This is a genomic window from Streptomyces sp. 3-6 (assembly GCF_056323165.1).
Map to the genome: position 1 here is coordinate 57,672 of NZ_JBWHZP010000012.1, position 56,530 is coordinate 114,201.

At 73.2% G+C, this 56,530-nt stretch carries 48 protein-coding genes and 1 pseudogene (2 of these 49 only partly in view); 27 read left to right on the forward strand and 22 right to left on the reverse strand.

Annotated features, from left to right (window positions below):
* Positions 1-468 carry the 5' portion of a recombinase family protein gene (locus AC02VZ_RS17145; protein ID WP_476475786.1) on the reverse strand. 294 nt of this gene lie to the left of the window's left edge, so the window shows 468 of its 762 coding nt (coding positions 1-468); it begins with the start codon at positions 466-468; the stop codon falls past the left edge of the window.
* Here AC02VZ_RS17145 and AC02VZ_RS17150 point away from each other — a divergent pair.
* Positions 461-1,643 (forward strand): annotated as a pseudogene (locus tag AC02VZ_RS17150) (IS3 family transposase). The gene AC02VZ_RS17145 and the pseudogene AC02VZ_RS17150 overlap by 8 nt on opposite strands.
* A 17-nt stretch (positions 1,644-1,660) precedes the next feature.
* Here the strand turns inward: AC02VZ_RS17150 and AC02VZ_RS17155 are convergent.
* A complete protein-coding gene (locus AC02VZ_RS17155; RefSeq protein WP_476475787.1) occupies positions 1,661-2,113 on the reverse strand; it encodes a hypothetical protein in 453 nt (150 codons plus the stop codon).
* A gap of 553 nt (positions 2,114-2,666) precedes the next feature.
* Between AC02VZ_RS17155 and AC02VZ_RS17160 the strand changes: the two genes are divergently transcribed.
* Positions 2,667-3,026, forward strand: coding sequence for a hypothetical protein (locus AC02VZ_RS17160; RefSeq protein WP_476475788.1), 360 nt, complete (start codon positions 2,667-2,669; stop codon positions 3,024-3,026).
* A 94-nt stretch (positions 3,027-3,120) separates the two neighbouring features.
* Here the strand turns inward: AC02VZ_RS17160 and AC02VZ_RS17165 are convergent, their stop codons facing one another.
* The 4 genes from AC02VZ_RS17165 to ilvA form a co-directional block, all read right to left on the reverse strand.
* The gene (locus AC02VZ_RS17165; protein WP_432058802.1) at positions 3,121-3,927 is read right to left on the reverse strand and encodes an ABC transporter permease; all 807 of its coding nucleotides are present in this window, start codon (positions 3,925-3,927) and stop codon (positions 3,121-3,123) included.
* Positions 3,924-4,130, reverse strand: a complete 207-nt coding sequence (locus AC02VZ_RS17170) for an integral membrane transport protein (RefSeq protein ID WP_432058803.1) — start codon at positions 4,128-4,130, stop codon at positions 3,924-3,926. The genes AC02VZ_RS17165 and AC02VZ_RS17170 overlap by 4 nt, the downstream gene beginning before the upstream one ends.
* A complete protein-coding gene (locus AC02VZ_RS17175) occupies positions 4,127-5,137 on the reverse strand; it encodes an ATP-binding cassette domain-containing protein (protein ID WP_476475789.1) in 1,011 nt (336 codons plus the stop codon). Before AC02VZ_RS17175 ends, AC02VZ_RS17170 begins: the two co-directional genes overlap by 4 nt.
* A gap of 227 nt (positions 5,138-5,364) precedes the next feature.
* Positions 5,365-6,594, reverse strand: a complete 1,230-nt coding sequence (gene ilvA / locus AC02VZ_RS17180) for a threonine ammonia-lyase (protein WP_476475790.1) — start codon at positions 6,592-6,594, stop codon at positions 5,365-5,367.
* A 185-nt stretch (positions 6,595-6,779) separates the two neighbouring features.
* Between ilvA and AC02VZ_RS17185 the strand changes: the two genes are divergently transcribed.
* From AC02VZ_RS17185 to AC02VZ_RS17195, 3 genes are all read left to right on the forward strand, one after another.
* Positions 6,780-7,280, forward strand: coding sequence for a MarR family winged helix-turn-helix transcriptional regulator (locus AC02VZ_RS17185; protein WP_476475791.1), 501 nt, complete (start codon positions 6,780-6,782; stop codon positions 7,278-7,280).
* A 154-nt stretch (positions 7,281-7,434) separates the two neighbouring features.
* A complete protein-coding gene (locus tag AC02VZ_RS17190) occupies positions 7,435-7,941 on the forward strand; it encodes a sigma factor-like helix-turn-helix DNA-binding protein (RefSeq protein WP_432058807.1) in 507 nt (168 codons plus the stop codon).
* 91 nt (positions 7,942-8,032) lie between these two features.
* Complete coding sequence (locus AC02VZ_RS17195) at positions 8,033-8,281, forward strand: hypothetical protein (protein WP_432058808.1); 249 nt, start codon at positions 8,033-8,035, stop codon at positions 8,279-8,281.
* A gap of 18 nt (positions 8,282-8,299) precedes the next feature.
* On the opposite strand, the gene AC02VZ_RS17200 is transcribed toward AC02VZ_RS17195, so the two are convergent.
* The gene (locus AC02VZ_RS17200) at positions 8,300-9,457 is read right to left on the reverse strand and encodes a cystathionine gamma-synthase (RefSeq protein WP_432058809.1); all 1,158 of its coding nucleotides are present in this window, start codon (positions 9,455-9,457) and stop codon (positions 8,300-8,302) included.
* A gap of 356 nt (positions 9,458-9,813) precedes the next feature.
* On the opposite strand from AC02VZ_RS17200, the gene AC02VZ_RS17205 reads away from it, so the two are divergent.
* Positions 9,814-10,932 (forward strand): hypothetical protein, encoded by a 1,119-nt coding sequence (locus tag AC02VZ_RS17205; protein WP_432058810.1) that lies wholly within the window; start codon positions 9,814-9,816, stop codon positions 10,930-10,932.
* A 328-nt stretch (positions 10,933-11,260) separates the two neighbouring features.
* Here AC02VZ_RS17205 and AC02VZ_RS17210 read toward each other — a convergent pair whose 3' ends face one another.
* Positions 11,261-14,521 carry a S8 family peptidase gene (locus AC02VZ_RS17210; RefSeq protein ID WP_476475792.1) on the reverse strand — a complete coding sequence of 1,087 codons (3,261 nt, stop codon included), beginning with the start codon at positions 14,519-14,521 and terminating at the stop codon, positions 11,261-11,263.
* Positions 14,522-14,913: 392 nt separating this feature from the next.
* On the opposite strand from AC02VZ_RS17210, the gene AC02VZ_RS17215 reads away from it, so the two are divergent.
* The 5 genes from AC02VZ_RS17215 to AC02VZ_RS17235 all read left to right on the forward strand — a co-directional run bounded on the left by AC02VZ_RS17215 (position 14,914) and on the right by AC02VZ_RS17235 (position 22,596).
* Complete coding sequence (locus AC02VZ_RS17215) at positions 14,914-15,417, forward strand: hypothetical protein (RefSeq protein WP_432056904.1); 504 nt, start codon at positions 14,914-14,916, stop codon at positions 15,415-15,417.
* Positions 15,387-16,811: a hypothetical protein gene (locus AC02VZ_RS17220; RefSeq protein WP_476475793.1), complete on the forward strand. Its 1,425-nt coding sequence runs from the start codon at positions 15,387-15,389 to the stop codon at positions 16,809-16,811. Before AC02VZ_RS17215 ends, AC02VZ_RS17220 begins: the two co-directional genes overlap by 31 nt.
* The gene (locus AC02VZ_RS17225; protein ID WP_476475794.1) at positions 16,808-18,310 is read left to right on the forward strand and encodes a vWA domain-containing protein; all 1,503 of its coding nucleotides are present in this window, start codon (positions 16,808-16,810) and stop codon (positions 18,308-18,310) included. Before AC02VZ_RS17220 ends, AC02VZ_RS17225 begins: the two co-directional genes overlap by 4 nt.
* A gap of 159 nt (positions 18,311-18,469) precedes the next feature.
* Positions 18,470-19,591, forward strand: coding sequence for an ATP-binding protein (locus AC02VZ_RS17230; RefSeq protein ID WP_432056907.1), 1,122 nt, complete (start codon positions 18,470-18,472; stop codon positions 19,589-19,591).
* Positions 19,588-22,596 (forward strand): DUF5682 family protein, encoded by a 3,009-nt coding sequence (locus tag AC02VZ_RS17235; RefSeq protein ID WP_476475795.1) that lies wholly within the window; start codon positions 19,588-19,590, stop codon positions 22,594-22,596. Before AC02VZ_RS17230 ends, AC02VZ_RS17235 begins: the two co-directional genes overlap by 4 nt.
* Positions 22,597-23,012: 416 nt before the next feature.
* Here AC02VZ_RS17235 and AC02VZ_RS17240 read toward each other — a convergent pair whose 3' ends face one another.
* Together AC02VZ_RS17240 and AC02VZ_RS17245 are read right to left on the reverse strand one after the other, a co-directional pair.
* Entirely contained in the window at positions 23,013-24,260 is a 1,248-nt protein-coding gene (locus AC02VZ_RS17240; protein ID WP_432056909.1) for a L,D-transpeptidase, read from the reverse strand.
* 245 nt (positions 24,261-24,505) lie between these two features.
* Positions 24,506-25,075: a hypothetical protein gene (locus tag AC02VZ_RS17245; protein ID WP_476475796.1), complete on the reverse strand. Its 570-nt coding sequence runs from the start codon at positions 25,073-25,075 to the stop codon at positions 24,506-24,508.
* A gap of 109 nt (positions 25,076-25,184) precedes the next feature.
* Here AC02VZ_RS17245 and AC02VZ_RS17250 point away from each other — a divergent pair, with 109 nt between their 5' ends.
* Positions 25,185-25,511: a hypothetical protein gene (locus tag AC02VZ_RS17250; protein ID WP_476475797.1), complete on the forward strand. Its 327-nt coding sequence runs from the start codon at positions 25,185-25,187 to the stop codon at positions 25,509-25,511.
* Between the two features lie 81 nt (positions 25,512-25,592).
* Here AC02VZ_RS17250 and hutH read toward each other — a convergent pair whose 3' ends face one another.
* From hutH to AC02VZ_RS17265, 3 genes are all read right to left on the reverse strand, one after another.
* Positions 25,593-27,161, reverse strand: a complete 1,569-nt coding sequence (hutH, locus tag AC02VZ_RS17255) for a histidine ammonia-lyase (RefSeq protein WP_476475823.1) — start codon at positions 27,159-27,161, stop codon at positions 25,593-25,595.
* A gap of 76 nt (positions 27,162-27,237) precedes the next feature.
* Complete coding sequence (locus tag AC02VZ_RS17260) at positions 27,238-28,386, reverse strand: GGDEF domain-containing protein (RefSeq protein ID WP_476475798.1); 1,149 nt, start codon at positions 28,384-28,386, stop codon at positions 27,238-27,240.
* A 255-nt stretch (positions 28,387-28,641) separates the two neighbouring features.
* Entirely contained in the window at positions 28,642-29,442 is an 801-nt protein-coding gene (locus AC02VZ_RS17265; protein WP_432056913.1) for an enoyl-CoA hydratase/isomerase family protein, read from the reverse strand.
* A 215-nt stretch (positions 29,443-29,657) separates the two neighbouring features.
* Here AC02VZ_RS17265 and AC02VZ_RS17270 point away from each other — a divergent pair, with 215 nt between their 5' ends.
* Positions 29,658-30,344: a hypothetical protein gene (locus AC02VZ_RS17270; RefSeq protein ID WP_432056914.1), complete on the forward strand. Its 687-nt coding sequence runs from the start codon at positions 29,658-29,660 to the stop codon at positions 30,342-30,344.
* Between the two features lie 518 nt (positions 30,345-30,862).
* Here the strand turns inward: AC02VZ_RS17270 and AC02VZ_RS17275 are convergent.
* Both AC02VZ_RS17275 and AC02VZ_RS17280 read right to left on the reverse strand, forming a co-directional pair.
* The gene (locus tag AC02VZ_RS17275) at positions 30,863-31,972 is read right to left on the reverse strand and encodes an adenylate/guanylate cyclase domain-containing protein (protein WP_432056915.1); all 1,110 of its coding nucleotides are present in this window, start codon (positions 31,970-31,972) and stop codon (positions 30,863-30,865) included.
* A 394-nt stretch (positions 31,973-32,366) separates the two neighbouring features.
* Complete coding sequence (locus AC02VZ_RS17280; protein ID WP_432056916.1) at positions 32,367-33,242, reverse strand: biotin--[acetyl-CoA-carboxylase] ligase; 876 nt, start codon at positions 33,240-33,242, stop codon at positions 32,367-32,369.
* A 110-nt stretch (positions 33,243-33,352) separates the two neighbouring features.
* On the opposite strand from AC02VZ_RS17280, the gene AC02VZ_RS17285 reads away from it, so the two are divergent.
* The 4 genes from AC02VZ_RS17285 to AC02VZ_RS17300 all read left to right on the forward strand — a co-directional run bounded on the left by AC02VZ_RS17285 (position 33,353) and on the right by AC02VZ_RS17300 (position 36,333).
* Positions 33,353-34,942, forward strand: a complete 1,590-nt coding sequence (locus AC02VZ_RS17285; RefSeq protein ID WP_432056917.1) for an acyl-CoA carboxylase subunit beta — start codon at positions 33,353-33,355, stop codon at positions 34,940-34,942.
* A gap of 29 nt (positions 34,943-34,971) precedes the next feature.
* Positions 34,972-35,181 (forward strand): acyl-CoA carboxylase epsilon subunit, encoded by a 210-nt coding sequence (locus AC02VZ_RS17290; RefSeq protein ID WP_362092514.1) that lies wholly within the window; start codon positions 34,972-34,974, stop codon positions 35,179-35,181.
* Positions 35,182-35,379: 198 nt separating this feature from the next.
* Positions 35,380-35,508, forward strand: coding sequence for a morphogenic membrane protein MmpB (mmpB, locus tag AC02VZ_RS17295; RefSeq protein WP_432056918.1), 129 nt, complete (start codon positions 35,380-35,382; stop codon positions 35,506-35,508).
* A 204-nt stretch (positions 35,509-35,712) separates the two neighbouring features.
* Positions 35,713-36,333: a Maf family protein gene (locus tag AC02VZ_RS17300; RefSeq protein WP_432056919.1), complete on the forward strand. Its 621-nt coding sequence runs from the start codon at positions 35,713-35,715 to the stop codon at positions 36,331-36,333.
* On the opposite strand, the gene AC02VZ_RS17305 is transcribed toward AC02VZ_RS17300, so the two are convergent.
* Positions 36,302-36,856: a hypothetical protein gene (locus AC02VZ_RS17305; RefSeq protein ID WP_432056920.1), complete on the reverse strand. Its 555-nt coding sequence runs from the start codon at positions 36,854-36,856 to the stop codon at positions 36,302-36,304. The genes AC02VZ_RS17300 and AC02VZ_RS17305 overlap by 32 nt on opposite strands.
* A gap of 356 nt (positions 36,857-37,212) precedes the next feature.
* Here AC02VZ_RS17305 and AC02VZ_RS17310 point away from each other — a divergent pair, with 356 nt between their 5' ends.
* On the forward strand, positions 37,213-38,985 hold the full coding sequence (locus tag AC02VZ_RS17310) for an acetyl/propionyl/methylcrotonyl-CoA carboxylase subunit alpha (protein WP_476475799.1): 1,773 nt from the start codon (positions 37,213-37,215) through the stop codon (positions 38,983-38,985).
* Here AC02VZ_RS17310 and AC02VZ_RS17315 read toward each other — a convergent pair.
* The 3 genes from AC02VZ_RS17315 to AC02VZ_RS17325 form a co-directional block, all read right to left on the reverse strand.
* The gene (locus AC02VZ_RS17315; RefSeq protein ID WP_476475800.1) at positions 38,975-39,394 is read right to left on the reverse strand and encodes a hypothetical protein; all 420 of its coding nucleotides are present in this window, start codon (positions 39,392-39,394) and stop codon (positions 38,975-38,977) included. The two genes, AC02VZ_RS17310 and AC02VZ_RS17315, sit on opposite strands and share 11 nt — an antisense overlap.
* 235 nt (positions 39,395-39,629) lie before the next feature.
* Positions 39,630-40,577: a DeoR/GlpR family DNA-binding transcription regulator gene (locus tag AC02VZ_RS17320; protein ID WP_432056923.1), complete on the reverse strand. Its 948-nt coding sequence runs from the start codon at positions 40,575-40,577 to the stop codon at positions 39,630-39,632.
* Positions 40,578-40,753: 176 nt separating this feature from the next.
* Complete coding sequence (locus AC02VZ_RS17325; protein WP_432056924.1) at positions 40,754-42,202, reverse strand: NAD(P)H-quinone dehydrogenase; 1,449 nt, start codon at positions 42,200-42,202, stop codon at positions 40,754-40,756.
* A gap of 129 nt (positions 42,203-42,331) precedes the next feature.
* Here AC02VZ_RS17325 and AC02VZ_RS17330 point away from each other — a divergent pair, with 129 nt between their 5' ends.
* The 3 genes from AC02VZ_RS17330 to AC02VZ_RS17340 all read left to right on the forward strand — a co-directional run bounded on the left by AC02VZ_RS17330 (position 42,332) and on the right by AC02VZ_RS17340 (position 46,307).
* A complete protein-coding gene (locus AC02VZ_RS17330) occupies positions 42,332-42,769 on the forward strand; it encodes a gamma-glutamylcyclotransferase family protein (RefSeq protein WP_432056925.1) in 438 nt (145 codons plus the stop codon).
* 467 nt (positions 42,770-43,236) lie between these two features.
* Positions 43,237-44,061 carry a purine-nucleoside phosphorylase gene (locus tag AC02VZ_RS17335; protein WP_362090914.1) on the forward strand — a complete coding sequence of 275 codons (825 nt, stop codon included), beginning with the start codon at positions 43,237-43,239 and terminating at the stop codon, positions 44,059-44,061.
* A gap of 614 nt (positions 44,062-44,675) precedes the next feature.
* The gene (locus AC02VZ_RS17340) at positions 44,676-46,307 is read left to right on the forward strand and encodes a phospho-sugar mutase (RefSeq protein WP_432056926.1); all 1,632 of its coding nucleotides are present in this window, start codon (positions 44,676-44,678) and stop codon (positions 46,305-46,307) included.
* A 601-nt stretch (positions 46,308-46,908) separates the two neighbouring features.
* Here AC02VZ_RS17340 and AC02VZ_RS17345 read toward each other — a convergent pair.
* A complete protein-coding gene (locus AC02VZ_RS17345) occupies positions 46,909-47,631 on the reverse strand; it encodes a PH domain-containing protein (protein WP_476475801.1) in 723 nt (240 codons plus the stop codon).
* A 279-nt stretch (positions 47,632-47,910) separates the two neighbouring features.
* Between AC02VZ_RS17345 and deoC the strand changes: the two genes are divergently transcribed.
* From deoC to AC02VZ_RS17360, 3 genes are read left to right on the forward strand one after another with little or no spacing between them, the layout of a single operon-like run.
* Positions 47,911-48,864: a deoxyribose-phosphate aldolase gene (deoC, locus tag AC02VZ_RS17350; protein WP_432056962.1), complete on the forward strand. Its 954-nt coding sequence runs from the start codon at positions 47,911-47,913 to the stop codon at positions 48,862-48,864.
* 5 nt (positions 48,865-48,869) lie between these two features.
* Complete coding sequence (locus AC02VZ_RS17355) at positions 48,870-50,306, forward strand: aldehyde dehydrogenase family protein (protein WP_476475802.1); 1,437 nt, start codon at positions 48,870-48,872, stop codon at positions 50,304-50,306.
* Entirely contained in the window at positions 50,299-51,189 is an 891-nt protein-coding gene (locus AC02VZ_RS17360; protein ID WP_432056929.1) for an aldehyde dehydrogenase family protein, read from the forward strand. Before AC02VZ_RS17355 ends, AC02VZ_RS17360 begins: the two co-directional genes overlap by 8 nt.
* Before the next feature lie 191 nt (positions 51,190-51,380).
* Here the strand turns inward: AC02VZ_RS17360 and AC02VZ_RS17365 are convergent, their stop codons facing one another.
* Positions 51,381-51,785, reverse strand: a complete 405-nt coding sequence (locus AC02VZ_RS17365) for a hypothetical protein (RefSeq protein ID WP_432056930.1) — start codon at positions 51,783-51,785, stop codon at positions 51,381-51,383.
* Positions 51,786-51,925: 140 nt separating this feature from the next.
* On the opposite strand from AC02VZ_RS17365, the gene AC02VZ_RS17370 reads away from it, so the two are divergent.
* A complete protein-coding gene (locus AC02VZ_RS17370) occupies positions 51,926-52,570 on the forward strand; it encodes a uridine kinase family protein (RefSeq protein WP_432056931.1) in 645 nt (214 codons plus the stop codon).
* A 718-nt stretch (positions 52,571-53,288) separates the two neighbouring features.
* Here AC02VZ_RS17370 and AC02VZ_RS17375 read toward each other — a convergent pair.
* The gene (locus AC02VZ_RS17375; RefSeq protein WP_432056932.1) at positions 53,289-54,023 is read right to left on the reverse strand and encodes a SigE family RNA polymerase sigma factor; all 735 of its coding nucleotides are present in this window, start codon (positions 54,021-54,023) and stop codon (positions 53,289-53,291) included.
* A gap of 242 nt (positions 54,024-54,265) precedes the next feature.
* On the opposite strand from AC02VZ_RS17375, the gene afsQ1 reads away from it, so the two are divergent.
* Both afsQ1 and AC02VZ_RS17385 read left to right on the forward strand, forming a co-directional pair.
* Complete coding sequence (afsQ1, locus tag AC02VZ_RS17380; RefSeq protein ID WP_024883374.1) at positions 54,266-54,943, forward strand: two-component system response regulator AfsQ1; 678 nt, start codon at positions 54,266-54,268, stop codon at positions 54,941-54,943.
* Positions 54,940-56,530 carry the 5' portion of an ATP-binding protein gene (locus AC02VZ_RS17385; protein ID WP_476475803.1) on the forward strand. The gene runs 179 nt beyond the window's last position, so only the first 1,591 of its 1,770 coding nucleotides appear in the window; the start codon lies at positions 54,940-54,942; its stop codon lies off the right edge, out of view. The genes afsQ1 and AC02VZ_RS17385 overlap by 4 nt, the downstream gene beginning before the upstream one ends.

Consider the following 56,530-nt stretch of genomic DNA (forward strand, 5'->3'; position numbering starts at 1 on the left):
AATCCGGCGGGCGAGGTTGCCGCCCTCCCAGAGCTTGCCCGTGCGGGTCCGGTAGCCCATCGAGTTCAGGTGGCGAGCCACGTCCTCGCGCGTCACCGGCTCGGGCGCGTCGAGTACGTAGTCGGCGAAGGCTTCGACCTGCTTGACCTCGGCCGGGTTCAGAGCGGGCTCGCCGTCATCGTTGAGCTTCACGCCGAAGGGCGGTTCGCCCAGCGGCCAGCCACCGGCCGCGAGCTTCTGCATCCGGCCGCCCATCGTCCGCTCCAGGATTAGGGCGTGCTCGACCTCGGCCATGTAGGCGAGGAGGGAGAGCTGGATGCCGAACATGTCGTCGTCGGAGTCGATGCGGCCATCAGCGGTGACGATGCGGACGCCCCGGTCGGTGACGTCGTAGGGTCTGCTGCAGGGTTGGGTGACACCTGACTTGGCTTGCTGAGAAGCGGCCTGGAAGGATGTTGCAGTGCCCAAGCCGTATCCGAAGGAGTTCCGCGAGGACGTCGTGCGGGTCGCGCGTAACCGCGAGCCTGGCGTCACGCTGGAACAGATCGCCGCCGACTTCGGCGTCCACCCGATCACGTTGTCGAAGTGGCTGCGCCGCGCCGACACCGACGAGGGCGCCAGGCCCGCGACGGCGTCGGGTGAGTCGGCCGAGCTGCGCGAGGCCCGCAAGCGCATCCGGCTGCTGGAGCAGGAGAACGAGGTGTTGCGGAGGGCTGCGGCGTATCTGTCGCAGGCGAACCTGCCGTCAAAATGATGTACCCGCTCGTCGCGAGCTGGCCGCCGCCGATGCCCCTCACCGGGTACCGGTGGCGGTGACGTGCCGGGTGCTCAAGCTGGCCCGCCAGCCCTACTACCGGTGGCTGGACCGGCCGGTCACCGATGCCGAACTGTCCGAGGCATACCGGGCCAACGCCCTCTTCGACGCTCATCGTGACGACCCGGAGTTCGGTCACCGCTTCCTGCTCGACGAGGCCCGCGCCGCCGGTGAGGCGATGGCGGAGCGGACCGCCTGGCGGATCTGCCGGGACAACGGCTGGTGGAGTGCCTTCGGCAAGCGCAGGGGCCGTGGGAGGAACGCCAAGGCCGGGCCGCCTGTCCATGATGATCTGGTGCGGCGCGACTTCACCGCGGACGGGCCGAACCGGTTGTGGCTGACGGACATCACCGAACACGCGACCGGCGAGGGCAAGCTGTATCTGTGTGCCGTCAAGGACGTGTACTCGGGCCGCATCGTGGGCTACTCCATCGACGCCCGGATGGAGTCCCGCCTCGCCGTGGCCGCGTTGGAGTCCGCCGTCGCCCGCCGCGGCCAGGTGGCCGGTTGCGTGGTGCATTCGGACCGCGGCTCGCAGTTCCGGTCACGGAAAGTGGCTGCCGTACTCACTCGGCACGGCCTGGTCGGCTCGATGGGCCGCGTCGGGGCCGCCGGCGACAACGCCGCCATGGAGAAGAGTTTCTTCGCGCTGCTGCAGAAGAACGTCCTCGACCGCCGCGCCTGGGCCACCCGCCAGGAACTGCGGATCGCGATCGTCACCTGGATCGAGCGGACCTACCACCGGCGTCGGCGTCAGAGACGTCTGGGCCGATTGACCCCCGTCGAGTACGAGACCATCATGACCCCACCCGCAGCTCTGGCTGCATAAACCCCGCTGTCACCCGATCATGCAGCAGACCCCACCTCGGGCGCTGACTTCTTAGGTGCATTCTTGGTCGCAGGCTTCACGTCGGGCGTCTTCTTCGTGGGCGCCTTGGGCTTGGCGGCCTCTGCCTTCTTGGGCTTCTTGGCGACCGGCGTCGGAGCGACGGAGGTCTCGGCGACATGCACATGCGCGTCGTCCTGCGCGGGCTCCTTCTGGCCGTTCGAGGCGGTGGAGGGGTAGTTACTCTCTGGGGCGGCAGCGGGGGCAGGAGAGGGGGCTTGGGGGTCCTGCTCACCTATCTCTACAGAGTCCCAGCCGCTCGGGATGCCCGCCTTGGTAGGGGCGCCCTCGTCGTCACGCTGCTCGGCGTCGTCGATGTCGTCGGTATCGAGGGACACGCTCGGTTGTCTCGCGCCGCCGTCGAGCGGGCCTTTGATTCCGACGAAGGCCAGCCAGCTCATCGCGAGGGCCATCGTGGCGGCTCCTGCGCTGGTCCGGACTCGTCCCTTAACGCGACGACGACGGTGTGTAGACATGGGCAATCCCGAGGTCGATGTGTTGCCGTGTGCAAACGCTCCGTCATATGAACACACCAGACACCTTGATCGGAATCTCAGATTCCGATTATAGGCACGCTCGATCGAACACCTACCGATCAGTTACCCCCTCTGACCTGGTACGAACGCATGTTCGACTGCTCGGAAAAACTTTAGGACCAAAACAGCGAGACCCGAAGCTGGACTCCTCACCCTGCTCCGGGCCTCTGATCTGGCCTTTAGTTCGGGCCACCTCTCGACGCCGTGAGCACTTGGGAGGCGGTCGAGTGCCGCGTTCCGCAACAACCAAGCGCTTTCGCCTACCCCGTCACCTACGCCCGAAAGCATCTAAAACCACCCGTTCCGGGGCTTGAAATCCTCTGTGCCCATGCGGCAACTCTCTGTAGCGTCAGGGCCTGATCGAGCACCAAGAGGCGCAACGAGGTCATCGATGCACAAGGGGTTGATCCTGATCAAGGTATTGACGAAGGTGCTCGGAACGGGTGCGGCAGCGGCGACTCTGGTGATGGGCACGGCCTTCTCGGCCCAGGCCAGCCCGCAGGCGATCGCCCAGGCCAAGCTCCCCTACCTGTCTGGCGGCAGGGTCTACGCCTCGGCGACCCTGTGGGGACCCAACCCGATCGGCACGAAGCTCTGCGTCTACCTCAACACGCAGCACCCGTACTACCCGGACATCACGGTCGCGTCCGGCTGCAAGTCGTTCACCGCTGGCACGCACAAAGTGTCCGCTCCCAAGCCCGCGTGCGGCAACATGACCACGTATGCCGCTGTGGTCTACAAGGGCGACACCAAGTGGACGGGCAGCACCAAGTACAAGCTGTTCTGCTGACGTCACACACAGAAGGAGGCCCGGAGCTTGCATGCCATGCTCCGGGCCTCTTGCCGTTCTTCTGATTTATGCCAGACGCGGCCTGGATTCACGCTCAGTTTGCCGCCGAGCGGTACTTGCGCACCGCCAGAGTCCGGAAGACCGCGATGATCAGGACGGACCAGATGATCGAGGCCCAGATCGGGTGCTCCATCGGCCACGCACCGGTGACCGTCTTCGGGACGCCCGGCATCGTGTTCCCGAAGAGTTCACGGGCGCCCGCCACCGTCGCACTGAACGGGTTCCACTCGGCGACATGCTGGAGGAACGTCGGCATACCGGTGACCGGCACGAAGGCGTTCGAGATGAACGTCAGGGGGAACAGCCAGATCAGTCCACCGGAGGTGGCCGCCTCGGGGGTGCGCACGGACAGCCCGATCAGCGCGCCGATCCAAGTGAACGCGTAGCCGAGCAGGAGCAGGAGCAGGAAGCCGCAAAGCACCTTGCCGATGTTCTCGTGGGTGCGCCAGCCGACGATCAGTGCGACTCCCGCGAGCACGACGATGGTGATGGTGGTCTGCACGAGGTCGGCGAGTGTACGTCCGGTGAGGACGGCGCCCCTTGCCATCGGGAGCGACCTGAAGCGATCGATCAGCCCCTTGTGCATGTCATCTGCGATGCCCGCGCCCGCGCCGGCCGTGGCGAAGGTGACGGTCTGCGCGAAGATCCCGGCCATCAGGAACTCTTTGTACAGCTGCGGGTCGGTGGAGCCGCCGATGCTGATCGACCCACCGAAGACGTACGTAAAGAGCACAACGAACATAACTGGCTGGATGACCCCAAAAAGGAGCATCTCAGGAATCCTGGTCATCCGGATTAGGTTCCTGCGGGCGATGACCATCGAGTCGGCAACCATGCTCATGCGACGCTCCCCTCCCCCGCGCTCAGGCCCTGACCAGGGATGCAACGTGAGTTGAAACGAAATCCAACTGAGCGAACAAGATTCGGGATCCGGGCCATGCGGATCAGGTTGCGCTTGGCGACGATCAGGGAGTCGCGGACCGACTGGCCGATCGGGTTGCCGGGTGCCGTGCTGGTGCGCACGGCGTCGGTGACGGCACTCACTTCGCGGTCTCCTTCTGCTGGGGACGCCCCTCGGCGGTCCCGGTCCCGTTGCCGTTGTCCTCGGCGCGCTCCGCGACGTGTCCGGTGAGGGAGAGGAACACGTCGTCGAGGGTGGGGCGGCGCAGGCCGATGTCGTCGATCTCGATGCCCCGGGCGTCGAGCTCCCGGATGACCTCGGCGAGCAGCTTGGCGCCGCCGGTCACCGGCACGGTGAGCTTGCGCATGTGCTCCTCGACCGTGGTCTCACCCTTGCCGAAGCCGCGCAGGACCTCGGAGGCGGTGGCGAGGTGCTCGCGTTCGCGCACGACGACCTCGACGCGCTCGCCGCCGGTGCGGGCCTTGAGCTGGTCGGAGGTGCCCTGGGCGATGACCCGGCCGTGGTCGACCACCGCGATGTCGTGCGCGAGGTGGTCGGCCTCCTCCAGGTACTGGGTGGTGAGCAGCAGGGTCGTCCCGCCCGAGACGAGCTGCTTGATGACCTCCCACAGCTGCTGGCGGTTCCGCGGGTCGAGGCCGGTGGTCGGCTCGTCCATGAACATCACGGGCGGCGAGACGACCAGGGCGGCGGCGAGGTCGAGGCGGCGGCGCATGCCGCCGGAGTAGGTCTTGGTGGTGCGGTCGGCGGCGTCCGCGAGGTTGAACTGCTCCAGCAGCTCGTCCGCGCGCGCCTTGGCCGCCTTCGACTTCATCTGGTACAGCTGGCCGACCATCTGGAGGTTCTCCCGGCCGGTCAGGTATTCGTCCACCGCGGCGAACTGGCCGGACAGGCCGATGGAGCGGCGCACGGCGTCGGGGTGCTTGAGCACGTCGATGCCGGCGACGACCGCCGAACCGGAGTCGGGTCGCAGCAGGGTGGTGAGGCAGCGGACGGTCGTCGTCTTGCCCGCGCCGTTGGGGCCGAGCAGGCCCAGGACGGTGCCCTCGGGCACCTCGAGGTCGACGCCGTCCAGCGCCTTGACGTCTCCGAAGGTCTTCACCAGACCTTGGGCATGGATGGCGCCTGGCATATCAGTCTCCACGTCGTCGGGGATTCTTCGAGAAGCCTAGATTTGTGCGTTTTCTTCTGCCGAACTTTTTGCCGCAGTTCTTGCCGCCGCGGGACGGCACCGGGGCCGCGACAGTCACCGCCACAGGTTCGCGACGGCCACCACCCCACACACCATAACGCGATGTATCGCGTCTCACCATGAGATCACCCGGATGAGTGACACGGGGTGCCCGAGGGCCTCCGGGCTCAGGCGATGACCGTGTAACCCGCCTCGCGCAGGGCCCGTTCCACCTCGGAGCAGTGCTCGGGGCCCTTCGTCTCCAGGTGCAGCTCGACCTCCACCTCCGTGAGCCCCAGCCGGGGGTCGGTCCGCACATGGCTCACGTCCAGGACGTTAGCGTCGACCACTGACAACGCCCGCAGAAGTGCCGCCAGCGCCCCCGGCCGGTCCGGCAGCCGCAGCCGAACCGCCAGGTAGCGGCCCTGCACGGCCATGCCGTGCCGCAGCACCCGCTCCATCAGCACCGGATCGACGTTCCCCCCGGACAGCACCGCCACGACCGGCCCCTCGAAGCTGTCCGGGCGGCTCAGCAGCGCCGCCACCGGGCTGGCCCCGGCCGGTTCCACCACCAGCTTGGCCCGCTCCAGGCACAGCAGCAGCCCGGCGGACAGTTCGTCCTCGGTGACCGTGCGGACCTCGTCCACCAGCTCGGCCACGATCCCGAACGGCACCTCACCGGGCCGCCCCACCTTGATGCCGTCCGCCATCGTCGCCGGATCGCGCACCGCCACCGGGTGCCCGGCCGCGAGCGACGGCGGATAGGAGGCGGACCCCTCCGCCTGCACGCCCACGATCCGCACGTCGGGCCGGTACGCCTTCACGGCGACCGCGATCCCGGCGATCAGCCCGCCCCCTCCCATGCCGACGACGACCGTGCGGACCTCCGGGCACTGCTCCAGGACCTCCAGGCCCACGGTGCCCTGGCCGGCGATGATGTCGGGGTGGTCGAAGGGGTGGATGAAGACCGCACCCGTGCGCTCGGCGTACTCCATGGCCGCGGCCAGCGTCTCGTCGACCACCTGGCCGTGCAGGCGCACCTCCGCGCCGTACTCGCGGGTGGCGCTGATCTTGGGCAGCGGGGCGCCCTTCGGCATGAACACCGTCGAGCGGACCCCCAGCAGGGACGAGGCCAGCGCGACGCCCTGCGCGTGGTTCCCGGCGCTCGCGGCGACCACCCCGGCGGCCCGCTCCTCGGGCAGCAGCCCGGCGATCCGCACATAGGCGCCGCGCAGCTTGAAGGAACCGGTCCGCTGGAGGTTCTCGCACTTCAGGTGCACCGGCGCGCCCACCAGGCGGGACAGGTGCCGACTGCTCTCCAGCGCCGTCGCCCGGGACACCCCGGAGAGCATCTTCTGCGCGCCGCGCACGTCGTCGAGGGTGACGGCCCGCAGGGAGCCGGCCGTGCCGTGGTTCATGGCTCCAGCATCGCAGTTCGCGGCCCGCCGCGGGCGGCGACCACTCCGGACCGCAACCGGTGCGGAGGGAACCGGCTTTGCCGGCACCGGTACGGCGGGGGTCCGGGCCGCGTACCCTGTCCTTCCACATCAGCAGCCCTCCACGAAGCGAGCGCCCGGACATGGCCACAACACCTGGAACGTCGATGGACAGGACGACCGTCGGGGACACCGGTCTTCTCGACACGTTGCAGCACGAGGTGGCGTTGTTCGCACGCCGTGCCGAACAGACCCGGCTCGGCGGGGTGGGCCAGGTCCGCAACTCCATGGACCGTGCCGCCTACCTGCTGCTCAACCGGCTGGACAAGGAAGGCCCGATGGGGGTCAAGGCCCTCGCCGCGAGCATGGGCATCGACTCCTCCACGGTCACCCGGCAGGTGGCGCCGCTCGTGGACACCGGCCTGGTCAAGCGCACCTCGCACCCCGACGACGGCCGCGCGGTCGTGCTGCAGCTGTCCCCGCGCGGGCAGGCGCGGCTGGAGGAAGTGCGCTCCTCCCGGCGGCAGTTGATGGCCGAGCTGACCCAGGACTGGGAGGAGGAGGAGCGCGAGGTGTTCTGCGCGCTCCTCACTCGTTTCAACGGCGCGCTCTCCGCCCGCATGTCCGCGCACGGTGTCCCCGGTCCGGAGGCCCCGCCGGCCTCCTGAGCACCCCGGGGCCGGGACGGCCGTACCGGTGGTGCGCACCCCTTGACCCCGGGGGCCGTTCCGGCCCGATGATGGAGAGCGGGTCCCCGTCGTACGCGCCCGCCCGGCGCCGTACGCGGCCGGGACCGGCTGTCCGGGTCGTACGGGAGGCGCGGTGCGAGAACGGCACGTGCTTCAGGACGCTCGCCGGGACCGCGAGTTCGCGGCGTTCGTCGCGGGCGCGGCCGGGCGGCTGCTGCACGCCGCCACGCTGCTCACCGCCGAGGCCCCCGAGGACAACCCGCGGGCCCGGCGCCTGCTGACCCGTAGCCTGGCGCACACGTACGCCTGCTGGAACCGGCTGCACGGGGACGACCCCTACGACCACGCCCGGCGGCAGCTGGCCCTGCGCTTCGCACACGGCGACCGGCACGGGCCGGCCGGCCTGCTGCGGCCCGCCCGCCCCCACCCCGGCAGCCCGCTGGCCGCCCTCGGCCGGCAGGAGCGGCTGGTGGTGGTGCTGCGTTTCCTGGAGGGGGTCGCCGAGGAGCAGACCGCGGCTGTGCTGGGGCTGTCCCCGGAACGGGTCCGCGCGCTGGGCGCCCGCGCGACGGAGACGCTGCTGCGGCGCCCGTCCGCCGCGGTGACCGCGGTCGGCGGCGTGCGGGCGGTGCTGTCATGATCCCGGCGCGGGGCGGGCGTTCCGTCACGGCCGTCCCCTCGGCCGGGCCGTCCCGGGCGCCCGGGCCGCCGTGCCCCGCCGGAGGGGCGCGATGAGTCACCTCCACCGCGAGGCGCGGGTGCGGCGGCTGCTGGAGGGGGCCCCGCCGCCGGTCCCGCCCGACCTGCACGCGGACGCCGTGCGTCACGGGCAGCGCCTGCTGCGGCGCCGGAACGCCGCCCGCCGCCTGATGTGGTTGCTGCTGTGCGCGGCGACCGTGGCGTTCCTGGTGTGGACGCTGACCGCGCGCCCGTGGGTGGAGCCGCCGTCGGAGACGACCCCACCCCTGACCGGCTGGTGAGCCGGTTACCGGCCGTCCCTACGCGTCGAGGGCCTGCTGCAGGTCCTGGAGCAGGTCGTCGACGTTCTCGATGCCGACCGACAGGCGCACCAGGTCGCCGGGCACCTCCAGGGCGGAGCCCACCACGGAGGCGTGCGTCATGCGCCCCGGGTGCTCGATCAGCGACTCGACGCCGCCGAGGGACTCGCCGAGCGTGAAGACGCGGGCCCGGTTGCAGACCTCGACGGCCGCCTCCTCGCCGCCCTCGACGCGGAAGGAGAGCATGCCGCCGAAGGACCGCATCTGCTTGGCGGCGACCTCGTGGCCGGGGTGGTCCGGCAGTCCGGGGTAGAGCACGCTCGTGACCCGGGGGTGCCGGGTGAGCATGTCGGCGACCTTGGTGGCGTTCTCGCTGTGCCGGTCCATGCGCACGGAGAGGGTCTTGGTGCCGCGCAGCACCAGCCAGGAGTCGAAGGGCCCGGCGACCGCGCCCATCGCGTTCTGGTGGAAGGCCAGCTCCTCGCCGAGCTCCGCGTCCGCGGTGATCAGCGCGCCGCCGACCACGTCGGAGTGCCCTCCCATGTACTTCGTCAGGGAGTGCACGACGACGTCCGCGCCGAGCGCGAGCGGCTGCTGCAGGTACGGCGTGGCGAAGGTGTTGTCGACGACCAGCCGGGCGCCCGCGTCCCGGGCGACCTGGGCGACGGCCGCGATGTCGGTGATCCCCATCAGCGGGTTGGAGGGCGTCTCCACCCACACGGCCTTGGTCTTCGGCGTGATGGCGGCCCGCACGGCGGCGGCGTCGCCGGTGTCGGCCACCGACCACTCCACGCCCCAGCGGGCCACGACCTTCGCGAACAGCCGGAAGGTGCCGCCGTACGCGTCGTTGGGGATCACCACGTGGTCGCCGGGGCTGAGCAGGGTGCGCAGCAGGCAGTCCTCGGCCGCCAGTCCGGACGCGAACGCGAGACCGCGGCGACCGCCCTCCAGGGCGGCGAGGTTCTCCTCCAGCGCGGTCCGGGTGGGGTTGGCGCTGCGGCTGTACTCGTAGCCGCCGCGCAGGCCGCCGACACCGTCCTGCTTGTAGGTGGAGACCTGGTAGATCGGCGGGACGACCGCGCCCGTCAGGGGGTCGGCGGTGTTGCCCGCGTGAATCGCGAGCGTCTCGAAGTGCTGACTGATGTGCCTGTCGCTCATGGGCCCGAGGGTAGTGCGCGCGCGAGCCGGATGCCGATCCGAGCCACCGCCCGGGGTCCGGCGCACGCCCGCGGGGGTCGCGGGGCGCGCCCGCCGGGGGGCCAAGGGGGCGGGGCGACGAGGGGTCCCGCGGCGGTTCTGTCGTGGTACGTCCCGGTCTGCCGCCGGCGTGCACGGGTCAGCCGATGGTTCTCCGCCGACCCTCCACACCGGGCGTCGCCCCCTGTGCGGCCTCGCGGGCAGCGGGACGAGCCGTGTCCCGCGTGCGACCGCGCCGGCCGCCGCCCCGCGCGAGGTTTTCCACAGGCCCGACCCCAGGTTGGCCAATTGTCGGCGTGTTCTGGTTCGCTTGAGACATGGAGATTCTCTGGGTCCTGATGGCGCTGATCATGATCAGCATCGTGCTGCTTCCCGTCCTGCGGCGCAGGAAGGGCGCGGTCGGCCTGGTCTCGCCGGACCACCCGGACGCGGCGGACCCGGCGAACTACGGTTTCGTCCGCGAGGAGGAGCTGGACATCCGCATGCCGGGCCCCGACCAGGATCTCCTGGACGTCCTGGACCTCGTGCAGCGCACCCAGGACTACCGCGCCGCCCGGCAGCTGCTGTCCGGCACCGATGCCGGGGACGAGCAGCGCTGGCAGCGGGTGCAGGCGTTCGCCGGTGCCGCCTCGCTGGAGCTGCGGGACCGGCCGGGCGGGGTGGACGAGGCACCGGGCGGTCAGTGGCTGCGGGTGTGGCGCGCCGAGCAGCCGAAGGACGCGGGCGGCGCCGCGGTGCACGCCGAGTTCCTGGTGCAGCAGGCGTGGCGCACGGCGACGCCCGGCACGGACGAGTTCCGGATCATCATGGAGGAGGCGAGAGCCGCCTGCGGGGACGCGGCGCTGCTGGCCCCCGGCGACCCGGTCCCCTACATCATCGAGCTGTCCGTGGCGCGCGGGCTCGGGTACTCCCAGAAGGAGTTCGAGCAGGTCTGGTTGAAGATCCTGGACCGCGCTCCGACGCACATGGGCGCCCATCTGGCTGCCCTGCAGTACTGGTGCGAGAAGTGGCACGGTTCCCGGCAGCTGGCGTACTCCTTCGCCGAGGCCGCCGCCGCCCGGGCGCCCCAGGGTTCGCTGCTGGCCGCGATGCCGCTGTTCGCGGTGTTCGAGCACCTGCCCGACGTGACCCTGGTCAGCAACTTCTACCAGACGGAGGTCGTCACCAAGGCGGTGCACGGCGCGCTGCACGCGGTGCACGCGGCCCGGCCCGACGACCCGATGCAGGCGCACGTGCGGCACCTGCTGGTCTTCTTCCTGGTGCGCGGTGAGCGCTGGGCGGAGGCCATGGACCAGCTGGTCCGGGTCGACGGCCACGTCGGCGCCCTCCCCTGGTCGCTGGCCGACGATCCGGCCGCCGAGTTCGCGGTCTACCGGGCCCTGGCGGTGGCGGGTTACGAGGCGAACGGCGGCAGCCCGGCGACGCTGCCGCACTGACCCGGGGAGCGCCCGGCCCGGCTCGGGTGCGCCCCGAGGCACTCCGCGCGCGCCCGGCCTGCCCAGCCGTGCCCAGCTCAGCTCTGCCCGGCTCGGCCTGGCCCGGTCCGGTGCGCCGCCCCGCCACACCCCGGGGGCGCCCAGCCCAGCCCGACTCGGCCCCGTAGCGGCCCGACACACCCCGTGTGCTCCCGGCGCGGTGCGCTCGCCCCCGGTGCACCGCGGCGGTCCTCACAGGCCGTGCCGTGCCCGGACGCGACGCGGGGCCCGCCGGGGGCGACTGCCCCCGGCGGGCCCCGATGCGGCGCTCACGGCACCGCGGGACGGCTCACCTGCCGTGGTAGGCGTGGTGGATCGCGACCGTCGAGACGGTGCCCTTGGTGTCGGTGACCTTGGCGCGGAAGGAGATCGACCGCCCCTTCGCCGGGTTCTTGACGGTGATCGCGCCCTTGGTGACGGTGGCCTTCTTCCAGGTGCTGCCGCCGTCGTAGGAGACGTGCACGGTGAGGGACCTGAGGTTCTTGCCGCGCGCGGCGCCCTCCACCGTGACCGGCACCTTCGCGGTCCGTCCGGCGGCGACCGTGCTGTCCGCGGCGGTGACCGCGCCGAAGCGGACCGTGGACAGCGGCAGCGACGCGGCCTTGGTGACCTTCTTGGAGCGGAAGGTCCAGGACGCGTCGACGCGGGTGGAGACGCCGGCGCCGACGCGGGGGCCGCGCTTCAGGGAGGTGGTCAGCCGGTACTCGGCGTCGCCGGACGGGACGCCGAACTCGACCCCGTCGGACAGCGGACCGCGCAGGGTGCCGATCCGCTTGCCGCCGCGGTAGAGCTGGGTGAGGGACGACGAGATCCTGGAACCGCCCTCGTTGCGGGCGCCGTCGACCAGCATCGGCACGTAGCCGTACAGGGTGTTGCCCTCGCGGGAGAGCCCGGAGCCGGCGTCCAGGGCCGGGCCGAAGACGGCCCGGTTGACGCTGTGGGTGTACTTCTTGCCCGCCTGGTAGGCCCGCTCCCCGCCCAGGCTGTAGGCGGCCTCGACGACGGGCAGTCCCCGTGCGTCCCGGCCGGCCCGCTGTTCGAAGTCGAAGGCCCACCGGGCGCGGTCCCCGGTCGACAGGTGCAGGGTGCGGGAGCCGGGGAGCTTCTGCTCGATCAGCTCGCCGAACACCACGTCGTCGGCCAGCAGGCCGAGGGTGTTGACCCCGCCGGTCCGGCCGGGGGCCGGGGCGCCCAGGCCGAGGGTCACGGTGGCGAGTTCGCGGGTGGTGAAGTGCCGCTTCTTCGTCCCCTGGATCTTCTTCACCCGGGCGCTGGTGGCCACGTGGTACTCGGTGTTCGCGCCCCGGGTCCACTGGCCGTTCCAGGTCTGCCGGATGCCGCCCGGCACCTCCGGTCCGAGGTGGGCCATCCGCACGTCGGCGAAGGAGGCACCGGCGAAGCCGAACAGCACGCCCGTGGGGTCGTGGGCGTAGGAGACGGTGGCGCTGGCGGGCCGCGCCTTGGTGTCGGGCACGGTGATGTCGGCGGCCCGGGTGGTGCGGGCGTCCACCGTGACGGTGGTGTCCCGGGTGACGTCCAGCCGGGGCTGGACCACCCAGTCGATGCCGCCGCGGAAGGTCTCGGGGTCCTTCACCATCCAGGAGTCCAGCAGGTAGCTGCCCTTGGGGACGCGCACGGTGGTGGTGCCGTCGTCCTCGGCCGGGACGGCGTACTGGCGGTCCTTGCCCTCGCCGGTGTAGCCGGTGAGGTCGGTGAGGTGCTCGGTGACGGGCTTCCCGTCGGCGCCGACGGCCCTGACGGTCACGTCGTAGGACTCCGCCTCCCGGTGCACCGAGGCGGCGGTGCGCACGGTCTGGCCGCCGCCCGTGGCCACCACGTACGCCCCGTAGGCGCCGTGCACGGTGCCGCCGAGCCGGGTGTCGGCGGTGAGCGGGACCACCGCCGTGCCGCCCGCCGGGACGGTCACGGTGGTGGCGCCCAGGGTGAAGAAGCCGGCGGGCGCCGCCTTCCCCTTGGGGTCGGTGGCGGTGGACGTCAGCTTCAGCGTGACGTCCTCGGTGCCGAGGTTGCGGTAGGTGAGGTTCCGGGTGACGGGTTCGTCGTCGGTGTGCGGCCACTGCTGGACGCCGAAGGCCACCGACGACGGCTCCGCGATCAGGGTCTGCCGGATCGCCCGGTCCACCTGGATCCGGCCGGTGCCCTGCTGGAACGGCGTGTAGGCGCCGCCCTTGGCGGAGGCGGTGAGCGCGCCCTTGAGTTCGGCGGGGCCCCAGTCGGGGTGCTGCTGCTTGAGGAGCGCGGCGGCGCCCGCGACGTGCGGGGTCGCCATCGACGTGCCGGAGATGGTGGTGTAGCCGGCGGGCTTCTCGCCGAACTCGGCGGCGATCGCGCTGCCCTTGGCGGAGGCGGCCGTGATGTCCACGCCCGGGGCGGTGACGTCCGGCTTCACGGCGCCGTCGCCGGTGCGCGGGCCGGTGGAGGAGAAGTCGGCCAGGCGGTCCTTGCCGTCGACGGCGCCCACGGTGAGCGCGGAGTCGGCGCTGCCGGGCGAACCGATCGAGTCGGGGCCGGAGTTGCCGGCGGCCACCGCGACCAGGATGCCCTGGGCGGACAGTTTGTCGACGGCCGCTTCCAGCGGGTCGGTCCCGGGGGCGTCCGGGCCGCCGAGGCTCATGTTGACGATGTCGGCGCCCTGGGCGGCGGCCCATTCCATGCCGGCGAGGATGCCGGAGTCGTCCCCGAACCCCTCGTCGTCCAGGACCTTGCCGTTGAGGATCTTCGCGCCGGGCGCGACCCCCCGGTGCGTGCCGCCGGACTTCGCGCCCGTGCCGGCGGCGGTGGAGGCGACGTGGGTGCCGTGGCCGGACCGGTCGCCGGTGCCGGGCGAGGCGCTGAAGTTCTTCTCGGCGACGACCTGGTTCCTCAGGTCGGGGTGCGTGGTGTCCACGCCGGTGTCCAGCACGGCGATCCGCACGCCGGTGCCGTCGTGGCCCGCCGCCCACGCCTTGGGGGCGCCGATCTGCGCCACGGAGGTGTCCAGGGACGCCTTGCGGACGCCGTCGAGCCAGACGCGGGAGATGCCGGGGGCGGTGCCGTCGCCGTCGGTGACGGCCTCCCACAGGGCGCCCGCGTTCTCGGGCGGGGTCCGGACGGCGTCCGCGTTCAGCGTGGTGAGGGTGCGGCGGAGGGTGCCGGCGTCACGCACCTCGGCCTTGGCGGCGCGGGCGGCCCCCCGGTAGCCCACGATGACCTTCAGGCCCTGCTGCTGCGACGTCCGGGCCGCGTTCTCGGCGAGTTCGGTGACGTCGAAGAGGCGCCGGTCCAGGCGCCCGCTCGCGACCAGCGGGGCGGCGTCCGCCGGTATCACCAGGGTGTGGCCGTCCGTGGTGCTGATCCGCACGGGTATGTGCTCCCGGTCCTCGGCCCGCTGCAGGCCGACCACGCGGCCCCGGGCGTCGACGGCGACCCGGTCCCCCGTGATCAGGGTGACGTGTCGGGCGGCGGGCGGGGAACCCCCCGCTGTCGCCGACGGGCCGGCGGCGCGTTCCCCGCTCGCCGCCGGTACGGTCAGGCCGGCCGTCAGCGCCACGGCCGCCGCCGTGGCGACCGAAACCGCGCATGCTCTCTTCACTTGTCCTGGCACGTCCCCCCCTGGGGTGTCGGCGGAGTCTTCCGACGTCCGGCCGACGGTGGTCGCGTGCGCGGGTGCGCACCCGTCGGCCGACGCAGTATGACGGGCGCCGATCATGTACCTCAAGGGACGAGGGGCCCCGTGCGCAAGCCGTCGGCCCACCGCAACGACACCGCCGCAACTCCGTTACAGGGCCGATGGGTTGGGCGGCCCGCGACTCCCGGGGACAGCCCCCCGGCGGCGGCCCGGGGTTCCGCTCCGGGGGCGATGTCAGTGGCAGGCGCTACCTTCGATCTTGTTGCGCCGCAGTGGCGTGGACGTCCCCTTTCGCATGCATGGGAGATGGTGCGTTGTCCGTCTGGGAGAAGTCGAGCACGGTACGGGTGGTGCCGCCCGCGCGTCCACGGAAACTGTCCAAGGTGCCCTTCGTGGAACTGGCCGACGGCCGACTGCAGGGCGTGGTCTCCAGCGGGTCCGACATCGGCCGGGTGTACGTGTCGTCCGTCGCCGCCGGTACGTACGCCTTCGCCTGCAGCACCAACAACAACCGCCCCTGCGGCGGCGCCCGCGGCACGTTCTGCAACCACATACGGGCGCTGATCGGTGAAGCGGTGCTGCAGTACGGCGCCGAGCGCGTGGCCCGCTACCTGAAGGCCGACGTGGACGGCGACGCACCCGACGCGGGGGCGCTCACCGCCGCCATGACCGCCACCCGGCCCGCGCAGGGCGACACCTCGGCGGCGGCACCGGTCTTCAGCCGGTTCCTGCGCCACCTCGCCTACCTCGAACTCGCGCCGGTCACCACCCCGCTGCCGGAGATGCAGTGGTTCCCGACGACGAGGGCGGTGGCCTGATGCGCGCCGACCTGCTCACCGCCGGCATCGAGGGCCTCGACGAGGCGCTGGCGGCCGTGGACGCCTTCGACGGCGTGCTCGTCGCCGGTCTCCTGCGGCCGCAGGCGGCCCAGGCCGCCGCGCTGGCCGAACTGGCCGACGCCGTCGCCGGATCACCGCTCGCCTCGCGGATCGCCGAGGCCGCCGACAAGGCGGCCGCCGGAGCCGCCGGCGAGGACCACCTCGTGGCGCTCGCCGCCGCCCGTACCGCCCTGCTCGGCTCCGTCCACGACGCGCTGACCGCCCGGGTGACGGAGGCCGTCGGCCGCCCCGCCGCCGAGGAGGCGCCCGCCCCCGGCGCGGAGGGCGCGGAGGGCGCGGCGAACCTGCTGTCCGCCGCCCGCAGCTGGCTCAGCGACCTCGCGCGGGCCGGCTGGCGCGGCCTCGACCACGAACTGGTCGCCGGTGCCGCGCCCGTCGTCTCCGCGATGCTGCCGGATCCGGCCCTGCGCCGTCAGGCGACGCTGCTGGACGGCTTCGCCGCCGAACTCGCCGCCTCCTGCCCGGGGGCCGCCCTGGAGCGGGTGCCGGTGCGCCGGTGGGCCGACCTGTGGTCGAGGGCCCTGCTGCTGACGGTGCCGGGCGCGGCCGGCGCCCCCGCGACGGCCACGGCCACCGGCCGCCTGCTGCCGCTCGGGGTGGAGCTGCGGGAACACGCCACGGCCGTGCAGGCCCAGGTGCACGCGGTGTTCGAGCCCGCGGACGGCGGCACGCCCCGCCTGGTGCGGGCCGGGGTGTCCGCCCCGAAGCCGGACACGGTCGTCGGCGCGGGCCTGTGGCAGCTGCTCCGCCCGCACATGTCGCTGCTGGCGGCGGTGAGCGAGGGCCGCGCGATGGACCTCGACGCCATGCCCGTCACCGCCGAGGGCGACCTGGTCTGGGACGACGCGTGCGCCCGCGCCGGGGAGCCGGCCGACGCCCTCGTCACCGCGCGGGTGGCGCTGCCCGCCGCCACCGCCGCGCCGACCGCCCCGCTGGACCGCCACCCGGCACGCATCGCCGTCCCCGTCCTGCTGGAGGGGTACGAGGCGGAACAGGACGACACCGGGCTCGCGTTCCGGATCGCCGGACACCGCCTCGCCGTCGACGCCGACCGGGTGCCGGCCGCCGGACCGCTCACCGCGGACGCCGTCGCCGCGTCGGCCGCCTGCATCGCGCTGCTGCGCTGGGACGCCGGTGAGTTCCGGGTGCAGCCGCTGGCCGTGGAGCGCCTGGTGCGCAAGAAGCCCGTCGCCGTCCACGCGGGTGCCTGGGCGGGAGGCACGACCGACAAGGCCGGAGCGCGCGCCGAGAAGGCCGCCACCGACGCCGTCGCCGTCCTGCGCGAACGAGCCGGAAAGCTGCTGCGCACATGACCCACGACACCCACCACGACCCGGCCGCCGGGCCCGCCGTCCCGGACGGCACAACCTCCCCGGGCGCCCCCGCCGACGGACCCGACCCGCACGACAACCGCCGTCAGGCCCTTTACTGGCGCCTGCTGGCCCGGCTGTTCGACCCCGAGGAGCAGGCCGCGCTGGAGTCGGCGAGCCTGGCCGTCGTCGAGGACATCGGCCTGCCGTCCGCGCTGCTCGACCCGGGCGCCTCGGTCGACTCCGTGGTGCAGCGCCACCCGGAGCTGGCCGACGAGTTCGACGGGCTGATGGCCCCCGAGCCGGAGGAGGACGGCGCGCGGGACCGGGCGGCGGAGGTGCGGCGCGCGGCGCTCGCCTCCAAGGTGCTGCTGAACGTCTTCGCGACCGGCTCCGGCACGGTCAGCGCCGAGCAGCTGGCGCGCTGGCAGTCCGACGCCGGGTGGCTGGAGCGGGCGTTCGGCTGCCGACCCGGCGAGCTGCGCGGCGGACGCGGCGCGGCCCCCGCCCCGAACGGCGGCGCGGGCGGCGGTGCGGGCGGCGGTGCGGGCGGCGGTGTCAGCCCCACCGGTACCGGCGGCGGGCGCGTCCCGGACCTGAACCGGCTGATCCCGGCCATCGGGCCCGAACTCGGCGCCATCGAGGCGGGGCTCGTCAAGCGGATGCATCTGCGCGAGGTGCTCGCCGACTCCCGGCTGGCCGCGCGGCTCACCCCGAGCATGTCCCTGATCGAGCAGCTGCTGCGCGACAAGGACAACCTCTCCGGGGTGGCGCTGGCGAACGCGAAGTCGCTGATCCGCCGTTACGTCGACGAGGTCGCCGAGGTGCTGCGCACCCAGGTGGAGAAGGCCACGGTCGGCGACCTCGACCGGTCGGTGCCGCCGAAACGGGTCTTCCGCAACCTCGACCTCGACCGCACCCTCTGGAAGAACCTCACCAACTGGAGCCCGGAGGAGGAGCGGCTCTACGTCGACCGCCTCTACTACCGGCACACCAGCCGGAAGACGACGCCGCAACGGCTGATCGTGGTGGTGGACCAGTCCGGTTCCATGGTCGACTCGATGGTCAACTGCACCATCCTGGCCTCCATCTTCGCCGGCCTGCCGAAGGTGGACGTCCACCTCATCGCCTACGACACCCAGGCCCTGGACCTCACACCCTGGGCGAGCGACCCGTTCGAGACGCTGCTGCGCACCAAGCTGGGCGGCGGCACCGACGGCACGGTCGCCATGGCCCTGGCCCAGCCGAAGATCGCCGAACCGCGGAACACCGTGGTGGTGTGGATCTCCGACTTCTACGAATGGCGCACCGACGAGCTGTTCGACAGCATGGCCGCCATCCACCGCTCGGGGGCCAAGTTCATCCCGGTCGGCTCGGTCACCAGCTCGGGCCGCGGCAGCGTCAACCCGTGGTTCCGGGAACGGTTCAAGGACCTCGGCACGCCCGTGATCTCCGGCCACATCAAGAAGCTGGTGCACGAACTCAAGACGTTCCTCACCTGACCCGCGCGCCCCGGCCCGCGGTCCGGCCCGGGTGGCCGGCCCGCTCCCCGGGAGCCGCGTCCGGCTTCCGCGTCCGCCGCCGCGGACGACCGGAGCCCACCCGTCCGGCCTCCGCTCCGGACCCCCTGTCTGCCCACGTACGGAAAGGCCCTCCCTCTCATGTCCGACCTGCTGCGCGCCCCCGCCGAGATCAAGTACGCCGAGGAACTGGACTGGCTGGAGTCCGTCGACGACCACCCCAAGCCGTTCTCCTGGCGGCTCTCGCCCAAGATGGTCCGGCTGTTCATCCTCGGTTCGGAGCGCTCCGACGGCCTGGACCGGGAGATCTCCCAGAAGTGGTTCGGCGACCGGAGCCTCGTCGAGCGCTCCATCGTCACCCTCGCCTCGGACCGCGGCCTGCTGCTGATCGGCGATCCCGGCACCGGCAAGAGCTGGCTGGCCGAGCTGCTGGCCGCCGCGATCAGCCGCAACTCCACGCTGGTGGTGCAGGGCACCGCCGGCACCACCGAGGACCACATCAAGTACTCCTGGAACGTCTCGATGGTCATCGCCAAGGGGCAGTCCCGGGAGTCGATGATCCCCTCGCCGATCATGACGGCGATGGAGGCGGGCGCGATCGGCCGCTTCGAGGAGCTGACCCGCTCCACCAGCGACGTCCAGGACGCGCTGATCTCCATCCTGTCCGAAAAGTACATCTCGGTGCCCGAGCTGGAGAGCGGCGGCAGCGACAACATCGTCTTCGCCAAGCCCGGCTTCTCCATCATCGCGACGGCCAACAGCCGCGACCGCGGGGTCAACGACCTGTCCTCCGCGCTGAAGCGCCGGTTCAACTTCGTGCGTATCCCGGTCGTGACCAACAAGAAGAGCGAGACGGAGATCGTCCGCTTCCGCACCGAGGAGCTGCTGCGCCGCCACTCCATCGAGCTGGACGTGCCGCCGACCCTGCTCGACGTGCTGCTGCAGAGCTTCGCCGACCTGCGCGCCTCGGCCGCGGCGGCCGGCAGCGACGACGAGAAGCTGGAGTCGGCGCTGTCCACCGCCGAGCAGATCGGCGTGCTGGAGGACGCCATCCTGCACAGCAACTTCTTCGGCGAGCGCACCCTGACCGCCCGCTCCCTCGCCGCCTCCCTGGTCGGCTCCCTCGCCCGCCGCGATCCGGAGGACCTGGCGATCCTCAACAAGTACCTGCACGGCGTCGTCGAGCCCCGCAGCAAGGAGGAGGGCGGCTCCTGGCCCGAGTTCCTCGAGGGCGGCCGCGACACGATCGCCACGCTGTCATGAGCGGCGCCCCGCAGAGCCCCGTCCCCGCCCCGCGGGACACGCCCACGCCCCGGGAGGCCACCGTCACCGAGCACGGAAGCACGTTCGCCGCACTGCGCGGCGAACTCCACGAGGCCGCCGCCGCGTTCGCCAGGGGGCCGGACGCCCTGGAGGGCATCCTCCTCGGCATGGTCGACGACGTGGACCGCGCGGTCCGGGAACCGCTGGAGATCTTCCCCGTCTGCCACCACTCCCCCGCGTCCGCCACCGCGATGGCCCGCCGGCTGCGCGAGAAGCAGCCCCGGGTGGTGTACCTGGAGCTGTGCGAGGACATGGCGCCGCTGCTGACGGAGCTGCGCAACTGCCGCCTCCCGGTCGCCCTCCAGGCGTTCGCCGGCGAGGTGAAGGACTTCCCCGCCGAGTGGGCGCCGCTGTCGGTGGTCGCGCCGATCACCGAGGCGTCCGCCGAGTACCAGGCCATCGCGTACGCCCTCGACACCCCGGGCGTGGAACTGGTGCTGGTCGACCGGTCCTCGGACCACGTCTTCCAGTGGGACGCCCGCGGGGAGTCCGCCCCGGAGCCGGCCGCGGAGGGGGCGGCCGGCCCCGGCGGCGGGAAGGCGGCCGACCCGGCCGACCACGAGGAGGCCGCGCTGCACGGCGAGGCCGTCGGCGTGGAGATCGGCGACCTGCGGCCCCGCTTCGCCGAACTGGAGGAGCACCTGCTGCGGCACGGCCGGGTCCGGCACTGGTCGGAGTGGTGGCACCAGTACGTCGAACTCCCCCTCGGCGACGCCGACCACGACACCTACCGCCAGGTCATGTTCCTCATCGGCAGCCTCTTCCGGCGCCTGGCCCCCGGCGACGCGGCCCGGACCCGGGTGGACGAGGACCGCGAGCGGTACATGTGGACGCGGATGCGCGAGCACCTGTCCGCGACCGGGACCGACCCGGCGGACTGCCTGTACGTGTGCGGCGCGTTCCACGCGGCGAGCCGGGTCGAGGAGTTCGGCATCGGCGGCGCGGACACCTTCACCATCACCCCGCGCTCCGCCACCACGTGGCAGTACGGCCTGATCCCGTCCAGCCACGCGGCGATCGAGGCGCAGTTCGGCCTCGCGTCGGGGTCGGTCTCCATCGCGGCGACGCAGTGGGCGAAGAACCTCAGGCGCGGCAAGGTGAAGCCGTACCGGCTCCAGGGGCAGGCCGGCACCAAGAAGTCCCGGGCGCAGAAGCCCGCCGCCCCGGCCGTCCCGGTGGCCGGCGACCCGGTGGCCGACGACCGGCTGACCGGCTTCCTGCGCCGCCCGCCGGTCCTGGACGCCCTGGACGAGGCCGAACTCCTCGGCTGGTCCGTGGACATCGTGCGCGCCGCCCGGCGCAACGGCTACCTCGCCTCCACCGCCGACGCGATCGCCGTCTTCGAGACGTCCATTCTGCTCGCCGGGATGCGGGACCGCGCCAAGCCGACGCCGTACGACTTCCAGGACGCGGCCGTCACCTGCATCGAGAAGGACGTGGTGCCGGGCCGGCGGGACGTGCGGCGGCTGGTCGAGATCATGATGGGCGGCGACCGGATCGGCCAGGTCGGCTACGACGCGCTGCCGCCCCTCGCCCGCGACGTGCACGACCGGCTGGCCCCGCTGGGGCTGAAACTGCAGCAGCGGGGCGTGCAGCGGGCGTTGCTGGACATGGCGTCCCGCCCGGAGCTGCGGGCGTGTTCCGACGTGCTGTGGATGCTGCGGCGGCTGCTGCCGCAGGGCGCCGCCCGTCCGATCATGGGCGAGCGCGCCCTGGGCGAGCGGTCCATTCAGGAGTCCTGGGACCTGTCGATCGGCACTCACCAGCGGGCGTTGATCGAGCTCGGGTACGAGGGCGTCAGCATCGAGCAGGTGCTGGAGCAGCGGCTGCGGCGCGCCGCCTACGCGCCGCGGGCCACGACGGCGACCGTGCTGGCCGCCGTGGAGGACGCCACGCTGTATCTCGGCAGCCGCCGCCTCGCCGACGAGCTGGGCACCCGCGCGCTGGAGGTCCTGGCCTCCGAGCGCAGTGTGGACGGCGCGCCGGAGGTGCTGCGCCGGGTGCGCCGGCTGCTGGCGTACTACCGCACGAGCGAGCCGGAGCTGCCGGCCTGGATCGAGTCGTTCGCCAAGACCGGTTACGCGCACTACTGCACGCTGCTGCCGACGGCGTTCTCCGACGAGGACGCCACGGTGGGCCAGGTCGCGGCGATGCTGGGCTTCCTGTTCTCCATGGAGGGCCTGGCGCTGTCGCTGGGCTGCGACCGCGCCCAGCTGGAGCTGGCGGTCGCCCAGTCCCACCCGCAGGACCCGTCGCGGACGGCACTGCTGTGGGCGGCCCAGGTGCAGCTCGGCACGCTGACCCGCGGAGAGCTGCGGGAGCGCTGTGCCGCGCTGCTGGCCAACCCGCTGGTGGTGCCCGCCTATCCGCGTTACCTCAGCGGGTTCGTGCACGCGCTGGAGCCGGTGCCGGGGCTGGCGGACGTGGTCGTGGAGGCGGTGTCGAACGCGTTCGGCCGGCTGCCGGACGCGGTGCTGCTCCCGTGGCTGCCGACGCTGATCACCACCCTGCGCAACGACGCCGCGGACCTGGCGCCGCTGCTGATCCGGGAGGCCGGGCGCATCTTCCCGGGACGCCTGGCGGAGCTGGACGCGTGGGTGCCGCCGTGGCGGGCTCCGGCCCTGCCCCCGGCCCGTCGCGAGCGGACGACGGCGACGGCCGCCCCCGGGGGTGCGGCGCTGCTGGCCGCGCACCCGGACGCCTGCGACGCGGTGGCCGCGCTGCTGGGGTGCACGGAGGGCTGGGCGCCCGCCGCCGAGGGCACCCCTCGGGGTGTGCCGCTGCTGACCGCCCACCCGGCGGCCTGCGACGCGGTGGCCGCGCTGCTGGGCTGCACGGACGGCTGGGCCTCCGCCCCCGCCCCGGGGGGACCGGCGGGCGCCGCCCTGACGGCCCGCCACCCGGAGTCGGCGACGGCGCTGGAGTCCCTGCTCGCCGGCACCTGACCCGAGGGCCGCGCCCGGCGCCCGCCCGGACGCCCCGGGTGGGCCCGGGGCGGGGCTGCCCGGAGGCCCCGGGTCGGCCCGAGGCGGGGCTGCCCGGGGCGCGGCGCCGTCAGGTGACGGAAGGTCGGGGCCGTCCGTCACCGAGGGGGTGAGCACGGGCGGCCGGTCCGGTGAGGAGCACGCCCGGGCGTCGGGCGCCGGTGCGTCCGACGAGCGGGCACCGGAACGCGGGCGGCCCCGGGATCGACCACGCCGCACGCGCCGGAACGCGCGGGCGGCCCCGTAAAACGCCGATGCCGCCGCCCTCCCCGGTCGGGGCGGGCGGCGGCATCGGCGGATCGGCAGATCGGTAGATCGGTAGATCGGCAGGGGCCGGAGGGGCGGCGGGAGCGGTGCCGCTCCCGCCCGCGGGCGGGTCAGACCGCCGAACCCGCCTTCCACTGCTGCCAGTCCATGTTCCAGCCGTTGAGGCCGTTGTCGGGGGCGATGGTCTTGTCGCCGGTGTTCTGGACGACGACCACGTCACCGATCATCGAGTTGTCGTAGAACCAGGCGCCCGGCGTGTTCGGGTCGTTGGCGCCCTTGGTGTCGGACAGGCCGATGCAGCCGTGGCTGGTGTTGGCGCTGCCGAAGATGGACTTCGCGCCCCAGTAGTTGCCGTGGATGAAGGTGCCGGAGGTGCTCAGGCGCATGGCGTGCGGCACGTCCTTGATGTCGTACTCGCCCTTGCCGTCGTCGTCGGTGAAGCCGACGGTCGCGCCGTTCATCCGGGTCTCCTTGAACTTCTCGGAGATCACCATCTCGCCCTCGTACGTCTTGTTCTCGGGCGAGCCGGCGGAGATCGGGATGGTCCGGACCGTCTTGCCGTCCCGCGTGACCTTCATCTGCTTGGTCTTGGCGTCGACGTAGGAGACCTGGTTCCGGCCGACCTTGAAGGTGACCGTCTTCTGCTGGACGCCGTAGACACCCTCGGCGCCCTCCACCCCGTCGAGGTTCAGCTTGAGGGTGACCGTGGAGCCGCCCTTCCAGTACTCCTCGGGCCGGCAGTCCATGCGGTTGGCGTTGAACCAGTGGCAGGCGACTTCCTGACCGCTGTCGGTGGAGACGCTGATGCCCTTCTGGACCGCGGCCTTGTCGGTGATCGCCTTGTCGAAGTTGATCGACACCGGCATGCCGACGCCCACCGTGGTGCCGTCGTCCGGAGTGAAGTTGCCGATGAAGCTGTTGTCCGGGGAGACCGTGGTGAACGACGCGTTCTCGTGCGCCGCACGTCCCTTGGCGTCCTCGGCGGTGGCGGTCAGCTTGTAGGTGGTGGCCCGCTCCAGCTGCCCCTCGGGCTTCCACGACTTCTTGTCCGCGGATATCTGCCCCTCGACGGCCGTGCCGTCGGCGGTCGTCATCTTCACCTCGGTCAGCGTGCCCTTGGCGACGGTGACGGCGGCCGAGTTGTTGATGGAGGCGTTGGTGGAGCCGTCCTTGGGCGTGATCTTGATCTGCGCCTCGGACGACTTCTTGGCCGCGGCCTCGTCGACCTGGGCCTGCGAGGTGTCGTTGCCCTTGTCCCCGTCGCTGTCGCCACCGCCGGAGCACGCCGAGAGCACCATCACTCCGCCGAGCAGAGCGGACGCGGCCATGAGACCCCTGCGCCGCTTACCGTCCGTCATCACACGCTTCTCCATCGTCGCCGCTTCCCCGAACCCCGCGGTCCCCCCGGTCAACGGCCGAGAGGTCCCGCCAACACTTACAACGCTCCGACCGGTTGATCTCGTTCCCACTGGCCCACGGATGTGGGGCACACCACGTCCGCCGCAGCGGACGGCACGCAGGACCGCCGGCGCTTCGCGTGAGACGCCGGGACCCCGGCCGGCGGTTGCCGGCCGAGGTCACGAATTCCCCTCGGCGGCCCGCCTCAACCGGCCGCGCCCACTCCGCGTACCCCGGCGCCCTCCCGGGAGTCGTCGTGGCCGGCGTACCCGTGGCCGCCGTAGCCGGCCTCGTCGTCGTCCACGGACACGTCCATCCCGAAGCCGTCGGCGTCCTCCGCGGAGTCCGCGTCCTCCGCGTCGTCGGCGTCGTACGCCTCCACGTCGTCGGCCTCGTCGGCGTCGGCCTCGTACGCCTCCACGTCGACGTCGAAGGAGTCGTCGTCCTCCTCGAAGGACGCGTCGCCATCCTCCCCGTCGAGGTCCCAGTCGTGCGCGTCGGGGTCGTAGTCGATCCGCTCGCTGCTCCAGGAGGCCTGGTGCAGTTCGACGCCCGGCACCTCACCCACCAGGGCGAACGGGTCCACGAGGTGGGCCAGGGCCTCCGCCGTGTCGTCGGTCACAGCGGCCTCGGCGCGCACACGTTCGGCGGGCGGCAGGTCGGCGTCGTGCGCGATCCTGGCCAGCGCTTCCTCCGCGACCGCGGCCTCGTCGCCGACCTCGAGGACGAGCTCGACGCGGAGCCGTACAAACCGTGATGTATCCGGTTGATTCATGCCCGGAGCGTACGGCGCCCGGCGCCTGTGACTTTCCTGTGACCCGCGCTGTTCACTAACATCGCACCACACGGCCAATTCGCCAGCGTCGCAAGGGGATCGATATTCCGTGTCATCCGCTCTCCGTCCGTTGCTGACCGCCACCGCGGCGGGCACGCTGCTGTGCGCTCTCTGGTTCGTCCCGTCCGCCAACGCGACGTCGGACGCCCCCTCGGGCAGCCTGACCCCGGCCACCCCCTCCCCCCAGGTCACCGAGCAGGCGAGAGCCGCGTCCGGCGCGAACAACGCCTCCCTGGACAGCCCCGCCGGAAGTCCCCGCCTGGCCGACACGGGCAGCTTCGACAGCACCCCGTACGTCATCGGGGGCACCGCCTTCCTGACCCTCGGCGCCGGATTCGTCGTGTACTCGGTGCGCCGGGAGCGCTTGGGCTTGTGAGACGCCCGGAAGGCTCACCACGAACTTCGAGAGCCTTCCAGGTGCGTGACGGGGTCGTACGTCACGCACCTGACGGACCGTTCAGCGCAGCGGGCCGGTGACCCGCTCGACCGCCTCGACCAGCCGCCCTTCGCGGACGAAGGTCTCCGCCGCCGCCAGATCGGGGGCCAGGTAACGGTCGGGGCCCGGCCCCCGCACCCCCGCCCGGCGCAGCCCGTCGAGCACCGCCCGCGTGGCGGGAGCCGGCTCCATCCCCTCCCGCAGCTCCACCGCCCGTGCGGCGGCGTACAGTTCGACGGCGAGGACCCGGGTGAGGTTGTCGACGGTCGTGCGCAGCTTGCGCGCGGCCGACCAGCCCATGGAGACGTGGTCCTCCTGCATCGCCGACGACGGGATCGAGTCGGCGGAGGCCGGCACGGCGAGCCGCTTCAGCTCTCCGACCAGGGCGGCCTGCGTGTACTGGGCGATCATCAGCCCGGAGTCCACCCCGGGGTCGTCGGCCAGGAAGGGCGGCAGCCCGTGGCTGCGGTTCTTGTCCAGCAGCCGGTCGGTGCGGCGCTCGGCGATGGAGCCCAGGTCGGCGGCGGCGATGGCGAGGAAGTCCAGTACGTAGGCGACCGGTGCGCCGTGGAAGTTGCCGTTGGACTCCACCCTGCCGCCCCCGGAGCCGTACCCGCCGGAGGGGTCCTCGGGCAGGACCACCGGGTTGTCGACGGCGGCGGCGAGTTCGCGCCGGGCGACGGTGCGGGCGTGAGCGAGGGTGTCCCGACCGGCCCCGGCGACCTGGGGCGCGCAGCGCACGGAGTAGGCGTCCTGGACGCGGGGCGCGTCGTCCTGGTGATGCCCCGTCAGCCCCGAACTCTCCAGCACCGCGAGCATGTTGGCGGCGCTGGCGGCCTGCCCCGGGTGCGGGCGGATGGCGTGCAGCTCGGGCGCGAGCACCTTGTCCGTGCCGAGCAGGGCCTCCAGGCTGAGGGCGGCGGTGACGTCGGCGGACTTGTAGAGGGTGTCCAGGTCGGCCAGGGCCATGACCAGCATGCCCAGCATGCCGTCGGTGCCGTTGAGGAGCGCGAGCCCTTCCTTCTCGCGCAGTTCGACGGGCCGGATGCCGTGCTCGGCCAGCAGGTCGCCGGCGGGCCGCACCGTGCCGTCGGGACCTTCGGCGTCCCCCTCGCCCATGAGGGCGAGGGCGCAGTGGGACAGCGGGGCGAGGTCCCCGGAGCAGCCCAGGGAGCCGTAGGCGTGCACGACCGGGGTGATGCCGGCGTTGAGGACGTCGGCCATGGCGCGCGCGACCTCGGGGCGTACCCCGGTGTGGCCGGAGCACAGCGTCTTCAGGCGCAGGAACATCAGGGCGCGGACCACCTCGCGCTCCACCCGCGGCCCCATCCCGGCCGCGTGCGAGCGGACGATGTTGCGTTGCAGCCGGCCGCGCAGTTCCGGGCTGATGTGCCGGGTCGCCAGGGCGCCGAAACCGGTGCTCACGCCGTAGACGGGGTCGGGCTTGGCGGCCAGGGCGTCCACGATCTCCCGGGACGCGGCGAGGGCGGCCACCGCCTCCTCGGACAGCTCGACGCGGGCGCCGCCGCGCGCCACGGCGAGCACGTCGGACTCCGTCACGCCGGAGGGTCCCACCACCACAGTGTGCATATCCATATTCAGGAGCGTACGCAGTGAATTCCACGCTGTCACCCCTGAAAACCCCGACCGCCCCTTACCCGTCGGCTCAGGGCGAATGACGCCCGCGGAACCTGCGCCGCTCCCCGTCGGCGGGCTCGGACGGCTCGTCGGCGAGGCGCACCACGGGATCGTCCGGCCCCTCCCGGCCCGCCACCACCGGATGCCGCGCCCGCTCGGCCTTGGCCCGGTACTGCGCCGCGTCGGCCAGCCGGAACAGCCGCCGGGCGGAGCGCACCGGACCGATCGGGTCCTCGGTGGAGGCGACCCCGCAGGACACACCGTCACCGATGCCCAGTTCCACGGCCCGGCGGCAGACCTCGTCGGCCGCCTTGACCACCTCGTCCGCGGGCGGGCCCACCGCGAGCAGGCAGAACTCGTCGCCGCCGAGGCGCGCCGCCAGGGCCCCGGGGAGCATGGCCCCGCACAGCGACAGCACCATGCCGAAACGTTCCAGCAGCCGGTCGCCGACGGCGTGCCCCAGGGTGTCGTTGACGCGCTTGAGACCGTTCACGTCGCACACCACGAGGCTCACCACGGCGCCGTCCCGGCGGTGCCGCTCGATCGCCTCGTCGAGCCGCGTGTCCACGGCGCGCCGGTTGGCGAGACCGGTCAGCGCGTCGGTGTACGCCAGCCGCCGCGCCTCCTCCAGCCGCTCGGTCTGCGCGATCCCGGCGGCCACCACCGCGGCCAGCACGGTCGCGAACTCCGCGTCGGCCCGCGCGAACACCGGCTGCCCGACCGGGCGGGCCACGTACAGCTCGCCCCAGGCCCGGCCGTGCAGCACGATCGGCGCGACCACGCAGCAGCCCCGCCCGCGCCGCCGCAGCGCGGCGACCCGCTGGTGGCAGTAGCCGGGCCGCCCCTCCGCGGGGCCCTCGGCGGTCTCCACCCAGGCGTCCGGCTCCCCGCCGCCGGCCCACCGCTCGTGCAGGAACTCGGTGATCTCGGCGAACTGGTGCACCGGGTAGGACTCGTCCTCCGGGAACTCCTCCTCGCCCTCGGCGAGCTCCCCGACGTTGACCAGGACCCGCAGCCGTCCTAGGTCGCGTTCCCAGACGGACAGCGCGGCGAAGCTCCCCCCGAGGGCCCGGCAGGCGCCGCAGGCCGCGGCCCGCCACGCCTCCCGCGAGCTGTGCGCGGCGGCCATGCCCTGGGCCAGCGTCACCACGTCCGCCAGCCGGCTGTCCTCACCCATCCCCCCAGGCTAGGGACGTTCGTCCGGAATGGGGAGATTTTCGATGCGAATGGGGATCACCCCGGACGCATCGGCGCAGATCACCGCCGGTACGGTGACCGCTCGGCCGACCACCACCGGCGCGGTGCCCACGACCCCGGGCACCACGGGTGCGGCGTCCGTTCCTCTGGGCGCCACGGGTGCGGCGCCTGCTCCCCGGGCACCACAGAGGCGGCGTCCACTCCCCCGGCCAATTGGGCCGGGGCTTCTCAGCGCCTACTCCCCCGGCCAGTCGGGCCGGCGCTTCTCGTTGAAGGCGGCGACCCCCTCCGCACGGTCGCCGGAGAACGCCACCGACCGCCAGGCCGCGTCCTCGACCTCCAGGCCGGCGGGCAGGTCCAGCCCGTGCCCGAGCCGCAGCGCCTTCTTGGCCGCCCGCAGGCCCACCGGCGAGTTGCCGGCGATCCTGGCCGCCATTCCCAGGGCCTCCTCCCGGTCCCGTCCCTCGTCCACCAACTCGTCCACGAGCCCCAGTTCACGGGCCTCGGCGGCCTCCACCCGGCGCGCCGTGAAGGTCAGCTCCGCGGCCCGCGCCGCCCCCACCCGACGGGGCAGCAGCTGCGTCCCGCCACCTCCCGGGATCACGCCGACGGACACCTCGGGCAGCCCCACCACCGCCGTGCGGTCGGCCACGATCACGTCGCAGGACAGCGCCAGCTCGAACCCGCCCCCCAGGGCGAAGCCGTGCACCGCGGCGACCGTGGGCACGGGCAGCTCCAGCACGCCGGTGTACGCGCCCCGCGCGACCGGACGCTGGCGCACCAGGTCGGCGTCGCTGAAGGAGTTGCGCTCCTTGAGGTCCGCCCCGACGCAGAACGCCCGCTCGTGCGAGGACGTCAGCACCACCGCGCGCACCTCGCGGTCCGCCCCCAGCGCCGCGCAGGCCCCGGCGATGGACCGGGCCATCTCCGTCGAGACGGCGTTCATGGCCTTGGGCCGGTCGAGGACGAGCTCCGCGACATGCCCCTGCTCGTGCCGTCGCACCAGCACGAACTCCCCGAACCGTTCCTCACTCATGACGCCCTCCGGTTAACGCGGGTTAACAACACGGTCGTCCCGATCATCGCAGCCGGAGTCCTCCCGGCAAAGGGCGTGCGGCCGGTTCCCCCGTCACACCCCGCCCACCCGTTCGAGTGACATCCGCGCGACTCCGGTCACCCCGTGGACCACAGCGCCTAACGTGCGCTCCATCGCGACGCGCACGGGGGCGCGTACGCGGGGGGAGGGACGTCATGACAACCACCGCACCGACCGGACCGGCCCGCGGCGCACCGGCGCCGCCCGGCGGGACGCGCCCCCGGGGCCGCCACCGCAAGCCCCGCCGACGCAAGGCCCTGCTCGCCGTGGGCGGCCTGGCCCTGGCCGCGGGCGCCCTGGGCCTCGTCCGGCTGGTGTCGGACCCGGGCGGGGCGGACACCGGTGCGGTGGCGGGCCCGCGTCCCGTACCGGACGGCGCGGCCACCAGCGCCGCGGCGTCCGCTGCCCCGGTCGGCACGACCGCCCCGGCCGCGCCCGACGCCGGCCCGACTTCCCCCACCACCCTCGGCGGCCAGAGCGGTACGCCGGTCACGGCACCGACCGGCCCCCCGCCGACGGCGCCGCCGTCCTCCTCGGCGGCTGCGGGCACCGGCACCTCGCGCACACCCGGCACCCCGGCGGCTCCCCGCGCCCCGGGTGCGCAGGCCACCCCGGCCGCGCCCGGCGCCCCGCCGCCCGAGCCGACCACCGGCCCACCCGCCCGGCCGGCCCCGCCCCCGGCACCCGAGCCCGGCCGCCCCCGCCCGCCCGAACCTCCGTCGCAGCCCGAGCAACCGCAGCCCGCCCCGCCCCGCCCACCGGCGACGAACACCGGGCTGTGCATCCCGCTGCTCAACCTGTGCGTGGGCGGCCTGGGCCTCGACGGCGGGGCGAAGGACTGAGCCGCGGGACGGCGAGGGGGGCGAGCGGGAGGGTCGAGCGGCGAGGGGCCGGCCCCGAGCTGCGGACGGCACGGGCTCGATGACCAGCCGCGGACGATGCACACCGGACGACGAGCAGCGAACGGTGGGGGGACGGATGGGCGCGCGGGGGACGGTGAGGGACGGATGCCGAACCGCGAAGGGCACGCAGGGGACGCTGAGGGACGGATACCGAACCGCGAAGGGCACGCAGGGAAGGAACGGATGACGAGCCGCGCACACCGGGAGCGGAGCGCCGAGGGGCCTCCCCCGGGCCGTCCGCCCGGCACCGGTCCCGGCACGGCCGTCCCCTCCCGGCCGGCCGCCGTCGGCGCTCCCGCAGCGGCCGGGAGCCACCGTCCCGCCGCCGGTCAACCGCCCCGCGCGAGTCCCCGGCATCCCCGAGAGCGGCATAACTCCGAGCGGCATCACCCCGACGGGCATCGCCCCCGAGGGGTGTGCCCCGACGGGTGTTCCGCCGTCGCATCGGGTCTCGCCGCTCAGGACTCCGGCGTCGGTCCGCCCCTGCGGGTGAGCAGCCAGGGTTCCACGACGCCGAGGCCACGCACCGGCCGCTGCCACATCGGCTGGAGCGCGAAGCGGTACGCGGGCGGTTCCTCGCCCTCCTTCTCCGCCGCCGCCGCTGCCTCCGCCGCGGCGGCCTCGGAGGCGGGGGCGTCGCCGGACCGGATCAGTTCCTGGGCGAAGGCGGAGTCCACCAGGACGGCGTCCCGCGGAGCTATCGACGTGAGCCGGGAGGCGAGGTTGACGGTCGTGCCGAAAACGTCGCCCATCCGGGTGGTCACGGTGCCGAAGGCCATGCCGACGCGCAGTTCCGGCATGGTCTCGTCGTTCGCCATGGTGTCGATCAGCCGCAGGGCGATCTCCGCCGCCGTGCCCGCGTCGTCCGCCGCGTACAGCACCTCGTCGCCGAGGGTCTTGATGAGCCGTCCGCCGCGGGCGGCGACGAGGTCGGCGGCGGTGGTCTCGAAGGCCTCGACGAGTTCGCCGAGCTCCTCCTCCTCCATGCGCCGGGTGAGGCGGGTGAAGCCCACCAGGTCCGCGAAGGCGACCGCCAGCCGCCGGTCGACCATCTCCTCGTCGTCCGCGCCCTGGACCACCCGCCCGGCGGACGCGGCGAGCTGCCGCCGCCAGACGTAGACCAGGAACTCCTCCAGCTCGGGCAGGAGCAGCTCGACGATCGGATAGGTGACCTCGGTGCGGGTCATCCCCGGTTCGGGGGGCTCGGTCAGCCCTTCCAGGAAGCTGTCGATCTGCCATTCCGCCAGCCGTGCGGTGGTCTGCCCGGTGGAGCGCGCCACCTGGACGGCCATCGCCTCGCTCAGCAGGCCCGCCTCGACGAGACCGGCCAGCCGGCGCAGCGCCAGCACGTCGGCCTCGGTGAGCGCCTTGGCCTGGCCGACGTCGGCGAAGCCCATCGCCCGCCAGAAGCGCGTCGCCAGTTCCATGGTGACGCCCGCGCTGCGGGCCGCCTGGAAGGGTGTGTAACGCCGCTCGGCGCCGAGAATGAGCTGTTCGAGGCGCAGAGCGAGCGGATCCTCGCCGGAGTCCTGCGCGTCCGCGCCGGAACCCGAGTCGTCGACGGTCACGCGTTGCTGCCCTTCCGATCTGCCACGGCCCTGGATCGACCGGCCTCAACTCTACGGCAGGTGTGCCCCAGCTCACTCCGTTCCGTCACGCCGAGAGGCACCGGCCGGGACGCGCGTGCGGTACGCCGGGAGGCGGGAGGGGCGTTCCGGGCCGGGGAAGCAGTGCGCCCGGAGGCGGGAGCAGCACTCCGGGCCGGGGAAGCGGTAGGCCCGGAGGCGTGAGCCGCACTCCACGCCGGGGAAGCAGTGCGCCGGGAGACGGGTGCGGCACTCCGGCAGGGGGCGGCGGTCCCCCGGGCGCGGGGAGGCGTGCGCCGGTCCCGGGCGCCGCGCCGGAGGGGCGCCCCGCCGCACGGGAGGGTGTGCGCCGCACCGCCGCGGCGACGCCGCGCGCTCACGCGCCCCTGGCCGGACGCAGGTGCACGATGTCGCCCGCGCCGACGGGCTCTTGCAGACCCGCCCCGGTGGCCAGCACCAGCCGTCCGTCGCCGTCGACGGCCATCGCCTCGCCGACCACCGACCGGTCCCCGGGCAGTTCCGCCCGCACCATCCGGCCGAGCGTGGCGCAGCCGGCCGCGTAGGTCTCCTGCAGTCCGCAGGCCGCCGCGTCACCGCCCGCGCGCCGCCACCGCCCGTACCAGTCCTCCAGGGACCGCAGCACGCTCCGCAGCAGCGGGTCGCGGTCGGTGCTCACCGCGCCGGCCAGGGCCAGCGAGCCGGCCTGCGGCACGGGCAGTTCGTCGGCGCGCAGGGAGACGTTGATGCCGACGCCGATGACGACCGCGTCGTCCCCGGCCCGTTCGGCGAGGATGCCGCCGGCCTTGCGTTCCTGGTCGCCGACCGTGACGAGGAGGTCGTTGGGCCATTTCAGGGCCGTGTCCACGCCGGCCGCGCGGGACAGCCCGGTCGCCACCGCGACCCCGGTGAGCAGCGGCAGCCAGCCCCACTGGTGCACGGGCACCTCGGCGGGGCGCAGCAGGACGGAGAAGGAGAGGCCGGAGCGGGGCGGCGCCGTCCACTGCCGGTCCAGGCGGCCCCGTGCCGCGGTCTGCTCCTCGGCGACGAGGACGGTGCCCTCGTCGGCCGTGCCGTCGGCGGCGCGGGCCACCAGGTCGGTGTTGGTGGAGCCGGTGCGCTGCACCACGTCCACCTGCTGCCACAACCCTCCCTCGCGGACCAGCCCGCGGCGCAGGGAGGCGGCCCGGAGCGGTGGCCGGTCCAGGTCGGACCAGCGGTTGCGGGAGGGATCGGAGGCATCGCGCGGCGTCATGCAAGCCACATTAGGTGTGGCAAAGACCGCACTGCTGATGGGTGGGCACCCCACTACCCTTCGAATGAGTAACCGTCCCCCCTTTTGAGCAGGCAGGGAGCCGCATCCCGATGTCCGAGCCGGAAGAGCAGCAGCCTGACATTCGCACGACCGCGGGCAAGCTCGCGGATCTTCGGCGTCGCATCCAGGAGGCGACGCACGCCGGCTCCGCACGCGCCGTCGAGAAGCAGCACGCCAAGGGCAAGTTGACGGCCCGTGAGCGGATCGACCTCCTGCTCGACGAGGGGTCCTTCGTCGAACTGGACGAGTTCGCCCGGCACCGGTCGACCAACTTCGGCCTGGACGCCAACCGTCCCTACGGCGACGGCGTGGTCACCGGGTACGGCACGGTCGACGGCCGCCCGGTCGCCGTGTTCTCGCAGGACTTCACCGTCTTCGGCGGGGCCCTCGGCGAGGTCTACGGCCAGAAGATCGTCAAGGTGATGGACTTCGCACTGAAGACCGGCTGCCCGGTCATCGGCATCAACGACTCCGGCGGCGCCCGCATCCAGGAAGGGGTGGCCTCCCTCGGCGCGTACGGCGAGATCTTCCGCCGCAACACCCACGCCTCCGGTGTCATCCCGCAGATCAGCCTGGTCGTCGGCCCGTGCGCAGGCGGCGCGGTGTACTCGCCCGCGATCACCGACTTCACGGTCATGGTCGACCAGACCAGTCACATGTTCATCACCGGCCCGGACGTCATCAAGACGGTCACCGGCGAGGACGTGGGCTTCGAGGAACTGGGCGGCGCCCGCACCCACAACACCACCTCGGGCGTGGCGCACCACATGGCCGGGGACGAGAAGGACGCCATCGAGTACGTCAAGCAGCTGCTGTCGTACCTGCCGTCCAACAACCTCTCCGAGCCGCCGGTCTACCCGGAGGAGGCCGACCTCACGGTCACCGACGAGGACCGCGAGCTGGACACGATCGTCCCGGACAGCGCGAACCAGCCGTACAACATGCACACCGTCATCGAGCACATCCTCGACGACCAGGAGTTCTTCGAGACGCAGCCGCTGTTCGCGCCGAACATCGTCACCGGGTACGGCCGGGTGGAGGGCCACCCGGTCGGCATCGTGGCCAACCAGCCGATGCAGTTCGCCGGCTGCCTCGACATCACGGCCTCCGAGAAGGCGGCCCGCTTCGTGCGGACCTGCGACGCCTTCAACATCCCAGTGCTGACCTTCGTCGACGTGCCGGGCTTCCTGCCGGGCGTGGACCAGGAGCACGACGGCATCATCCGCCGCGGCGCCAAGCTGATCTTCGCCTACGCGGAGGCCACCGTCCCGCTGATCACGGTGATCACCCGCAAGGCGTTCGGCGGCGCCTACGACGTGATGGGCTCCAAGCACCTGGGCGCCGACCTCAACCTGGCCTGGCCGACCGCGCAGATCGCGGTGATGGGCGCGCAGGGCGCCGTCAACATCCTGCACCGCCGCACCATCGCCGAATCGGACGACACCGAGGCCACGCGCGCCCGGTTGATGCAGGAGTACGAGGACGCGCTGCTCAACCCGTACGTGGCGGCCGAGCGCGGGTACGTCGACGCGGTGATCATGCCGTCCGACACCCGTCGGCACATCGTGCGGGGGCTGCGCCAGCTGCGCACCAAGCGGGAGTCCCTGCCGCCGAAGAAGCACGGCAACATCCCGCTGTGACCACCCCCGCCGACCCCTTGGAGGCCACCGTGATGATCAAGGTCGTCCGGGGCAACCCGACCCCGGAGGAGCTGGCCGCCGCACTGGCGGTGGTACGGGCCCGCGCCGCGGCGGCGTCCGCCACGCCGTCCGGCGCGCCCGGTCCCCGCGACTCCTGGTCCGACCCGTCCCGCATCGCCGCCCACCGGCTCCCGCAGCCCGGCCCGGCGACCTGGGCCCGGACCTTCTGGCCGGGCTGAGCGGGACCCTCCCCGGCCCCGCACGCCGTCCCCACCCGTACGGGCTCCGTCCGAGCCCCGGACGGGCGGGGGCGCCGGGGCTGCCCGCGCGCGCCCGTCCGCTCGGGGCTGCCCGCGCGGGCCCTCCGGACGGACCGCTTCCGTACTTGAGTACCCGTACTCAGGCACCGGCAGGGTGCCGCGTACGACGCTGGAAGCATGCTGTGGTCCGACCCGGAGAACGAGCCGCCCGAGGAACTGCGGGACACGCAGGAGATGCTGCGGCGGCTGGGCGTTCTCATGGCGGTGGCCATGCTGCTGGCGATGCTGGTGATCGGCGTACGGTGACCGGCGTGCGCCGACCGGCGGGCAGCGTCCGTGGACAGTGACGCAGTGACGCAGTGACCCGCGGGCGGTGACCGCCCGCCGTCCGCCTGCGCCCCCGCCCCGGGCCTCGCGTCAGGCCCCCGCCCCCGGTCCTCACGTGAGGCGTGCGGCCCGCGCCGGGGACTGCGCGTGAGGCGTACGGGGCGTCGCCGATACGCTGAACGCATGACAGACCAGCCGCGCCGCCGACTCGTGCTCGCCTCCCAGTCACCCGCCCGGCTCGGACTGCTCCGGCAGGCCGGACTCGACCCCGAGGTGATCGTCAGCGGGGTCGACGAGGACGCCGTCAGCGCCCCCACCCCGGCCGAACTCGCCCTGGCCCTCGCCGAGGCGAAGGCGTCCGTGGTGTCGGCGAAGCCCGAGGTCAAGGGCGCGCTGGTGATCGGCTGCGACTCGGTGCTGGAGCTGGACGGCCACGCCCTGGGCAAGCCCGCCGACGCCGAGGAGGCCACCGCGCGCTGGAAGGCGATGCGGGGCCGCGCGGGCACCCTCCAGACCGGCCACTGCGTCTACGACACCGTCAGCGGCCGCTACACCTCCGGCACCGCTTCCACGGTGGTCCGCTTCGGCGAGCCCAGCGACGCGGAGATCGCCGCCTACGTCGCCACGGGCGAACCGCTGCGCGTGGCCGGGGCGTTCACCCTGGACGGCAGGTCGGCACCGTTCATCGACGGCATCGACGGCGACCACGGCAACGTGATCGGCATCAGCCTGCCGCTGATGCGCCGCCTGCTGGCCGGCCTGGGCGTCGGCATCACGGAGCTGTGGGCGCGGCCGGAGGCGTGACCGGCGCCCCGCCGTCCCCCGCGGGTCCGTGGCGCGGGGCGCCGCCCTCCGGGGGGCCGTCCTGCGGTGTGCCCGGGGTGCCGTCCTGCGGGTCGGGGGTCCGGTGGGGTGCGGCGGAGGGCCCGGGACGGTCGTACGTCATCAGCAGCAGCACGATGAGGCCGAGCACCACCACCAGGTAGACGAACGCGGACGGGCCGACCAGCCCCCAGGCGAACGCGGCCAGCAGCCCGTGCACCACGGCGGCGCTGATCAGCAGGACCCGGCCGAGTCCGGCCGGAGCCCGGTCGCGCACCCCCACCAGCAGGGCCACCAGGGCACAGAACGCGAAGTAGAGCCCGAAGACGACGGCGCCCACCTTCGAGGACACCGACATCATGTGCGGGTCGAGGCCCGCCAGCGACATGTCCTGCCGGTCCACGACGACGCCGAGGAACCAGTTCACCGCCGCGACGCCGAACGCCTCGACGAGAAGCACCAACGCCACCAGCCACGCCACCGGTCTGCGGACCACCGGCCCCACCCACTTTCGAGCACGCCTGTGCGGTTACCCCGAGTACGTTCGGGTCGAACGCAGGCTACTAACGGGTAAACCTCGGTACAAGGGGCCGGGGGCGGGCAAAGAATCATTGGGCCATTCGTAGGGACTCCACAAAGAAACCGAGTGGGGCGCAGCACGCTCTCACAGAGACCTTGACCACATACGAGGGCTAGGGTTTTCCGGAGGGAGCCCTGTGTGCCGCGGTGCGACAAGGGATTTCGCCCCTCGAGCGAGCCTCGGGTCACGCTCCGTGTGGGGAAGCTCACCATTGGGGACGGGTCGAAGTGCCGTGTCGGCAGTCCCTAAACTCGGCTTGTTTCAAGGAGGGAGCCTCAATCGTGCGCAAGGTGCTCATCGCCAACCGTGGCGAAATCGCTGTCCGCGTGGCCCGGGCCTGCCGGGATGCCGGAATCGCGAGCGTTGCCGTCTACGCCGACCCGGACCGGGACGCTCTGCATGTCCGCGCCGCGGATGAGGCGTTCGCCCTGGGCGGTGACACACCCGCCACCAGCTACCTCGACTTCGACAAGGTGCTGGGCGCCGCGCGCGAGTCCGGTGCGGACGCCGTCCACCCGGGCTACGGCTTCCTCTCCGAGAACGCGGACTTCGCCCAGGCCGTGCTCGACGCGGGCCTGATCTGGATCGGCCCGCCCCCGCAGGCGATCCGCGACCTCGGTGACAAGGTCGCCGCCCGGCACATCGCCCAGCGCGCCGGCGCCCCGCTGGTGGCCGGAACGCCGGACCCGGTCTCGGGCGCCGACGAGGTGGTCGCCTTCGCCGAGGAGCACGGCCTCCCGATCGCCATCAAGGCCGCGTTCGGCGGTGGCGGCCGCGGCCTGAAGGTCGCCCGCACGCTGGAGGAGGTCCCGGAGCTGTACGACTCGGCGGTGCGCGAGGCGGTGGCCGCCTTCGGCCGCGGCGAGTGCTTCGTCGAGCGCTACCTGGACAAGCCCCGGCACGTGGAGACCCAGTGCCTGGCGGACCGCCACGGCAACGTGGTCGTCGTCTCCACCCGTGACTGCTCCCTGCAGCGCCGCCACCAGAAGCTGGTCGAGGAGGCCCCGGCGCCCTTCCTGTCCGACGAGCAGGTCGCCGAGCTGTACGCGGCGTCCAAGGCCATCCTGAAGGAGGCCGGCTACGTCGGCGCCGGCACGGTGGAGTTCCTGGTCGGCTCCGACGGCACGATCTCCTTCCTGGAGGTCAACACCCGCCTCCAGGTGGAGCACCCGGTCACCGAGGAGGTCGCCGGCATCGACCTGGTGCGCGAGATGTTCCGCATCGCCGACGGCGAGGAGCTCGGTTACGACGACCCGCCGCTGCGGGGTCACTCCTTCGAGTTCCGCATCAACGGTGAGGACCCGGGCCGGGGCTTCCTCCCCGCCCCCGGCACCGTGACCGCGTTCGCCCCGCCGTCGGGTCCGGGCGTCCGCCTGGACGCGGGCGTGGAGTCCGGCTCGGTCATCGGCCCGGCCTGGGACTCCCTGCTGGCGAAGCTCATCGTCACCGGCCGCACCCGTGAGGAGGCGCTGCGACGTGCCTCCCGTGCCCTGGAGGAGTTCCGGGTCGAGGGCATGGCCACCGCCATCCCGTTCCACCGCGCGGTGGTCAAGGACCCGGCGTTCGCCCCCGAGCTGACCGGCTCCAGCGAGCCGTTCACGGTCCACACCCGCTGGATCGAGACCGAGTTCGTCAACGACATCAAGCCCTTCGCCGCCGCCGTGGACGCCGAGGCGGACGAGGACTCGGGCCGGGAGACGGTCGTCGTCGAGGTCGGCGGCAAGCGCCTGGAGGTCTCCCTCCCGGCCTCGCTCGGCATGTCCCTGGCCCGTACGGGGCTGGCGGCGGGCGCCAAGCCGAAGCGCCGCGCGGCCAAGAAGTCCGGTCCCGTCGCCTCCGGTGACACCCTCGCCTCGCCGATGCAGGGCACGATCGTGAAGGTCGCCGTGGAGGAGGGCCAGGAGGTCAAGGAGGGCGACCTGGTCGTCGTCCTGGAGGCCATGAAGATGGAGCAGCCCCTCAACGCCCACCGGTCCGGCACCATCAAGGGCCTGAGCGCGGAGATCGGCGCGTCGGTGACGTCCGGCGCGACCATCTGCGAGATCAAGGACTGATCGCGAGATCGCCGACTGTGGTCCAGCGGAGATCACGGTCAGCGCTCTCCTCGATCTGCTCGATCTCAGAGGTCTCGGAGATCGGGAAGATCGGGAAGATCGAGGAGAGCGAGCGAATCGAGGAGATCGAGGACTGAGCGTCCGAGACCGGAGCCGTACCGGAGCCGTACCGGGGCCGGTCTCTCCCGCACTCGTCCGCCCGCGCCCGGCAGAGCGTCAGGAACTGCCGGGCGCGGGCGTGTTCATGGGCGGTGCCGGAGCGTTCCGGCACACCGGGGGCGACACCGCCCCGCTGGAGGACCGCGCGGCGTGGTGCGGGACCGTGCGGTGGTGCGGCTGGTGCGGGGACGTTGCCGTTCACGCGCGGGGCGGCATGGGGGCGGGTGACGGTACCCGTGCCGGGCGCCATGCCGACCGTCTGCGCGACGCGGTCACTCGGTCCTGCCTCAGGTGCCTCCGGCGGGCGCGCTGTCCCCGTCGGGCGGCGCCGTCGGTCCGGGCACTGTGCGCCCTCCGCGACACCGGCCTCGCCCGCACCCGGGGCGTCACCGCGTCAGGGCACCGCGCCCGCCCGGCACGGCCCCTGCCCGCACCCGTCCGGGACCCTCACCGCGCCCGCGTCCCGGTCACCGCCACCGCTCCGGTCACCGTCGGCGGAGGTCCGCAACCCGGGCGCGTTCCGGCTGGTCGGCGCCCATGGGGACCGTCGAGCGGAGGCCGGGGCCCTGACGGCGCGGCCCGGGAAGGGGTACGTCCCGGCGCTGCCGGCGCGTCGGGACGCCGTCACCCCCCTGGGCCGACGAGCCCCCGGGAGCCCCGGCGACGGCGATCTGCACGCCCTGGTCGGCGAGTGCCTGGAGCTCGGTGCCCGCACGGTCGTCGTGGGCGGGCGGTTCGTCGGTGACGAGGCGGGTGATGAGGTCCGTCGGCACGGTCTGGAACATGGTGTCGGTGCCCAGCTTGGTGTGGTCGGCGAGGACCACCACCTCGGCCGCGGCCTGCACCAGCGCCCGGTCGACGGAGGCCGAGAGCATGTTGGACGTGGACAGCCCGCGCTCGGCGGTCAGACCGCTCCCCGAGAGGAAGGCCCGGGACACCCGCAGCCCCTGGAGGGACTGCTCGGCACCGCTGCCCACCAGGGCGTAGTTGGAGCCGCGGAGCGTGCCGCCGGTCATCACGACCTCGACCCGGTTGGCGTGGGCCAGCGCCTGGGCCACCAGCAGGGAGTTGGTGACCACGGTCAGGCCCGGCACCCGGGCGAGCCGACGGGCCAGCTCCTGTGTGGTGGTGCCCGCACCGACCACGACGGCCTCGCCCTCTTCCACGAAGTTCGCGGCGAGGTCGGCGATCGCGGTCTTCTCGGCGGTCGCGAGATGGGACTTCTGCGGGAAACCGGACTCTCGCGTGAAACCGCCCGGCAGTACCGCACCGCCGTGCCGGCGGTCGAGGAGTCCTTCTGCCTCCAGCGCGCGCACGTCCCGCCGTACGGTCACTTCGGAGGTCTGGACGACGCGGGCGAGTTCACGGAGCGACACGGCCCCGTTCGCTCGCACCATTTCGAGGATCAATTGGCGACGTTCTGCAGCGAACACGAAACTGACAGTAACGCCGACGACCGTCTGCTTTCAGCAGTTTGCGCTGAATAGCAGAAGTTGTTCGCACACCACCCGGGCAAGTGGTATAAGGCCTAGGCCGCCCGCATGGTCACCACCGGACCGTCAACTCCCCGCCGAGGGCGGGGAGTCAGCTCGGCCGTCCCGGCGGAGGATCAGCCCGCGCCGTCCGCCTTGCGGGTGTGCAGCTGCCGGGCGACCTCGGCGATCGACCCGGACAACGAGGGGTAGACGGTGAAGGCGTTCGCGATCTGTTCCACCGTCAGGTTGTTGTCCACCGCCAGCGAGATGGGGTGGATCAGCTCGGACGCGCGGGGCGCCACCACCACACCGCCGACCACGATCCCGGTGCCCGGGCGGCAGAAGATCTTGACGAAGCCGTCGCGGATGCCCTGCATCTTGGCGCGCGGGTTGCGCAGCAGCGGCAGCTTCACCACCCGCGCGTCGATCTTCCCGCCGTCGACGTCGGCCTGGGTGTAGCCGACGGTGGCGATCTCGGGGTCGGTGAAGACGTTCGAGGAGACCGCCTTCAGGTTCAGCGGGGCGACCGCGTCGCCCAGGAAGTGGTACATCGCGATGCGCCCCTGCATCGCCGCCACCGACGCCAGCGCGAACACGCCGGTGACGTCGCCGGCCGCGTACACGCCCGGAGCGGTGGTCCGGGACACCTTGTCGGTCCAGATGTGGCCCGAGTCCCGCAGCCGGACCCCGGCCTCCTCCAGGCCCATGCCCGCGGAGTTCGGGACGGCGCCGACGGCCATCAGGCAGTGCGAGCCGGTGATGACCCGCCCGTCGGCGAGGGTGACCTCCACCCGGTCGCCGACCCGCTTGGCGGAGGCCGCGCGCGAGCGCGCCATCACGTTCATCCCGCGGCGCCGGAACACGTCCTCCAGCACGGCCGCCGCGTCCGGGTCCTCACCGGGCAGCACGCGGTCGCGCGAGGACACCAGGGTCACCCGGGAGCCGAGCGCCTGGTAGGCGCCGGCGAACTCGGCACCGGTCACACCGGAGCCGACCACGATCAGTTCCTCGGGCAGCTCGGTCAGGTCGTAGACCTGGGTCCAGTTCAGGATCCGCTCGCCGTCGGGGCGGGCGTCGGGGAGTTCCCGGGGGTGGCCGCCGGTTGCGATCAGGACCGCGTCCGCGGTGAGCGTCTCCTCGGTGCCGTCGGCGGCGCGCACCACGACCTTGCGGGAGCCGTCGAGGGCCTGCATGCCCTCCAGCCGGCCCCGCCCGCGCAGCACGCGGGCACCGGCCCGGGTCACGGACGCGGCGATGTCGTGCGACTGGGCGAGCGCCAGCCGCTTCACCCGGCGGTTGACCTTGCCCAGGTCCACGCCGACCACCCGGGCGGCCTGCTCGATGTGGGGGGTGTCGTCGGCGACGATGATGCCCAGTTCCTCGTAGGAGGAGTCGAAGGTCGTCATCACCTCCGCCGTGGCGATGAGGGTCTTGGACGGCACGCAGTCGGTCAGCACCGACGCACCGCCCAGGCCGTCGGCATCGACGACGGTCACCTCCGCGCCGAGCTGCGCGGCGACCAGCGCCGCTTCGTATCCGCCGGGTCCGCCACCGATGATCACGATCCGAGTCACGTACTCCATTGTCCCGCACACCTCACCGTGCGACCGCCCGGGGGCCCGGGTGCGGTCCCGGGTGCCGCCCCCGGGGGCTCCCCGTGCGGCTCCCCGTTGCGCCAGGGGCCCGTGGGACCGCTGCCGTACGCTCTTTCCATGTCGCTCTACGCCGCGTACGCCGGCAACCTCGACGCGCGGCTGATGTCCCGCCGCGCCCCGCACTCGCCGCTGCGCGCCACCGGGTGGCTCAACGGGTGGCGGCTGACGTTCGGGGGCGAGCAGATCGGCTGGGACGGCGCGCTGGCGACCCTGGTCGAGGACCCGCTGGCCCAGGTCTTCGTGGCGCTGTACGACATCGCGCCGATGGACGAGGAGTCCCTGGACCGCTGGGAGGGCTCCGGGATGGGCATCTACCGCCGCACCCGGGTGCGCGTCCACACCCTGGACGGCGAGGAGAACGCCTGGACGTACGTCCTGAACGCCTACGAGGGCGGCCTGCCCTCGGCCCGCTACCTGGGCGAGATCGCCGACGCGGCGGAGTCCGCGGGCGCCCCGCACGACTACGTGATGCAGCTGCGCAAGCGGCCCTGTTAGACGACTGCGCAAGCGGCCCTGTTGGACGGCGGTCCCGGACGCGCCGGGCGTGCGCGCCGGCGCCCGGGCGTCGGAGCGCCCCGGTCGGTCGGGCGCGCGCCCCGGGCCTCGGGCGGCCGAGGTACCCCGGTGCGGCCGGGTCCGCGCCGGGCCGACGCACCGTTCCGCTGTGCGGGGCATCGCACCGCCACCCCGGCCGGACCCCTCGCCCCCGTCCACCCCGCGGTGACCGGGGTTCGCCATTCGGGCGACCGGCCCGAGCGACCGGCTCCCCCTCCCGCTCCCCGCCGGTTCCCGGCCATCCCTCACGGCTCCCCCACCGGGTCCCCGCCGTGTCCCCGCCGTGTCCCTCACCTGGTCCCGGCCTCCGGCGGGCCCCTTCCTGTCGGAAACGACAAGACAACGATCGCCACCCCGTGAGCTTTCACATCTACGCGCGTAGGCGAAGACCGGCTACTCTCGTGCGGGTGAACGCTTCTCTTCTTCCGGACGACATCCAGGGCGACCCGTACGCCGCAGCCGACGCCGCCGCCGCGCGCCTGCGCGAACTGACGGGCGCCGAGACCCACGACGTCGCCCTCGTGATGGGCTCCGGCTGGGCTCCGGCCGTCGACGCCCTCGGCGAGCCCGACGCGGAGTTCCAGGTCACCGAGCTGCCCGGCTTCCCGCCCCCGGCGGTGGAGGGGCACGGAGGCAAGATCCGCTCGTACCGCGTGGGCAGCAAGCGCGCCCTGGTCTTCCTGGGCCGCACCCACTACTACGAGGGCCGCGGCGTCGCCCCCGTGGCGCACGGCGTGCGCACCGCCGTGGCGGCCGGCGCCAAGACGGTCGTCCTGACCAACGGCTGCGGCGGCCTGCGCGAGGGCATGCGCCCCGGTCAGCCGGTCCTGATCAGCGACCACATCAACCTCACCGCCACCTCCCCCATCGTCGGCGCCAACTTCGTCGACCTCACCGATCTCTACTCGCCGCGCCTGCGCGCCCTGTGCAAGGAGATCGACCCCACGCTGGAGGAGGGCGTCTACGCCCAGTTCCCCGGCCCGCACTACGAGACCCCGGCCGAGATCCGCATGGCCCGGGTCATCGGTGCGGACCTGGTGGGCATGTCGACGGTGCTGGAGGCCATCGCCGCCCGTGAGGCCGGCGCCGAGATCCTGGGCATCTCGCTGGTCACCAACCTGGCCGCGGGCATGACCGGCGAACCCCTCAACCACGAGGAGGTCCTCCAGGCCGGGCGCGACTCCGCCACCCGTATGGGGGCCCTGCTGACCCAGGTCCTGGGCCGCCTGTAAACGGCCCACGCGGTGTCGGACGCGAGGTGCCGCCCGCCGGGCGGCACGGGATCCGGGGCGCGGACCTCCCGTACCGGGTGCCGAGCCCGGCCCATGGGGCATCGGACCTCGGGTGCTCGGACCCCGGGAGCGTGGACCGGCGGCCGGCGGTGACGGCCGGAGCCCCGTCGGGCGGCCCTGTGCCGCCCCGCCCGCACCGGTCGCACGCCCGCCGTCGCGCCCACCGGCGCCGGTGCGAGCGTGCCCCTGGCCGTACCCGGCCGTCCCCGGCTGCTCCCCGCACCTCCGGTCGTCCCGGACGGGCGGCCAGGTGGGCGGGTCTACGGGGTGGGCGGGTCGACGGGTGGGCAGGCCGACGGTGGCCGGGTCAACAGGTGGCCGTACCCGAACTCCGCAGACCGGAGCCACCGCACCGGCCCCGCGCCGTGAGGCGGCCGGGTCCCCGTCCACGGGCCACACCCACCGGCCCCGCCGATCCCCGCCCCGACCGCGCACCCTCCGGCCCGCGCGCCGGGCGCACGCCGCTCCCGAGCCGGGTACCCGCACCGCACACCCCACCCCACACCGCACCCCACGTTCCGCACACCCCCCGTACGAGGAGAGGCTGACCGACCGTGCACGACGCCCTCATCGCCCGCGCCCGGGCCTGGCTCGCCGAGGACCCCGACCCGGAGACCCGCGACGAACTCGCCCGGCTCATCGACGCCGGTGACCACGCCGAGCTGGCCGACCGCTTCGGCGGCACCCTGCAGTTCGGCACCGCTGGCCTCCGTGGTGAGCTCGGCGCCGGTCCGATGCGCATGAACCGCGCGGTCGTCATCCGCGCGGCCGCCGGCCTGGCCGCCTACCTGCGCGGGCAGGGCCACGGCGACGGCCTGGTGGTCATCGGCTACGACGCCCGTTACAAGTCGGCCGAGTTCGCGCACGACACCGCCGCCGTCATGACCGGCGCCGGCCTGCGCGCCGCCGTGCTGCCCCGGCCGCTGCCCACGCCGGTCCTGGCCTTCGCGATCCGGCACCTCGGCGCGGTCGCCGGGGTCGAGGTCACCGCCAGCCACAACCCGCCCCGCGACAACGGCTACAAGGTGTACCTCGGCGACGGTTCCCAGATCGTGCCCCCGGCCGACGCGGAGATCGCCGCGGAGATCGAGGCGGTCGCGTCCCTGGCCGACGTCCCCCGCCCGGCCGACGGCTGGGAGACCCTGGACGACGGCGTGCTGGACGCCTACCTCGCCCGCACCGACGCCGTCCTCGCGCCGGACTCCCCGCGCACCGCCCGCACCGTCTACACGGCGATGCACGGCGTCGGCAAGGACGTGCTGCTCGCCGCCTTCGCCCGGGCCGGCTTCCCGGAGCCGGTGCTGGTCGCCGAGCAGGCCGAGCCGGACCCCGACTTCCCGACCGTCGCGTTCCCCAACCCGGAGGAGCCCGGCGCGATGGACCTGGCGTTCGCACGGGCCCGCGCGACCGAGCCGGACCTCGTCATCGCCAACGACCCGGACGCCGACCGCTGCGCCGCCGCCGTGCGAGACGGCGGCGACTGGCGCATGCTGCGCGGCGACGAGGTGGGCGCCCTGCTGGCCGCCCACCTGGTCCGGCGGGGAGCGACCGGCACGTTCGCCGAGTCGATCGTGTCGTCCTCGCTGCTCGGCCGGATCGCCGAGGCGGCCGGGCTGCCGTACAAGGAGACGCTGACCGGCTTCAAGTGGATCGCCCGGGTCGACGGCCTGCGCTACGGCTACGAGGAGGCGCTCGGCTACTGCGTCGACCCGGACGGCGTCCGCGACAAGGACGGCATCACGGCGGCGCTGCTGCTCACCGAGCTGGCCTCGGTGCTCAAGGCGGAGGGGCGCACGCTGCCGGACCTGCTGGACGACCTGGCGGTGGAGCACGGCCTGCACGCCACCGACCAGCTGTCGGTCCGCGTGCAGGACCTGACGCTGATCGCGGACGCGATGGGCCGCCTGCGCGAGCAGCCCCCGGCCGAGCTGGCAGGGCTGCGCGTCGTCGACGCCGAGGACCTGACCCGGGGCTCGGCCGGGCTGCCGCCCACGGACGGTCTGCGGTACACCCTGGACGGCGCCCGGGTGATCGTCCGGCCCAGCGGCACGGAGCCCAAGCTGAAGTGCTACCTGGAGGTCGTCATCCCGGTCTCCGGCCGCGACGGCCTCCCGGCGGCCCGGGCCCGCGCGACGGAGCTGCTGGACACGCTCAAGCGGGACCTGTCCCGCGCCGCCGGCATCTGAATCTGACGCCACCGGCCCACCAACGCGGACAGCCCCGCCGGTCACCCCATGGGCCCGGGACGCCTCTCACGGGCGTTCCGGGCCCGCGCTCGTGGGCTCGCACGACCTCCCGGGCTCCCGGGTTCCCTGCCCACGGGAACGGTCACCCGGAGGTTGTTTTCCCGTCTCCCCGCCCCCGACTCCCCGGCCCGCCGACCGGGCGCCATCGGCGTCGTCCGGCATCCTGCCGCCCACGACACCCCTCGGCTCGTGCGCCCCCGTCAGCCGGTGCGCGCCGTCTGCGCCGTGCGCGCCCGCGCGCCCCGTCCGGAGCGCGTCACCCGTCGGCCGTCCCTCCACGCACAAGCCGCAGCCCCCGTGCGCAATCCCCCATCGGCGGGCGGCCAGGCCAGCCGTACCGCCCCCTACGTACGCACGGCGCGCCGGGCCCGCGGTACGCCCCGGCCACACCACGAACCGCGCACCGCACGCCGGACAGCCGTACGCACCACGCGCACGCCGGTTCGCGCCCCCCCGGTTCACGCCCGCCCGTTCCGCCCGCCGGTTTCACTCCGGTCGGTTCGGCGGCCCGCGGCGGCGCCACGGGTGCGGTCGTCCGGGCTCAGCCCGTCGCCAGCAGGACCGCCAGCAGGACGGCACCGGCCGCCGCCGGGGCGAGGATCTCGTACGCCCAGCGCACGACCGGGGCGCCCTGGGCGGTGTCCGCGCCCTGACGGCGTTCGTGCAGCTCGCGCAGGTCGTCCATGACGCTGTCGGTCCGCCCCCGGACCGGCCCGTCGTCGGTGGTGGCGGAGGGCCGCCCGCCCCGGCGGAAGGCGTCGCGCGCTCCGGGGCCGTGGCCGGCGGTGCGGACGTCCACGCCCACACCCCGCTCCCCCGTGGCCCGCATCTCGCGGCGGGCGGCCCGCTTGCGGGCCCGCAGGGACACCGGCAGGGCCCACAGCTGGTAGGTGGTGCCCGCGTCGGAGAAGACCTCGTTGGAGTAGCCGGAGCGCAGCGAGGCCACGCGCCCCCAGGGCAGCACGATCAGCCGGAAGGGGTTGCGGACCCGCAGCCGGTCGTCGTTGACGTACACCGCGGGGCGCAGCGTGAAGGCCACGATCAGGGGCACCGCCAGGAACAGCGAGGCGAGCGCGAGCCACGGCGTGCGGCCCTCGCCGCGGATCGAGGCGTCGATGCCGAACCACGCACAGACGCCGAGGAGCAGGATGCCGCCGGCGATTCCCGCGTGGGACCGGTGCACCTGGTCCCGCTCGTCGGGTGCGGCGGACACCGGGGGCTGTGCGGGCTCCGGGACAGGCGACTGGGGGTCGGGTGTCGTCATACCGCGATTCTGCACGACGGTGCCGCGCGGGCCCGCGTCGCGGTCCGGTACGGACGACACGGCGGGTACGGGTGGGGGCAGAGTGGCGGCAGAGTGGCGAGGGGGACGCCGGTGACACGCGAACCGGAGGATTTCCTTCCGCACCCGTTCCGCACCCGGGCGCCGGGCGCCGAGCACCGGACCACCGGAACCTTCGCCTCCACCCCCACCCCCGCCCCGTCGGGATGACGCCGGGGGCTGTACAGCCGCTACGCGCGTAGATATGCTCGGCTGGTGACCATGCCCACCACTGCACCCCACGCACTTGCTGACGTCACCGCGTCCGACAGCACGCTGCGCCGCTTCCTCCACGGGCTGCCCGGCGTCGACGCGGTCGGCCTGGAGGCGCGCGCCGCCTCCCTCGGCACCCGTTCGATCAAGACGACCGCGAAGGCGTACGCCATCGACCTCGCCATCTCGATGGTCGACCTGACGACGCTGGAAGGCGCGGACACCCCGGGCAAGGTCCGGGCGCTCGGCGCCAAGGCGGTCCTCCCCGACCCGACCGACCGCTCCACGCCCACCACGGCCGCGGTCTGCGTCTACCCCGACATGGTGGCCGTGGCCAAGCAGGCCGTGGCCGGTTCCGGCGTCAAGGTGGCCTCCGTCGCCACCGCGTTCCCGGCGGGCCGTGCCCCGATCGCCGTCAAGCTGGCCGACGTGCGCGAGGCCGTCGCCGCCGGCGCGGACGAGATCGACATGGTCATCGACCGCGGGGCGTTCCTCGCGGGCAACTACCTGAAGGTGTACGACGAGATCACCGCCGTGAAGGAGGCCTGCGGGGCGAGCGCCCGGCTGAAGGTCATCTTCGAGACCGGCGAGCTGTCCACGTACGACAACATCCGCCGGGCGAGCTGGCTCGGCATGCTGGCCGGGGCCGACTTCATCAAGACCTCGACCGGCAAGGTGGCGGTGAACGCCACCCCTGCCAACACCCTGCTGATGCTCCAGGCGGTGCGCGACTTCCGCGCGCAGACCGGTGTGCAGGTCGGCGTGAAGCCGGCCGGTGGCATCCGCACCAGCAAGGACGCCATCAAGTTCCTCGTCCTGGTCAACGAGACGGCGGGCGAGGACTGGCTGGACAACCACTGGTTCCGCTTCGGCGCCTCCTCGCTGCTCAACGACCTGCTGATGCAGCGGCAGAAGCTGGCCACCGGCCGTTACTCCGGCCCCGACTACGTGACGGTGGACTGATCACCATGGCATCCGCATTCGAGTACGCCCCGGCGCCCGAGTCCCGCTCGGTCGTCGACATCGCCCCCTCCTACGGCCTGTTCATCGACGGCGAGTTCGCCGAGGCCGCGGACGGCAAGGTCTTCAAGACGGTCTCCCCCGCCACCGAGGAGGTCCTCTCCGAGGTCGCCGAGGCCGGGGAGGCCGACATCGACCGCGCGGTCGGCGCCGCCCGCAAGGCGTTCGAGAAGTGGTCCGCGCTGCCCGGCGCCGAGCGCGCGAAGTACCTCTTCCGCATCGCCCGGATCATCCAGGAGCGCAGCCGCGAGCTGGCCGTCCTGGAGACCCTGGACAACGGCAAGCCGATCAAGGAGACCCGCGACGCCGACCTGCCCCTGGTCGCCGCGCACTTCTTCTACTACGCCGGCTGGGCCGACAAGCTGGACCACGCCGGTTTCGGCGCGAACCCGCGCCCGCTGGGCGTGGCCGGCCAGGTCATCCCGTGGAACTTCCCGCTGCTGATGCTGGCCTGGAAGATCGCCCCGGCGCTGGCCACCGGCAACACGGTCGTCCTCAAGCCGGCCGAGACGACCCCGCTGTCCGCCCTGTTCTTCGCGGACATCTGCCGCCAGGCGGGTCTGCCCCGGGGTGTCGTCAACATCGTCACCGGTGACGGCCGCGCCGGAGCCGCGCTGGTCGCGCACCCCGACGTGAACAAGGTGGCCTTCACCGGCTCCACCGCCGTCGGCAAGCAGATCGCGCGCACCGTCGCGGGCACCCGCAAGAAGGTCACCCTGGAACTGGGCGGCAAGGGCGCCAACATCGTCTTCGACGACGCCCCCGTCGACCAGGCCGTCGAGGGCATCGTCAACGGCATCTTCTTCAACCAGGGTCAGGTCTGCTGCGCGGGCTCCCGCCTGCTGGTGCAGGAGTCGGTCGAGGAGGAGGTGCTCGACGCCCTCAAGCGGCGCCTGTCGACGCTGCGCCTCGGCGACCCGCTGGACAAGAACACCGACATCGGCGCGATCAACTCCGAGGAGCAGCTCAGCCGCATCACCTCGCTGGTCGAACGCGGCGAGGCGGAGGGCGCCGAGCGCTGGTCCGCGCCATGCGAACTGCCGGAGAGCGGCTACTGGTTCGCCCCGACGCTGTTCACCGGCGTCACCCAGGCGCACACCGTCGCCCGCGACGAGATCTTCGGCCCGGTGCTGTCGGTGCTCACCTTCCGCACCCCGGACGAGGCGGTCGCCAAGGCGAACAACACGCCGTACGGCCTGTCGGCGGGCATCTGGACGGAGAAGGGTTCGCGGATCCTCGCCGTGGCGAACAAGCTCCGCGCGGGTGTCGTCTGGTCCAACACGTTCAACAAGTTCGACCCGACCTCGCCGTTCGGCGGGTACAAGGAGTCGGGCTACGGCCGCGAGGGCGGCCGGCACGGCCTGGAGGCGTACCTCGATGTCTGACCCGCGACTCAGTGTCTTCAAGACCTACAAGCTGTACGTCGGCGGGAAGTTCCCGCGTTCGGAGAGCGGCCGGGTGTACGAGGTGACCGACTCCAAGGGCACGTGGCTGGCGAACGCCCCGCAGTCCTCCCGCAAGGACGCCCGGGACGCGGTGTCCGCCGCCCGCAAGGCGTTCGGCGGCTGGTCCGGCGCGACCGCCTACAACCGGGGCCAGATCCTGTACCGGATCGCCGAGATGCTGGAGGGCCGCCGCGAGCAGTACGTCCGCGAGGTCGCCGCGTCCGAGGGCCTGTCGAAGTCCAAGGCCGCCGACCGGGTGGACGCGGCGATCGACCGCTGGGTCTGGTACGCGGGCTGGACCGACAAGATCGCCCAGGTGGTCGGCGGCGGCAACCCGGTCGCGGGCCCGTACTTCAACCTGTCGTCCCCCGAGCCGACGGGCGTCGTCGCCGTCCTGGCCCCGCAGGAGTCGTCCTTCCTGGGCCTGGTCTCGGTCGTCGCCCCGGTGATCGCCACCGGCAACACGGCGGTCGTGGTGGCCTCCGAGCGGGCCCCGCTGCCCGCCCTGTCGCTGGGCGAGGTGCTGGCCACCTCCGACCTGCCCGGCGGTGTCGTCAACGTGCTGTCCGGCCGCACGGCGGAGATCGCCGCGCCGCTGGCCGCGCACCAGGACGTCAACGCGATCGACCTCGCGGGCGCCGACGAGGTGCTGGCGAAGGAGCTGGAGATCGCGGCGGCGGACAACCTGAAGCGTGTCCTGCGTCCACAGCCTGTGGACGACTGGGCGGCGACGCCCGGCACGGACCGCATGACGGCCTTCCTGGAGACCAAGACCGTCTGGCACCCGACGGGTTCGCTGGGCGCCTCCGGCTCGGCGTACTGACCACCCCCCACAGCCGGAGAGCCGCGCTCCTCCTCCGTCCGGGAGGGGCGCGGCTCTTCGCCTGCCGGGCGCCGCTGCTCTTCGCGTGGGGCGGGGCGGCGCCGGACCCGCCGGGGCCGGCCCCCGTGCCGCCGGGTATGCCGGGGTCGGCCCCCGGGCCGCCGGAGTCGACGCCGGACCCGCCGGCCGGGTCAGCCGCCGAGCAGCCCGGTCACCTGGCCGACGACGGGGATGCTGTCCACCGACGGGGCCTGCGCCACCGGGCCGGTGAGCGCCTGGGAGGTCAGCGGCTGGAAGTCGGCGAGCTGGGTGCCGACTCCGTTGTCGAGCGGGTCCACACCCGTGCCGGCCAGCGGGTTGGGCTTCAGCCCGGCGACCGGGCCGGTGACGTATCCGACGGTGCCGGTGAGGGCCTGGAGCCCGGCCTGCGGGTCGACCTCCCCGAGCGAGGTGGGGCGGCTCTCGGCCACGCCCAACAGCGGCCCGGAGTCCGCCGCCGCCGCGCCGGCCCCTGCCCCGAGGGCCGCGCCGGCCACGGAGAGGACCGCCAGGGCGCGTCGGACGGTCGGCTTCTTCGGGGAGACGTGTCGGGCCATCGCTGCTGCCACCTCTTGCCTTCGCTTGTTCGCATTGCGTAACGGAGTCGACGCGCACCGTGGTTGAGGGTGTGACGCGCACATCAAAGCCGACCCGGGAGGTCGCCCGGGGGCGGGCCGCTGGCGCAGAATGGTCTTCCGTGAGTTCACAGTCGCCCCTCTCCGCGCGTGTCGTGCTGCTCTGCGGCCCCTCAGGCTCCGGCAAGTCCCTCCTCGCGGCCCGCTCCGGCCTCCCGGTGCTGCGCCTCGACGACTTCTACAAGGAGGGGAACGACCCGACGCTCCCGCTGGTCACGGGCAGTTCCGACATCGACTGGGACCACCCGGACTCCTGGGACGCGGACACCGCCGTCGCCGCGATCGAACGACTGTGCCGCACCGGCCGCACCGGCATCCCCGTGTACGACATCTCGCTGAGCGCCCGCACCGGCGAGGGCACCGTCGACATCGGCGGCGCCCCGCTGTTCATCGCCGAGGGCGTCTTCGCCGCGGAGATCGTCGGCCGCTGCCGCGAGGCGGGCCTGCTGGCCGACGCGCTGTGCCTGAGCCGGGGCGCGGTGACGACGTTCCGCCGCCGGTTCCTCCGGGACCTGCGGGAGGGCCGCAAGTCCGTGCCGTTCCTGCTGCGCCGCGGCTGGCGCCTGATGCGGCTGGAGCGGTCGATCATCGCCCGCCAGACCGCCCTGGGTGCCCACGCCTGCGACCGGGACGAGGCCCTGGGCCGACTGCACACGGCGGCGTCCACGGGACTCTCCCCGGCGGGTACGGGCGCACCGACGGCGTAACCGGGCCGAGCCGCCCGCGGAGCGGTGCCGCCGGGCCGCCTCCGCGCAGCGGTGCCGCGCGGGCTCAGGGCCCGGGCGGCGGCGGCCCGTTCCGTCCGCTGCCACTGCCGCTGCCGCTGCCGAGCGGCCGATCCGGCAGCGGTGAGCACCGCCCCCGCCACGAGCACCGGGAGCCCGGGCCCGGGGAGCACGTACATCAGGACGCCGGCCAGGACGGCGACGGCACCGAGGGCGATCAGCGCACCGCCGACGGAAGCGTGGTTCACGTGGATCTCCCGACAGGTACGGAAGCGTCTGCGTGCGGCCCGCCCCGGGCCGGGCCGCCGCGCGGCGGTGGGCACGGGTCCGGGCACTCGCGGGTGATCGTGGACTGGACCGTCGCTGCGGGTCGCACCAGCGGTCCGCGGGCCCGGCCCGAGAACACGGGAGCCCCGACCACTGCAACACCCCCGCACGCACGGAAGCGGGACTGGACGGACCCCCCGGCCCTCCAGTCCCGCTCCGTGGTGCTCCCCCGTGTTCCTCCCCCGCGCTTCCCCCCTCTCGGGATCCCCCCGGATCCCCCCCAGGGTCCCCCGTGACCCCCTTGAGGTTCCCCCCGTGTGCGGTGACGCCCCCCGGCGTCCCCGCGGTTCCCCCCGGTGACCGGTCTCCCGGAACTCCCGGACCCCCCGGTCCGCCGGTTCCGCTTCCCCCTCCGGTCTCCCCCCGAGGACCTTCAGGCGACCAGCTCGCCGAAGGCGCTCTGCTCGTCACGGCCGAAGCTGAGGACCTCGTCCTCGCGCAGCCGGCGGAGCGACCGCCAGATGCTGGACTTCACCGTGCCGACGCTGATGCCGAGGATGTCCGCGATCTCCGGGTCCGTGCGGCCCTCGTAGTAGCGCAGGACCAGCATGGTGCGCTGGAGCTCGGGCAGCCGGGCCAGCGCCTGCCACAGGACCGCGCGCAGCTCGGTGCCGCGCATCGCGTCCGTGTCGCCGGCCGTCTCCGGCAGTTCCTCGGTCGGGTACTCGTTGAGCTTGCGGCGCCGCCAGGCGCTGATGTGCAGGTTCGTCATGGTGCGGCGGAGGTATCCGCCGACCGCCGCCTTGTCGCTGATCCGGTCCCACGCCCGGTAGGTCGAGAACAGCGCGCTCTGCAGCAGGTCCTCGGCCTCGAAACGGTCACCGGTCAGGTGGTAGGCGGTGGCGTACAGGGAGGCGCGGCGCTCCTGGACGTAGGCGGTGAACTCCGCCTCCGACGGCGAGCGACGCTCCCCCGAGCCCTCCCCGTACGCGCTTCCCCCGTGCGTTTCCCCCGTCGGCGCGTCCACCACCGTCATGAACGTGGTGTGACGCCCGGTGCCGTGCGAGCACCCCCGCCTGGTCACGGCACCGGACTTCTCGGCACCCCGGTGCACGTCGTGCAGACGCGTGACCACTGCGCTGGTGCTGGAGCCCTGCAGCGTGTTCATCTCGCGCCCCCCGTCGTGGAGTTCCGGTGTTCTCGGTGCTGATCCCTGCCTGTGCCGAAAAGCTTGCCGAACCCACTTCATGGCCGTGTCCGCCGACTGTCACAGACCTGTCACAGGGACCGGCCGCCCGCGCGTACACGATCTTCACGCGGGGCACCCCGAGGACCGCCTTCGTGCGGGCCCGGCGGGCATCTGGACTCCGCGGGTCGAACCGGAAGCCCTCCATGGGCCAGAATGAGCCCGTGCCTTCCCTGTTGCTGATCGAGGACGACGACGCCATCCGTACGGCCCTGGAGCTCTCCCTGACGCGCCAGGGTCACCGGGTGGCGACCGCTGCCAGCGGTGAGGACGGTCTGAAACTGCTCCGCGAGCAGCGACCGGATCTGATCGTGCTGGATGTGATGCTGCCCGGCATCGACGGCTTCGAGGTGTGCCGGCGCATCCGGCGCACCGACCAGTTGCCGATCATCCTGCTCACCGCGCGCAACGACGACATCGACGTGGTGGTCGGGCTGGAGTCCGGCGCCGACGACTACGTCGTCAAGCCCGTGCAGGGCCGGGTGCTGGACGCCCGGATCCGGGCGGTGCTGCGGCGCGGCGAGCGGGAGTCCAGCGACTCGGCGACCTTCGGCAGCCTGGTCATCGACCGGTCGGCGATGACGGTCACGAAGAACGGCGAGGACCTCCAGCTGACGCCGACGGAGCTGCGGCTGCTGCTGGAGCTGAGCCGGCGCCCGGGGCAGGCCCTGTCCCGGCAGCAGTTGCTGCGGCTGGTGTGGGAGCACGACTACCTGGGCGACTCTCGCCTGGTGGACGCGTGTGTGCAGCGGCTGCGGGCCAAGGTCGAGGACGTTCCGTCGTCCCCGACCCTGATCCGTACCGTGCGCGGTGTCGGCTACCGGCTGGACCCGCCTCAGTGACCCAGGAACACCAGGGGGGACCCCGCCGCTGGTCCGCGGCGCGCAAGGGAGTCTGGGCGCGGCTGCGCCTGACCAGCCTCCGGCTGCGGCTCGTCCTCGTCTTCGCGCTGGTCGCGCTCACCGCGGCCGTGTCGGCGTCCGGCATCGCGTACTGGCTCAACCGTGAGGCGGTGCTGACCCGTACGCAGGACGCGGTGCTGCGCGACTTCGAGCAGGCGATGCAGAACCGGGCGGGCGCGCTGCCCGAGCACCCGACGCAGGACGAACTGCAGCACACGGCCGGACAGATGGCGAACAGCAGTCAGCGCTTCACGGTGCTGCTGGTCGCCCAGGACCCCGACGGCCGCACGGTCTACGGCAGTTCGGGCGGGCTCAACGGCTTCTCGTTGCAGGACGTGCCCGAGTCGCTGCGCACCGCCGTGACCGAACAGCAGAAGATCACCTCCACCAACAAGCACCCGCACCGCATGTACTGGCAGCGCATCGTCGAGGACGACACGCCCTATCTGGTGGCGGGCGCCCGAATGATCGGCGGCGGCCCGACCGGTTACATGCTCAAGTCGCTGGAGCCGGAGGCCAAGGACCTCAACTCGCTGGCCTGGTCCCTGGGCATCGCGACGGGGCTGGCCCTCATCGGCTCCGCCCTGCTCGCGCAGGCCGCCGCGACCACGGTCCTCAAGCCGGTGCAGCGGCTCGGCACGGCCGCGCGGCGGCTCGGCGAGGGCCGGCTGGACACCCGCCTCAGGGTGTCCGGCACGGACGAACTGGCCGACCTCTCCCGGACGTTCAACAAGGCGGCGGAGGCGCTGGAGAAGCGGGTGGCGGAGATGGCCGCGCGCGACGAGGCGTCCCGCCGGTTCGTGGCCGACATGAGCCACGAGCTGCGCACCCCGCTGACCGCGATCACCGCCGTGACCGAGGTCCTGGAGGAGGAGCTGGAGTTCGAGGGCGGCGGCATCGACCCGATGATCGAGCCCGCCGTGCGGCTCGTGGTCAGCGAGACCCGGCGGCTGAACGACCTGGTCGAGAACCTGATGGAGGTCACCCGCTTCGACGCGGGCACCGCCCGGCTGGTCCTGGACGACGTCGACGTCGCCGACCAGATCACCGCCTGCATCGACGCCCGGGCCTGGCTGGACGCGGTGGAGCTGGACGCCGAGCGCGGCATCCACGCCCGGATCGACCCGCGCCGGCTGGACGTCATCCTCGCCAACCTCATCGGCAACGCCCTCAAGCACGGCGGTTCCCCGGTCCGGGTGTCGGTCCGCGAGGAACGGGAGGACGGGGCCGAGGACGGCGGGGCGGTGGTCATCGAGGTGCGCGACCAGGGGCCGGGCATCCCCGAGGAGGTCCTGCCCCACGTGTTCGACCGCTTCTACAAGGCCAGCGCCTCCCGTCCGCGCTCCGAGGGCAGCGGACTCGGGCTGTCCATCGCCCTGGAGAACGCCCACATCCACGGCGGCGAGATCACCGCGTTCAACCACCCCGAGGGCGGCGCGGTGTTCACCCTGAGCCTGCCCCGGGACGCCACCGCGCTGACGGAGCGGGACGCCGCCGAGGACGCCGACAGCGCCGACGGCGCGGGGG

Excerpts from the sequence above, each read along its gene's own strand:
- AC02VZ_RS17360 (WP_432056929.1), top strand. The coding sequence starts at position 50,299 with ATGTCTGACCCGCGACTCAGTGTCTTCAAGACCTACAAGCTGTACGTC.
- AC02VZ_RS17265 (WP_432056913.1), bottom strand. The coding sequence starts at position 29,442 with ATGAGTGAGGAACGGTTCGGGGAGTTCGTGCTGGTGCGACGGCACGAG.
- AC02VZ_RS17280 (WP_432056916.1), bottom strand. The coding sequence starts at position 33,242 with ATGACGCCGCGCGATGCCTCCGATCCCTCCCGCAACCGCTGGTCCGAC.
- AC02VZ_RS17315 (WP_476475800.1), bottom strand. The coding sequence starts at position 39,394 with ATGGCGCCCGGCACGGGTACCGTCACCCGCCCCCATGCCGCCCCGCGC.
- AC02VZ_RS17155 (WP_476475787.1), bottom strand. The coding sequence starts at position 2,113 with ATGGCCCTCGCGATGAGCTGGCTGGCCTTCGTCGGAATCAAAGGCCCG.
- AC02VZ_RS17375 (WP_432056932.1), bottom strand. The coding sequence starts at position 54,023 with ATGAACACGCTGCAGGGCTCCAGCACCAGCGCAGTGGTCACGCGTCTG.
- mmpB (WP_432056918.1), top strand. The coding sequence starts at position 35,380 with ATGCTGTGGTCCGACCCGGAGAACGAGCCGCCCGAGGAACTGCGGGAC.
- AC02VZ_RS17270 (WP_432056914.1), top strand. The coding sequence starts at position 29,658 with ATGACAACCACCGCACCGACCGGACCGGCCCGCGGCGCACCGGCGCCG.
- AC02VZ_RS17225 (WP_476475794.1), top strand. The coding sequence starts at position 16,808 with ATGACCCACGACACCCACCACGACCCGGCCGCCGGGCCCGCCGTCCCG.
- AC02VZ_RS17355 (WP_476475802.1), top strand. The coding sequence starts at position 48,870 with ATGGCATCCGCATTCGAGTACGCCCCGGCGCCCGAGTCCCGCTCGGTC.
- AC02VZ_RS17345 (WP_476475801.1), bottom strand. The coding sequence starts at position 47,631 with ATGACGACACCCGACCCCCAGTCGCCTGTCCCGGAGCCCGCACAGCCC.
- AC02VZ_RS17175 (WP_476475789.1), bottom strand. The coding sequence starts at position 5,137 with ATGCCAGGCGCCATCCATGCCCAAGGTCTGGTGAAGACCTTCGGAGAC.
- hutH (WP_476475823.1), bottom strand. The coding sequence starts at position 27,161 with ATGCACACTGTGGTGGTGGGACCCTCCGGCGTGACGGAGTCCGACGTG.
- AC02VZ_RS17245 (WP_476475796.1), bottom strand. The coding sequence starts at position 25,075 with ATGAATCAACCGGATACATCACGGTTTGTACGGCTCCGCGTCGAGCTC.
- AC02VZ_RS17205 (WP_432058810.1), top strand. The coding sequence starts at position 9,814 with ATGGAGATTCTCTGGGTCCTGATGGCGCTGATCATGATCAGCATCGTG.
- deoC (WP_432056962.1), top strand. The coding sequence starts at position 47,911 with ATGCCCACCACTGCACCCCACGCACTTGCTGACGTCACCGCGTCCGAC.
- AC02VZ_RS17165 (WP_432058802.1), bottom strand. The coding sequence starts at position 3,927 with ATGAGCATGGTTGCCGACTCGATGGTCATCGCCCGCAGGAACCTAATC.
- AC02VZ_RS17240 (WP_432056909.1), bottom strand. The coding sequence starts at position 24,260 with ATGACGGACGGTAAGCGGCGCAGGGGTCTCATGGCCGCGTCCGCTCTG.
- AC02VZ_RS17365 (WP_432056930.1), bottom strand. The coding sequence starts at position 51,785 with ATGGCCCGACACGTCTCCCCGAAGAAGCCGACCGTCCGACGCGCCCTG.
- AC02VZ_RS17330 (WP_432056925.1), top strand. The coding sequence starts at position 42,332 with ATGTCGCTCTACGCCGCGTACGCCGGCAACCTCGACGCGCGGCTGATG.
- ilvA (WP_476475790.1), bottom strand. The coding sequence starts at position 6,594 with ATGAACCACGGCACGGCCGGCTCCCTGCGGGCCGTCACCCTCGACGAC.
- AC02VZ_RS17200 (WP_432058809.1), bottom strand. The coding sequence starts at position 9,457 with ATGAGCGACAGGCACATCAGTCAGCACTTCGAGACGCTCGCGATTCAC.
- AC02VZ_RS17260 (WP_476475798.1), bottom strand. The coding sequence starts at position 28,386 with ATGGGTGAGGACAGCCGGCTGGCGGACGTGGTGACGCTGGCCCAGGGC.
- AC02VZ_RS17235 (WP_476475795.1), top strand. The coding sequence starts at position 19,588 with ATGAGCGGCGCCCCGCAGAGCCCCGTCCCCGCCCCGCGGGACACGCCC.
- AC02VZ_RS17325 (WP_432056924.1), bottom strand. The coding sequence starts at position 42,202 with ATGGAGTACGTGACTCGGATCGTGATCATCGGTGGCGGACCCGGCGGA.
- AC02VZ_RS17195 (WP_432058808.1), top strand. The coding sequence starts at position 8,033 with ATGAGTCACCTCCACCGCGAGGCGCGGGTGCGGCGGCTGCTGGAGGGG.
- AC02VZ_RS17185 (WP_476475791.1), top strand. The coding sequence starts at position 6,780 with ATGGACAGGACGACCGTCGGGGACACCGGTCTTCTCGACACGTTGCAG.
- AC02VZ_RS17230 (WP_432056907.1), top strand. The coding sequence starts at position 18,470 with ATGTCCGACCTGCTGCGCGCCCCCGCCGAGATCAAGTACGCCGAGGAA.
- AC02VZ_RS17285 (WP_432056917.1), top strand. The coding sequence starts at position 33,353 with ATGTCCGAGCCGGAAGAGCAGCAGCCTGACATTCGCACGACCGCGGGC.
- AC02VZ_RS17300 (WP_432056919.1), top strand. The coding sequence starts at position 35,713 with ATGACAGACCAGCCGCGCCGCCGACTCGTGCTCGCCTCCCAGTCACCC.